This is a genomic window from Sphingomonas sp., assembly GCF_019635455.1.
Taxonomy (GTDB): Bacteria; Pseudomonadota; Alphaproteobacteria; order Sphingomonadales; family Sphingomonadaceae; genus Sphingomonas.
In genome coordinates this window covers 282,326-339,683 of the sequence record NZ_JAHBZJ010000003.1, presented here as the reverse complement: position 1 = coordinate 339,683, position 57,358 = coordinate 282,326, and the positions used below count along the sequence as shown (strand labels likewise).

Below are 57,358 nucleotides of genomic sequence, written 5' to 3'. Positions count from 1 at the left end.
CGACCGGCTCGCCAAATATAACCAGCTCATCCGGATCGAGGAGGAACTGGGCGACGCTGCGGTCTATGCGGGGCGGTCGATTCTGCGCTGAAATTCGTTGCGAGAACGAATCGGGTTGATTTTCTTTTGGCGGGGCGAAAGTCCCGCTTGAACCGCGAGTCGCTTTGCGCGACAACGATGATCATGCCGCGTTCCGCCGCCACGTTCAGAACGATCCTCCGCCGCGCAGGCCTGCCGGCGGTGTCGATCATTTTCATGGGCTTCTTCGCCTATTCGGCGGTGCTGGGTCCCAACGGCCTGCTGACCTATGGCGATTACAAGCGGCAGCTCGCGGTGCGGCAGGCGGAACTCGCGAAGCTCGACAAGCAGCGGGCGCAGCTGCGCAACCGCGTTGCGCTGCTCGATCCGAAGGGGGCCGATCCCGACATGGTGGACGAGTTGAGCCGCAAGAAGCTCAACGTCGTGCATCCCGATGAGGTCATCATTCCGCTCGACTGACGTATTTCAAGGGCAGCGTTGCCCGATCTGTTGAACTCGTTCCGGACCTGTTATGATCGGTTCGAGGACGAGTCGATGCTGACGCATGACCTGCATGAGTCGATCGTTGCGCAGCTCTACTCGGCTGCTGCCGGCGACATCGAATGGCGCGAGATCATGGGCCGCATCGCCGATCTTTTCGGTCATGCGGCGGCTGTGCTCGTCGCAATCGATCCGGCGGCCGGAAGTCTGCGGGCGCATACGCACGGCTATACCGATGACGAAGCCAATGCCTATTACCAGAGCGAAACATTCCGGGCGGATCCCCGCGCGTCGCTGCATATGGGTGTCCGGGCGGGCGAAATCTATCACGATCGCGCCCTGTATGATGTGCCGACGATGCTCCGCGATGAACGTGTGCGCGCATCCATCGACGCTATCGGCGTTGCGCACCAGATGGGCCTGTCGTTGCGATTGCCGAACAACCTGTCGGGCGCGTTCACGCTGCTGAGCACCGAGGCCGAGGGCATGCCGACGGACGAAGGGCTGGCTGCGTTTCACCGACTGGCACCCCATGTCGAGCAGGCATGCGCATTGAGTGCGATCATTGAACAGGCGGCCGGCACCCAGGCGGTATTGCTGGAGGCATTGTCGGCGAAGGCCGATGGCGTGATTATCGTCGATGCCAGCGAACGTCTGGCCTTTGTCAACGACGGCGCACGCGCGATTCTGGCGGCTGGCGACGGGCTTGGATGGTCCGATGGCCAGTTTGCAACGGCGCGAGCCGCGGAAACGCGGCGGCTTCGTGCCATGGTCAATGGTGTCACATCTGCACTGAAGAAGAGCAAGGCTCCTGATGTGGGGGGGCAGATTGTGGTAACACGCCCGTCCGGGCGAAAACCCTATGTCGTGCGCGTTCTGGCCGCGCCGCCGGGGGAGCGGCTGTTGTCACATTTCGGCTGTGCCTGTGTCGTGCATGTTCATGACCTTGCGGCTGTGCGGGTCCCGAACCCCGCCATGTTGAGTGCGACGTTCGGATTGAGCGAGCGGGAGGCGCGGCTGGCGGCGGAGTGCATTCGATACGCCGATCTGTCCGCCGCCGCCGCCGCTATTGGAATGGCGCACAATACGGCACGAAATCATCTACAGTCGATCTTTCGAAAATGCGGTGTTCATAGTCAGGCAGAGGCTGTTCAGCTATTTGGTCGCCTTGGCTGAACGAGAAAGAGGCGGTGCTTAGTCCAAATGGACTAGGTGAGCCATATCGACTTCCGTCCCTATTCGGCGAAAGATTTGCGGGCATTGGTTGCTGAGGAGAATTCCATGTCCGAGGGTGAAGAGGTGCTGGGCCGTCGCGGCGCAATTACAAAGGTTGGACTGGCTGCGTTGGGCGGGGCGACGGCGCTTGCAACCGGAGAATCCGCAGCCCAGATCAAGCAGCCGGATCGGGCAGCTGACAAGTATCGCGCTGACAAGTTCGGCCCATCTGCACAAACCTACAAGAACAGTGGTTGGGTGAAACGGCTGGTTCGTAATCCGAAAATGCTGGCGAAATATCTGCGGACGGTTGCCGATTCAGTCGAAACCGGAAGCGCGGCGCCCCTGGGCGTCTACAAGAAAGGAAATCCAGACTATCCGGATGAAGGTCCTTTTCCTGCAAAGACCAAGATTGGCGACTTGCTGATCAGGGTGGGCAGGGCGCTTGTTGGCCTTGGCGAAATCATCAACGAGTTTTTCAATCCGTAGATCTGGTTTCCACGCAGCTACATACGACAGCTGGTTGTCACGATTTTTCGAGCCATGGGCTTTTGAGGCGCTCCGTCGATGGGTGGAGCGCCTCATTGCGTTTCGGTGCCTAATGGGCCTATAGCGCCGCTTCCATCACTCCCCAGGATGAGGACGATCGTGGCAAAAACACCGGCAAAAAGCCGTAAAGTCGAACCGGCAGCGACAAACCGCGAGCGTCCAAACGAACCGAATAGGTACAACGCCTCAAAGGAGGAACTCCTCCAATTCTATCGGCAGATGCTGCTCATCCGCCGGTTCGAGGAAAAGGCGGGCCAGCTTTACGGACTCGGCTTCATCGGCGGCTTCTGTCACCTGTATATCGGGCAGGAAGCGGTCGCGGTCGGCCTTCAGTCGGGCCTGGACGGCGAGAAGGATTCGGTGATCACCGGTTATCGCGACCACGGCCATATGCTCGCTTATGGCATCGACCCCAAGGAGATCATGGCCGAACTGACCGGCCGCGCCGCCGGCATTTCGAAGGGCAAGGGCGGGTCGATGCACATGTTCTCGACCGAGAAGAAGTTCTACGGCGGCCACGGCATCGTCGGCGCGCAGGTGTCGCTCGGCACCGGCCTGGCCTTTGCGCACAAATATGCCGAGGACGGCGGCGTCGCCATGGCCTATTTCGGCGATGGCGCGGCCAATCAGGGCCAGGTCTATGAAAGCTTCAACATGGCCGAGCTGTGGAAGCTGCCGATCATCTATGTGATCGAGAACAATCAATATGCGATGGGGACCAGCATCAATCGCGCCTCGGCCGAGGATCAGTTGTACAAGCGCGGCGAGAGCTTCCGCATTCCCGGCATCCAGGTCGATGGCATGGACGTGCTGGCGTGCCGTGGCGCGGCCGAGGAAGCGCTGGCCTGGGTCCGCGCCGGGAAGGGGCCGATCATCCTGGAGATGAAGACCTATCGCTATCGCGGCCATTCGATGTCCGATCCGGCCAAATACCGTTCGCGCGACGAGGTCCAGTCGGTGCGCGAAAAGTCCGACCCGATCGAAGGTGTGAAGAAGGAACTGGAAGCGGCGGGCGTCAAGGAAGACGAGCTGAAGGCGATCGAGGGCGAAATCCGCAAGGTCGTGAACGAGGCGGCCGATTTCGCCGAGCAGACGCCGGAACCCGATCCTGCCGAATTGTATACCGACGTGCTGGTGGAGACGTACTGACATGGCGATCGAGCTGAAGATGCCGGCGCTCTCGCCGACGATGGAGGAAGGCACGCTCGCCAAGTGGCTGGTCAAGGAAGGCGACACGATCCGGTCCGGCGATATCCTGGCGGAGATCGAGACCGACAAGGCGACGATGGAATTCGAAGCGGTCGATGAAGGCACGCTGGCGAAGATCCTGATCGCCGAGGGGACCGACGGCGTGAAGGTCGGCACCGTGATCGCCACGATCGCCGGCGAGGGCGAGGATGCGTCGGAAACTGTCGCAGCGCCCACGCCCACGCCCACGCCCGACCCCGCCCCGAAGGCGGATGCCGAGCCGAAAAAGGCCGAGAGCGGCACCAAGCAGCTGGCCAGCGAAAAGGCGGCGACGGTTGCCGACCCGGAGGTTCCCGCCGGGACCGAAATGGTCAAGACCACGGTGCGCGAAGCGCTGCGCGACGCAATGGCCGAGGAAATGCGCGCCGATGACCGCGTGTTCGTGATGGGCGAGGAGGTCGCGGAATATCAGGGCGCGTACAAGGTGACGCAGGGCCTGCTCGACGAATTCGGCGCGAAGCGGGTCATCGACACCCCGATCACCGAATATGGCTTTGCCGGCGTCGGCACAGGCGCGGCGATGGGTGGTCTGCGCCCGGTCATCGAGTTCATGACGTTCAATTTCGCGATGCAGGCGATCGATCACATCATCAATTCGGCGGCGAAGACCAATTACATGTCGGGTGGCCAGATGCGCTGTCCGATCGTGTTCCGCGGTCCCAACGGCGCCGCGAGCCGCGTTGCCGCACAGCACAGTCAGAATTACGGCCCCTGGTATGCCAGCGTACCGGGGCTGATCGTCATCGCGCCCTATGATTCGGCCGATGCGAAGGGGCTGCTCAAGGCCGCGATCCGCAGCGAGGATCCGGTCGTCTTCCTCGAAAACGAGCTGATGTACGGTCGCACGTTCGAGGTGCCTAAGCTGGACGACTGGGTGCTGCCGATCGGCAAGGCGCGGGTCGTGCGACCGGGCCAGGACGTCACGCTGGTCAGCTATTCGATCGGTGTGGGCGTCGCGCTCGAAGCCGCCGAGACGCTGGCGGGCGAGGGGATCGATGCGGAGGTGATCGACCTGCGCACGCTGCGCCCGCTCGACAAGGCGACGGTGCTCGAAAGCCTCAAGAAAACCAACCGTATGGTGGTGGTCGAGGAAGGCTGGCCGACCTGTTCGATCGCGTCGGAAATCGTCGCGATCTGCATGGAGGAGGGGTTTGACGATCTCGACGCGCCGGTGATGCGGGTGGCGAATGAGGATGTGCCGCTGCCCTATGCCGCCAATCTGGAAAAGCTGGCGCTGATCACCGCCGACAAGGTGGTCGCGGCGGTGAAGAAGGTCACCTATCGCGGGTGATCGACGGCCAACGCGGGGTCAGCAGGTCGAGGCGGCGACGCCGTTGACCGGATAGACGCCGTTATTGCCGCCGGTATTGTCGCGATTGTCGCGCACGACCATGGAGGCGATTTCGGTCATCTCCGTGGTCGGCGCCAGCCCGATCTGCACCAGCGGGCGATATTGATAATAGACTTCGACGAAGATGGTGGCGCCGCCCGGCGGGGCGAACGCCTCGCGATCCTTGCGCCCCATCCCCTTGGTGATCATGTCGCCCTCATTGCCATAGCTGGACGCGTGACCGGTCTGGTCGCCCCGGCACCGCTGCCAGTTGATCACATAATGGCCGCTGGGGTTCGGGTCGCTCTTCGGCACGATGCTTGAAACGATGACCCGCCCGCGTGGGTAAAGGTCCAGTTCGCCAGCCTGAAGCCCGGCGCCGGTCAGCAGGTCGTTGATGTCCGCTTCGGTGATCGTCTTGGACTGCAACTGACTGCCCGATCCGATCCGCGCCGCGTTGTCGGCCAGGTGCAGCGCGATCTGACTGACCCGCATTCGGGTGATGACATAGTTGGTCAGCTCCGCCCCGGTCAGGCAGAGGACCAGCAGGATCGGCAGCGAAAAGCCGAATTCGATCAGCGCCACGCCGCTGCGGTCGGCGGCGAGTCGATACGCCAGCCGCAATCGCCGCAAAGAAGGTTTCAAGGCGCCCAAACCAGACATCCATGTGAGGGGTGATAGACCAGGCACACGGGCGTCGGCGACGGCGTGGGGCTGGGCGAAGGGGACGGTGTAGGCGTGGGCGTCGGCGTGGGCGCGGTTACGGCGGGCGGACAGTTGCGCACCGTGGCCGTCGCATAGGTGCTCTGATCGCCATAGGGCTGATTGCGAAGCACCGTCGTGGCGGTCAGCTTCGTCGTTCTGGAAACCCCGATGAAGTTGTACAGCGGAAACATCCGTGGATAGGTGACGGTGACGGTGTAGAGCGTCGCGTCCTTCGCCCCCCCCTGGCCGTTATCGGCGCCATCGCGATCCCACACATTGTTGTTGTTCGCGTCCTCGTACGGCTCACTGCCGTCGCACACGCCGTTGCTGTTGGTGTCGGTCCATGTCTCCGCGCGGGCGGCGGCCGCGTCGGTGAACGTCCGGTAATAGCGCCGGGTGATGTCGATCGTGGCGTTGTTGGCCAGCGCCTTGATCTGCATCCTTACCTTTTCGTCGAGGGCGGCCTGGGCATCCGCGTCAGATCCGCTTTCGAGCGTCGAATCGCGCGCGGTCTTTTGCACGATGCCCTGCAACGCGGCGCGGGTGTAGAGGGTGTGGGCGATGTCGAATCCGCCCAGTAGGACCAGCCCCAGCACGGGCGCCACCATCGCGAATTCCACGACGGTGACGCCCGATTCGTCGCGCCGGAGCGCGCCGGGAGCGACGCGGCGGAGGGAGAATCGCCGCGTCACTTGGTCAGCCTCAGCTGGGAAATCTGGTCGGCGATCGATTTGAAGGTGTTTTGCAGATCGCCGGCGTTGCGCGCCGCGAAATAGCGGCCCGGCGTCGAACAATCCTGCATCATCTTTTCGATCGTGTTGTTCTGCGCGCCGAACCAGATCACCCACAGGGTGATGTTCTTGTTCTTGATCGCGGTGCAGAGCGCCTGGGTACGTGCGTTCACCTGTTGCGTGATCGTCCCGGTGGTCATGCAGCCGCCGGTGGGCGCGGTCGAGGGATCGGTCGTCCGCCGATCCAGCCAGGCGAAGCCATAGGCGTTATAGTCGGTATCGCTGGTGCAGGCCTCACCGTCCGTCATGAAGATCATGTGCCGCTCGATCTCGCCGCCCTGGGGGGTATAGGCATTCTCAGATCCGAATATGCCGGTCGGCGACAGGAAGCGCGCGCCCCACAGCAGCCCGATGTCGTGATAGGTGTTTCCGCTGGGCGTCAGGCCATCGATATAGGCCTCGAAATTCGCCGCGACCGGCCATGCCTGTAGCTTGCGGGCCTCGGTCGGGCAGTAATAGGGGACCGAATTGTAATAGTCGGTGGTGGTATAGGCGTCGTTGCGATCGAGCTGCGACCAACTGTTGACCACATCGCGCGCAAAGATCGCGCCGTTGAGCGCCGGACCCCACAAGGTGGTCGAATCCGACGGATTGGGGGCGAGGTCGATATCCAGATCCTTCGCGCCCGCCGGAATCGGCGTGTAGCTGGACTGGGACACGGTCGGACGCTCCTCGATGCACCCGTCCCAGGTGACCGACCGCATCGTGCCGGACGGCCCGATCGGAAGCTGGACCGAATTGTTCCAGCTGCTCCCGTTCTTCAGGCCGGAGATGTTCTGCGCGATCAGGCCATAGTGCCAGCGCGAGAAGGTCTGGCTGGTCGTCGTCGACTGGGTCTGGGTGTGGGTGACCGTCGTGTAGCTGCCCGACGGACGCTTGCGCGATTGCAGGTAGCATGACCAGCCGGACCAGGCGGTCTGGTACTGAATGTCATATTTCGAATAGGTCCGCGTGTCCCAGGTCCGCGTATTGCCGGACGTAACCACGCTGGTGTCCACGGTCGTCGTCCCGTTGACGCCGCTCTGATTCGACGGCTGACTGGGGCAGGAGAACCACTGGCCGCTCACATTCGTCCACGAATCCCACGATCCGGTATCGCTGCCCGGTGCGCCGACGCTATCGACGGTCGGACCCCAGCTGGAGCTGGTCGATGTGTTCCATTGCGGCTCACGCGACTGATAGGACCAGCTGTCGGCGATGAAGCTGGTGGGAAGCAGCTTTCCGACATTCACGTTGGTCGAATAGGGCATGAAGCCGAAGCGGATCTGCACCGTGCTGCTGGTGCCGCCCGACGGCGCGCCGGTTACGCAGTTTTCGCTGGTGTCGAGGCGCGCGACGATCTCGTAGAAGCATTTGACCGAGGATTTGAGCGCCTCGATCTTGGTCTGGCTGTCCGTGCCGACCGCCTTGCTGCCCATCGAACCGGTGGTGTCGAGCACGAACATCACGTCCGTATTGGGAAGCCGCATTTCCGCGTCGCAGGTGACGGCGAGCGTCTCGCTCGTCTTGCCCAGCACACGCATCAGCGTCATCGGCAGGATCGCGCTGGCGGTGCCGGATACCTTCCCCGCGCTTTCGGTGAACGCCCGGGTGACGTCCGACGCGCCATAGGGGCTTTCCTGGATGTTCGCGTCGAAGAATTTTTCCGCCGCGTCGCGCGCCGCATAGTTGTTATAAGCCCAGGTGCCGCCGCCCATCGTCTTGCGGCCGGCCAGCGCGCCCGCGTCGCACGCATGTTGCAGCCGCGTCTTGACGATGTACATGCGGCTGATGTCGACACCCCCGCCGACCATGCCAGCCAGCGGAATCAGGGACGCAGCGACGATCGCGAGCGTGTTGCCGCGCACGTCGCGCGCCAGTGCGGCCATGAAGCCGCGCGTGCGTTTCGCCAGACTGAAGCGCCAGATCATCGGTGCAAGGTCCCCGGTTCGATCAGGCGCTATGGCGCAGACGCGGCTAATGATGGTTGAAAGCGCATGGTTAACGCGGCGTCTACGATTGCGCCGGAACGGAGCAGGCGGATGATTGCCGAACCGGAACGGAGGATGATCCTGACTTACGCCCCGTCGCCGGCGGGTGCCGAGGGACTGACGGCGCTGTTCGCGCTCGACGATCGGCTGGCGGAGACGGTGCGGACCACCAGCGAGCCGATGCTGGGCCAGATCCGGCTGCAATGGTGGCACGATGCGCTGATCGCACTGGATTCCGCCGCCGCGCCACCCGAGCCGGTGTTGCAGGCGATCGCCGAACGGATCGTTGCCGCCGGAACGCCGGGAAGCGCGCTCGCGCCGCTCGCGCTGGCCTGGCAGGTGTTGCTCCAGAGCGAACTTGGTCCGGCGGAGGTCGACGCGTTCGCCCAGCGCGGACGGACGCTGTTCGGTGTCGCTGCGACGGTGTTGGGCGCGCGGGCGGACGCGTTCGTGGCCGCCGGGGGCGAGGGATGGGCGCTGGCCGATCTTGCCGGAAAGCTGAGCGATCCGCGTGAGGCCGGTCTTGTCCGCGCGGCTGCGGCCGGGCGGCTCGACCGGGCATGCGCGGCACGCTGGCCGCGCGCGCTGCGGCCGCTGGGCGCGATGGCGCATCTGGCGCGGCTGGACCTGTCGGATGTTTCGGCCGGATCCCCCCGCCGGGTGGCGCGCGCGTTGTGGCACAGGCTGACCGGGCGATGACCGCAAGCCTCGGGGGCAAGGCGTCTTGCCGTCGCGCTAATCCGCGCTAGGCTCGCCCCGGACCCAGCGGGAGGAAGGACATGTGGCGCTATCTGGCCGGCGGGGTTGCCGCGTTGTTGATGGCGGGTGCCGGCGTCTTCCTCTTTCAGAGCGGCGCGGCGCCCGATCCGCTGCCATCGGCGCCGCCGCCCGCGCGCGTACAGTCAGGCACCGACGCCGCCGCATCGGAGGAGTTGCCGACGATCCGCGAAGCCCCGAGCGCGCCGGCGCGCTCACGCGAGCAGAAGCGGTTCGACCGGTATGACAAGGACCGGGACGAGAAGATCACGCTGGCCGAACTGACCCAGCCCCGGCGCAAGGCGTTTGCGAAGCTCGACCGCAATGGCGACGGCAAGCTGTCGTTCGAGGAATGGTCGCTGCGCACCATCGAGAAATTCGACAAGGCCGATGCCGACAGGTCGGGCGCGCTCAATCGCGCCGAATTCGCCACCACCGCACCCAAGCGGAAGGCGAAGACGGCGCCCAAATGCGACTGTCGGCCGGCCACGGCCAGGGCGGCGGGCGACGCCGAGGACGATTGAGCAGCCCGATCAGGCGGCGGATCCCCACGCCGCGAACGCATCGCGCGCGCGGGCAGTGTAGAGCAGCTTGCGATCGGCCTTTTTCGTTCGCCCCTCGATCGGGGGGAACAGGCCGAAATTGACGTTCATCGGCTGATAGGTTGCGATTTCAGCGCCGCCGGTGATGTGGCCCAGCAACGCGCCGAGCGCGGTTTCGACGGGGGGAGGCGCAAGTGGCCGGCCGAGCAGTTCGGCGGCGGCGAAGCGGCCCGCCAGCAGGCCGATGGCGGCGCTCTCCACATATCCTTCGCACCCCGTCACCTGCCCGGCGAAGCGGATGTGCGGCCGTGCCTTCAGCCGCAGCGTCGGATCGAGCAGTTCGGGCGAGCGGATGAACGTGTTGCGGTGCAGCCCGCCCAGCCGCGCGAATTCCGCCCGCTCCAGCCCGGGGATCGTCCGAAACAGCTCGACCTGCGCGCCATGTTTCAGCTTCGTCTGAAAGCCGACCATATTCCACAGCGTCCCGGTCGCATTGTCCTGCCTCAGCTGGACGACGGCATAGGGCCAGAGGCCGGTGCGCGGATCGTCCAGCCCCACACCCTTCATCGGCCCATAGCGCAGCGTATCGACCCCGCGTTCGGCCATCACCTCGATCGGCATGCAGCCTTCGAAATAGGGAACGTCCTCCCACTCCTTGAACTGCGTCTTCTCCCCCTCGACCAGGCCCTGGTGAAAGGCGAGATACTGGTCCTTCGTCATCGGGCAGTTGATATAATCCTTGCCGGTCCCGCCCGGCCCGGTCTTGTTCCAGCGCGACTGGAACCACGCCACGTCCATGTCGATGCTCTCGCGATGAACGATCGGGGCGATCGCGTCGAAAAAGGCAAGGCTGTCGCTGCCGGTCGCGGCGCCGATGCTGTCGGCCAGGCCCGGCGCGGTGAGCGGGCCGGTTGCGATGATGGTCAGACCCTCCGATGGGAGCTGATCGACCCGTTCGCGCACGATGGCGATATTCGGATGGCTGGCGAGCGCCTGCGTCACACCCTGGGAAAAATGGTCGCGGTCCACTGCCAGCGCCGATCCCGCCGGCACCTTGTGCAGATCGCCCTGGGCCATCACCAGCGAACCCAGGTCGCGCATCTCCCGATGCAGCAGACCGACCGCGTTGCGCTCCGCATCGTCGGACCGGAAACTGTTCGAACAGACCAGTTCGGCGAGGCCGTCCGTTTGATGCGCCGGGGTCGTATCCCCACCACCGCGCATTTCGGAGAGTTTCACGCGAATGCCGGCATTGGCGAGTTGCCAGGCGGCCTCGGACCCGGCGAGGCCGCCGCCGATGATATGGACTTGATGATCGGACATGGGCATCGGTTAGGCGAAGCGGAGGGGAAGGGGAAGCATGGCTTTGGTATTCGGCGCGGCGCTGGTCGCGGGGGCGAGCTACTGCCTGGACGCATGGCGGATCGTCGATCCGGGCGCATGGGGCGCGGTGTGGAAGACGAGCGGCGTGGCGCTGCTCGCCCTCTGGACGGCCAGCCGGGCGCGCTCGCCCGATGGGTGGTTGCTTGCCGGAGCGCTGGCGCTGGGGGCGCTGGGCGACCTGTTGCTCGAAACCCATGGGCTGATCGTCGGCGGCGCGTTGTTCGCGGCAGGGCATCTGGTCGCGTGCCTTCTGTATCTGCGCAACCGGCGGGATGCGCTCACACCCAGCCAACAGGCGGTGGGATGGCTGCTCGCGCCCGCGACGATCGGGATCGCGGCGCTGTTCGCGGCACCCGCGGGCGGCGCGATCCAGGCGGGTGTCTATTCGGCGTTTCTGGGTGTGATGGCCGCGCTGGCATGGACCAGCCGCTTTCCGCGCTATCGCGTCGGGCTGGGCGCGGTGCTGTTCGTCGTATCGGACCTGCTGATCTTCTCACGCTTCGGACCGTTGAAGGGATCGTTTATCCCAACGCTGCTGATCTGGCCCACCTATTTCGCGGCGCAGGCGCTGATCGCGTGGGGCGTGAGCCGCGCGCTCGGCAAGGATGACGCGGCCCGATCCGCGTTATAGCCGGCAGGGGGTGGCGCAGCCCGGGCGTCAGACGTGGCACCCGGGCTCAAGCCCCGAACGCAGGACGCGAACCGCGGGCGGCGGCGGCGCGTTCGGCATGCTGGCGCACGACGGCGAGGACATTGGACGAAACGTCACCGACCAGCAGTTCGCCCCACAGGCGCGCGTACCAGTTGACCGGGGTCTGTACCCAATAGTTGGTGGTGAGGGTAAGGCGGGTGCGTCCATCGGCCAGCGGCTGGATGACATAGCCGCCATCGGTGATCCGGTAGTGCGGGCTGTCAGGCAACAGGTGGCGGTCCTGCATCGCCCAGGCGTTCATGTCGATCGCGTCGAAACGGAAATCCCACCAGATGCGCCGTGCCGGTTGCCAGTCGGTGATCACCTCCTTGAACCGGATCCCGTCCCGCCAGGTGACGTGACGGATCGCGCCGCGCCCTTGCCCATCGAGCCGGGCGCCGATGGGGCGGGGCAGACCGATCAGATTCTGGGAAACGTTCCACCGGCCATCGCCGGGCGCGATGTGCCGTTCGCCCCGCGCGTGCCGCCAGACCGTGGCCGGATCGGCGTTGATGACGACGGTGCGGGTGACGCGGCCCCCGTCGCGCGGGAGCGGGATCATCGGTTCGACCTGCATCGCCACCAGTGGAAAGAGTAGAAGCGAAGAGGCGCTGAAGATGTTCGCATCCACCTGCTCCTCCCGCTTGCGCGCGCGCCAGGTGAGATAACCGCCGAGCATGCTGAGCGCCAACCAGAACGGGCTGAGCATCAGGATGCAGATCGTCCCTTCGCGCAAGAAAACCAGCGACGCGACCACGACCGCCGCGAACAGGGTCAGCGGGACCGCGCTGACGTAGAAGCGCCGTGGGCGCCGACCGAGCGGATCGCCGATATAGGTGACGAAGGCGGTGACCGTGGCGGGCAGGATCATGAGGAAGGTGAAGCTGATCAGGCCGTTCGGGTTTGCGGCCTCGATCAGGAGATAGACGCCGAGCGCAAAGGCGAGACCGAACAGCATTGCGGCGATGATCCGGATTGTCGCGGTCTTGCGGCGATCATGGCTGTCCATCCCTCTATTCCTTTTGCCTGATATTTCGGTAAATACAGAAATAACTTGATATGGTTGGCCCATGCCGGATGGGGCGGCGTGGGTTCAGTTCTTCTTTCTGGAGCCGGGAATGAAGCGCGCGACCTTGCCGCCGAGCTTCATCAGCGCGACCAGCGTCGGTTTCGGCAGCACCCGCACCGAGTCATACCAGCCGCCCAGCGTGCCGATGAACTCGTGCATGCGGGTCACCCGTTCGCGAACCTGGGGCGGGGCGGACGTGTCGGCGGCAAGGCGCTGGGCGAGTTCGCCGAGCAACTGAACCGTCGGATCGATTTCCCGCCGCTTGCGCTCCGCGACGATGCGCATGAGCATGTCCCACAGATCGGTCTCGGCGACGAAATGATCGCGCCGGTCGCCCTCGACATGCACGCGGCGGACGATCGAATAGCCCTGAAGCTCCTTGAGTCCCGTCGAGACGTTCGACCGGGCAAGGCCCAGCGTCTCGACGATCTCCTCGGCATGAAGCGGCCGATCGGCGAGGTAGAGCAGCGCATGAACCTGCGCGACCGATCGGTTCACGCCCCATTGGGTCCCCATCTCCCCCCAATGAAGGATGAAGGCCTTGGCATCGGGATGATTGGCGAACTGGGTCATGATGATTATTTCTGTAATTTCAGAAATTGCAGATGTCAACAGGACCCCGCGCTCGCGATCTTCGCTGGATCGATGCGTCGTCGGGTCGGGCAGGGCGCCGCGGTCACTCGCCCGGGTCGGACCAGCGGGTGCCGAAGCGGACGACCAGGGCGCAGATCGCGCCGGTCAGCGCAAACTGCGCGATCACGATGGGGACGCTCCCCTTGTCGAAGAACAATGCCAGTGGCCATGACAGGATCGCGCCCGCCAGCGCCCAGGAAGCGGGATGGCGCGCCCATCGACGCGATCGCCCCAATGCGCCCATCGTCCAGCCGCCTGCCAGGACGGGAATTGCCGACGATGGCACGCCGACCACCACGGCGATCGGCACCGCGACCAGCGGCCCCACGGTGAAGCCGCCCTGGGTGATGGGCGGTTCCGGAAACAGGAGTTCGTTCAGCGTGATGACCGCCAGCATGCAAGGCCCGGCGAGCAGGATCGCGAGCGTGGCGCCGCGCCAATAGGTGAACGACTTCATCCGCAGGTTCCCGTTGCGTGCCGGCAGCATCATGCATCCGCCGTCCGCCGGCAACCGACGAATTCGGATGGCGTACCGCACGCGCCATTGCGTCACCCCCGCATGGGCATATGCTGGGTCGATGTCGATCGACGGCTCCCGCATCCTTTCCGCGACGTCGCGCGCGGAAGAGGTCTTCAACGACTTTCAGCGCGAGATTCTGTCGGAAAAGGCGGCGACGCTGTCGCGCGCGGCGAAGAAGCTGGAGGCGGCGCTGGCGGCGCTTGGCCGCGCGGGGGAGGAGGAAGGCAGTCGCGCGGCGCGGGTGCAGGAGGCGGCCGACGCCGCCTATGGGTATCTCGTGCAACGCGAAGCCTGTGGGGTTTTCGGCCTGGGCGCGCCGCTGGACGCGTTCGACGTGCCGCGCGAGGTCCGCGTGCGGATTGGCGTATCGGCCCGATGAACGCGCGCGCCCGGCGCTGGCTGGTTTCGCTGGGCGGGGCGGGGGTGGTGCTGCTCGCCGGCTATGCGACGCTGGGCGCCCGTGCCATTCTGGTCACCGCCCCGGTCGCGATCCTGCTGGTGACCGCGCGGCATGACAATCGGCTCGGCACGTGCCTGCCGCTGGTCGTGCTGGTGATGATCGTCGTGGCGATGATGGCGCTGCTGATGTTCCTGATCGCGCTCGACCACCGGCCCTGAGCACGGGCCTCAGCCGGCGACGGGCAGCCGCACCGTTCCGTCGTCCGCGTGCTCGATCGGGCCATAGGCGATGACGGTTTCAAGCGTCAGCCGGCCATAGAGATGCGGGAATTCAGCACCGCCACGAGAGATTTCCCACCGAATTGCGCGCCCCAGCGCCTCCAGATCGACGGCGGCGACCCACAGATCGGCCTGCCCGGCGAAATGCTTGTCCACCGTTTCGGTCAGCTGGGCCGCGGTGGACAGGTGGATATAGCCGTCCCGCACGTCGATCGGCGCGCCGGCGAAGCTGCCGGATTCGAGCGCCGCCATCTGGTCGGCGGTCAGGACCTTGTAGGCGGTCTTCGGATGCATCGCGTTTCCTTTGTCGGTCATGCGGGTGCAACCGCCGGGACGGGCGTTCGATCCGCGCGCGGCACGGGCGGTCGCGTTACGCGCCGTCCTCCGGCCCCGCTGCCAGATCCTCGCCGGTATCGCCATCGGGGACCGGGCCGGTTTCGACCGCGCCGTCGCCCAGATCGATCTCTGCCTCGTCTTCGCTTTCCTCGATCCGCGCGGCGGAGACGACATGCTCGTCCTGTGCGACCTTGAAGAGGCGAACCCCGGCCGAACCGCGACCGATCACGCGCAGCGAGGTGAGCGGCAGGCGGATCATCTTCGCCTGGTCGGTGACCAGCATCAGCTGTTGCGAGGTGGTGGCGGGGAAGCTGGCGACGACCGGCCCGTTCCGGCCGATATTGTCGATATTGGTGATCCCCTGACCCCCGCGTCCGGTACGCCGATATTCATAGGCGGACGACATCTTGCCATAGCCGTTCGCGCAGACGGTGAGGATGAACTCCTCCTCCGCGCGAAGCTGCTCCATCGTCGCGTCGTCGAGGGTGCGCGGCGCGCCATTTTCCTTCCAGGGAGCCGCGCGCAGATATTCCTCGCGCTGTTCCATCAGTGTCGACCCGTGGAGGATCGACAGCGAGATCACCTGATCGTCGCCCGACAGGCGCATGCCGCGCACGCCGGTCGAGTTGCGGCTCTGAAACTCGCGCACCTCGTCACCGGCGAAGCGGATCGCCTTGCCCTGACGGCTGGCGAGCAGCACGTCGTCACCCTCGCCGAGCAGGGCGACGCCGATCAGCCGGTCGTCGGCATCCTCACCCTCGAACTTCATCGCGATCTTGCCGTTCGACGGGACGTTGGTGAAGGCGTCCATGCTGTTGCGCCGGACATTGCCCTTCGCGGTCGCGAACATGACATGCAGATCGCCCCATTCGGCCTCGTCCTCCGGCAGCGGAAGCACGGTCGAGATGGTTTCGCCATTGGCCAGCGGCAGCAGGTTGATCATCGGCCGGCCGCGGGTGGCCGGGCCGCCCTCGGGAAGGCGCCAGACCTTCATCCGATAGACCTTGCCCAGCGTCGAGAAGAACAGGACCGGGGTATGGGTGGATGTCACGAACAGTTCGGTGATCGCGTCCTCGTCCTTCGTGGCCATGCCCGCACGGCCCTTGCCGCCGCGTGCCTGTGAGCGGAAGGCGTCGAGCGGGGTGCGCTTGATATACCCCTCCATGGTCACGGTGACGACCATGTCCTCGCGTTCGATCAGGTCCTCGTCCTCGATCCCGTCGGCGGCGGCGGCGATTTCGGTCCGGCGCGGCGTGGCATAGGCGGCGCGCACCGTGGTCAGCTCTTCGCGCATGACTTCATAGAGCCTGGCACGGTTGGCGAGGATTTCGAGCAGTTCGGCGATCGAATCGGCAAGCTCGCGCAGCTCGTCGCCGATCTCGTCGCGGCCGAGCGCAGTGAGGCGATGGAGGCGCAGGTCGAGGATCGCGCGGACCTGGATATCGGAGAGTCGGTAGCTGTCGCCCGACACCTCCGTCTCGACCGCCTCGACCAGGCGGATATAGGGAGCGATCTCGGCGATCGGCCATTCGCGCATCAGCAGCGCGTCGCGCGCGGCGGCGGGGCTGGCCGATCCGCGGATGATGCGCACCACCTCGTCGAGGTTGGTGACCGCGATGACCAGGCCGAGCAGGATGTGGGCGCGGTCGCGCGCCTTGGCCAGTTCGAACTTCGAGCGGCGGGTGATGACCTGCTCACGGAAGCGGACGAACGCCTCGATGATATCGCGCAGGTTCAGCAATTCGGGACGACCGCCCCGGATCGCGAGCATGTTGGCGGGGAAACTCGACTGGGCGGGGGTGTTGCGCCAAAGCTGGTTGAGCACGACTTCGGGGGTGGCGTCGCGCTTCAGGTCGATGACGATGCGCACGCCCTCACGCGAGGATTCGTCGCGGATGTCGCTGACCCCCTCGACCCGCTTTTCCTTCGCGGCTTCGGCGATCTTCTCGACCAGTGCGTTCTTGCCCTGTTGAAAGGGAATTTCGGTGAGGACGATCGAGCGACGCTCGCCACGTTGTTCGGTGGTGTGGCGGCTGCGCACGATGATCGAGCCGCGGCCCGACTGATAGGCGCTGCGGCACCCCGACCGTCCGAGGATGAGCGCGCCGGTCGGGAAGTCGGGTCCCGGCACGATCTCCATCAGTTCCTCGATCGTGATCGCGCCATTGTCGATATACGCGAGGCAGGCGTCGATGACTTCGCCAAGATTGTGCGGCGGAATGTTCGTCGCCATGCCGACCGCGATGCCGCCGGCGCCGTTGACCAGCAGGTTCGGGAAGCGTGCCGGCAGGACCGTCGGTTCGCTCTCAGAACCGTCATAATTGTCCTGGAAGTCGACCGTGTCCTTCTCGATATCGTCGAGCAGGGCGCTGGCGACGCGCGCCAGCCGCGCCTCGGTATAGCGCATCGCGGCGGGCGGATCGGGATCCATCGATCCGAAATTGCCCTGGCCGTCGATCAGCGGCACCCGCATCGCCCAGTCCTGGGCCATGCGCGCCATCGCGTCGTAGATCGAACTGTCGCCGTGCGGGTGGTATTTACCCATCACGTCACCGACCAGGCGGGCGGACTTGCGATAGGCGCGGCCGGCGACGTAGCCGCCCTCCTGCGCCGCGTAGAGGATGCGGCGGTGAACCGGCTTCAGGCCATCGCGCACGTCGGGAAGCGCGCGCGCCACGATCACGCTCATCGCGTAATCGAGGTAGCTCGTCTTCATCTCATCGACGATCGAGATTGGGGTAATGTCCGAGGGGTCGGCGAGGAGGGTCTCGTCGGTCAAGTTGCGATGCTCTTCTGGGCTTGTTTCAGGATTGTGACCGCTCTAGCGGCCCGGGGACCACCTGCCAAGCCCGCGCGCGTACACGCGCACGCGCGTACGCGAGGGCGGAGCTTTCGCCGTTCAATGAGCGTTCAGCGTGTCGGTGGCATAAAATCGACTGTTCGCCGCGCCTTGACCATGGCGAGCGGAAGACTAGAGCGATTGCGCCCCATTGTGCCACGCCAATCGCGTAAGGAGAGTCCTGGATGAAGTTGGTTTCGAAGGCTGCGCTTGTCGCGGCGATGGCCGTCACCGCGCCCGCATTGCTGGTCGCAACGCCTGCGGCCGCGCAGAAGAAGAAGGGCGACGAGGGTCCGCAGCTGAAGGTCAGCGCGGAATTTCGCAAGGCCGCGACCGAAGTCGAAACGCTCATCAAGGCGAAGGATTACCAGACCGCCGCGACGAAGCTGGACGCGCTGGACGCGCTGGCCCAGAATGACGACGAGAAATTCTATGCGGCGAACTTTCGCCTGCAAACTGCGGCCAATCTGAAGGACAATGCGGGCATGCTCCGCGCGCTGGACGTGCTGATCGCCAATCCCAACACGCCGCAGGCCGATCGCGGGCGTTTCAACTTCTTCCGCGGCGATCTGACGCTTCAGCAGGCGACCGACGCGCCGTCGAAGCAGCGGAAGTCGGCCGAGGCGATTCCCTATTTCGAGAAGGCGCGTGAGCTTGGCTATGTGCCGCAGGGGTCGTCGATGGACCTGCAGCTGGCGCGTATCCAGTTCGATGCCGGGCAGGTCGCACCGGCGGTCGCGAACCTCGAATCCGCAGTGAAGGCGGAGATTGCGGCGGGTCGCAAGCCGCCCGAGGCGTGGTACAAGCTCGCCACGTCGCGCCTGTATCAGAGCGGTGATCGGGCCGGTGCTTCGAAGTGGCTGAGCATGCAGCTCGCCGCCTATCCCACGCCGGAAACCTGGCGCTCGTCGCTGATGGTCTTCATGGAGCAGGAAAAGGCCAAGGGCGTGACGCTCGACGCCGACCAGCGGCTCGACGTGCTGCGGCTGCTGCGCGCGACCAAGGCGCTGGCGGGCGAGAGCGATTATTTCGACTATGCCGATGCGGCGCAGCGTCGCGGCCTTCCCTGGGAGGCCAAGGCGGTGATCGAGGAAGGCCGCGCGGCGAACAAGATTTCGACCAGCAGCACGACGCTCAATCAGATCTATGCCCAGGCGGTCGGCCGCGAAAAGGCAGAGGTGCCGCTGGCGGGCGAGGAGAAGAAGGCCGCCGCCGCAGCGCGCGGCGACCTGGCGATGCAGACCGCGGACGCGTATCTGGCCAGCCGCAACCTGCCCAAGGCGATCGAACTGTATCGCATGGCGTTGCAGAAGGGCGGGGTGGACACCAACCTGGTGAACACGCGCCTGGGCATCGCGCTCGCGCTGTCGGGGCAGAAGGCGGAGGCCAAGACGGCGTTCGCGGCGGTCACCGGATCGCCGCGCGCGGACATCGCGCGCTTCTGGACCACCTATGTGGACCAGAGCGGCAGCTGATCCGGCGGGGTCAGGAACATGCGGGAAGGGCGGTCCGGTGTTCGGGCCGCCCTTTCTCGTTCACGCGTCGGCGGGGACGCCGGGCAGCGATTTGGACGAGCGCATCGTGAGCGATGTGCGGACATGCGCGACATTGGGCGCGGTGGTGAGGCGCGAGGTCAGGAACTGCTGAAAGCTGCTAAGGTCCTTTGCGACGATCTTCAGCATGAAATCGATATCGCCGCTCAACATGTAGCATTCGCGGATTTCAGGGATTTCGGCGACATATGCCTCGAACGCGGCAAGGTCGCTCTCCGCCTGGCTCTTCAGGCTCACCATCGCGAATACGGTGATCGTATAGCCCAGCCATGCCGGGTCGAGATCGGCGTGATAGCCGCGAATCGCGCCACGTTCCTCCAGCGCGCGCACGCGGCGCAGGCAGGGCGGGGCGGTCAGCCCGACCCGGTCCGCCAGCTCGACATTCGTCATGCGTCCGTCACTTTGCAGATGTGCCATGATCTGCCGGTCGATTTCGTCGAACGCCATCCTGGTCCCGTCTCCACTTCGGCCGAATGATTCGGTCCAACTCGCTTTCTCTAGCATAAGAATATTACTTCGCGGCGCAATTGTCCCACAATGCGACGGCGCCAAATCGGCGGTATCAGCGGGGCGGTTTAGAGGTTAAGGATTCGTTACCGGGCGGCTCCTCGCGCGGGAGGACGACAGGCTCGGTGCGCTTCGACGATACCCTTGAAACGGTGCTGGCCGCAGACGTTTCGACGCCGCATGGCAAGGCGTCGATGTGGCGCCAGCTGGTCGATCTGATCGGCCGACGCCGCGTTCCGGCGGACGCGCGCGCGGTCGCGCTGCTGGCGTCGATTCGCGCCGACGTGCCGGTGTCGGTCCGTGCCGCCAGCGCGCGGGCGCTGGAAGGGATTCAGCCGCCCGCCGCGCTGGTGGTGCTGTGCGCGACCGACACGATCGCCATCGCCGCGCCCCTGTTGCGCAGCGCGCGCCTGGCGTCGGGGGAATGGATCGAACTGATCCCCCGGCTCTCGGGCGCCGGGCGCAGCGTGTTGCGCGCGCGCCGGGACCTTCCGCCGGGGATTCCCGAAGCGCTCGCCAGTTATCAGACGATCGATTTCGCGATTGAGGGGGAGGTGGCGCCCGCGCCCGCCATCACTGCGCCGGAGATCGAGCAGGCCGAGATCGGGCAGACCGAGATCGAGCAACCCGAGATCGAGCAGGCCGACATGCCCGGCCCCGCCTTTGCGTCGGACGCAGCGCCGGCCGGAGTGGACGCCGTCGCTTCCGCGGGCGAGCCGCGTGCCATCACCGCCTCCGAAATTCCCGAGGCCAACCCCGCCGGTCCGGTTTCGGCCAGCGACAGCGAAGCGGCGGCGCACATCGATTGGACGATGGTCGTCGCGGGGGCAGCCGACCTTGCCTTGCCGGATCCGGCACCGGCGATGACCGCGTATGAGGCATCGTCCGCACCGGCGGCATCCGCACAGGTCGCGGCGGAGGCGACTGCTCCGGCGCACGCCGCACCGGATGGCGATCCGATCGACTGGACCGATGTCCTTGCCGCGCGCGCCGGTCCCGAGATCGTCCTCCCACAGCCGACGGTGGAAGGTGCCGCGCCGCCGCGCCGTCGGTTCCGCCTGCGCGCGGTGCTCGACACCGAGCCTGACGCCCCCGGCCACACGGCGGCAGTGGTCGAGCAGCCGGTCGAAGCGGCTGAAGCACCGGCAGAGGAGGTCGATGCCGCGCCGCCCGAAGTGCCGGCGGCGGCCGAGCAGGCGGTCGAGACCACGGATATATCGGCCGGGAATCCGGACGCGGCCCCGGGCGAAACGACGCCTCAGCCCCCGGCGCCGGCCGCGCCGCGGCATGTGACCTTCGTTCCCGTCGGCACTGTCGCGCGCGGTATTCCGGTGGTCGCGGCGGCATTGCGCCAGTCGGCGAACGACGATGGCGAGGGCAGCGCAGACGCCTTGCCCCAAAGCGAGACAGGACCCGTTTCCGAGTCCGCCAGCACGCTTGCCGTGGAGTCTCAAGAGGCGCACCAAGGCGGCATGTCAGGGGAAGATTTGATCCTCGCCGATCGCGATATCGCGGCGGCGGATGGCGGCGTTTACGCTACGGAATCGGGCGCGACCGCAGGGATGCCGGGACCGTTCGAGATCGCCGACGTCGTCGCGCGGATCGACGCCTTTTATGTCCGCCAGCAGGAGCGTGAGGCCCAGATCGCCCCGGTTCCGACCGGCGACAGTTTTCGGTTCGAAACCGATGACAAGGGCGTGATCCGCTGGATCGACGGCGTATCGCGCGCGCCGCTTGTCGGCCTGGCACTGGATCTTGCGGCGACGAACGGCGATTCGCGCGTCGATGGGATCGCGGCGGGCGCATTTCGCCAGCGATCCGCGTTCAGCGACGCGCGCCTGTTTGTCGGCGGCGAGAGTGACGCGGCGGGCGACTGGCGGATGTCGGCGATCGCGGTGTTCGATCCGGCGAGCGGCCGTTTTTCCGGCTATCGCGGCATCGCGCGGCGGCCACGGGTCGATGAACAGCCATTGCCGACGCGCGAAACCCGCGCGGCGGATTCGCTGCGTCAGCTGATGCACGAACTGCGCACGCCGACCAACGCCATCGCCGGCTTTGCCGAAATGATCGAACGGCAGATGCTGGGCGAGGTGACCGAACCCTATCGCGACCGGGCGTCGGCGATCCGCGAGCATGCGCGCGCGTTGCTGGCGGCGATCGACGATCTCGACATCGCGACCCGGATCGAGGCGTCGGCGCTTCACCTCAACCCCGGCGAGATTGCGGTACGCCCGTTGCTCGCCCGCATCGCCGACGAGCTGGGGCCGCTGGCGGCGACGCGCGGTGCCTGGGTCGCGTTGCCGGTGGACGATCTTGGCGTGCGCGGCGATCCGCGCGCGGTCGAGCGCCTGCTTTCCCGCACGCTGGCGACGCTGGTCGCGGCGGCCGGGGAGGGGGAGCGGGTGGAGGTCAGGCTGAGCGCGGCCGACGATGCCGTCGCGATCCGCTTCGATCGGCCGCGCGCGCTTGCCGCCTATCACGGCGACGCGCTGTTCGGGATCGACGATGAGGAAGAGGGCGCCGCGCTGCTCGGCACGGGCTTCGCCCTGCGCCTGATCCGGAACCTTGCGCGCGAGCTGTCGGGCGCGTTGATCATCGAAACCGAAGCGTTGACCATCCGGCTGCCGGCGGCGGTAACCAAGTCTTTGGAGCAGTTGCGCTAACGCTCTGCCCGTCGTGGACGATCAGGATCATCAGCCCTGCGGGGGGTATCGCGTGCCGGCGCCTGCGCCGGACGCCATGGTGCGCTGGCCAGATGGCTTTGGCACCCGCTTCGCGGTGTTTGTCGATACCGAGGAGGAATTCGACTGGTCGCGCCCGTTCACGCGCCGCGATCATGGAACGCGTGCCATGCGGGCGCTTCCCGATCTTCATGCCCTGTTCGTCGCGCATGGGGTGCCGGCGACGTTCATGATCGATCATCCGATCGCGACCTGCGCCGAATCTGTCGATATCCTCAACGCATTGCTCGGCGATGGGGGATCGGCCATCGCGACCCAGCTGCATCCGTGGGTCACGCCCCCGTTCGAAGAGGCGGTGACGCCGCGCAACAGTTTCGCCGGCAACCTGCCGCGTGATCTCGAGCGCGCGAAGATCGAGACGATCACCCGCGCGGTCGCGCACGCATTCGGCGCGCGTCCGCGCATGTTCCGCACCGGCCGCTACGGCCTTGGCCCCAACACGCTGCGCCTGCTGGCGGAGGCGGGCTATCGCGTCGATTCCTCGATGCGCTCGGGCTATGATTATTCGGCGGACGGGGGCGCGGATTTTCGTGACATTCCCAACGCCGCCTTCCGGACCGGGCATGGCGACCTTGTCGAATTGCCGCTGACCACGGTCTATACCGGCGCGTTGCGGCGGGGGGGACGCGCGCTTCATCGCCTGCTCCGCCATATCGACCGGGGACCGGGATTGGCCGCGCGCCTTGGTCTCTTGTCGCGGGTCGCGCTCACGCCGGAGGATATGCCGATCGCCGATGCGATTGCCGCGATCCGGATCGCGGCGCAGGCGGAGCATCGCCTGCTGCTCTTTTCATACCATTCGCCGTCGGCGGCCCCCGGCCACACCCCCTATGTGCGCGACGCGGCGGACCTGCGCGCCTTTCGGGCGTGGTGGGAGGCCGCCTTTGCCGAACTCGCGCGGCTGAACATCGCGCCCGCGTCGCATGACGACATTCTCGCCGCGCTGGACGCCGCCCGCTGATCTGATCGCTTGCCGGATGCGCGGTTCGCCCGTAATCGCCATGGCCTTCGCTGGGGGCCTGTAGCTCAATTGGTTAGAGCTGGCCGCTCATAACGGCTAGGTTGCGGGTTCAAGTCCTGCCGGGCCCACCAGCGGACGATTGCCTTTGTCCCGGTCCGCGTCTAGGCGGGCCGTTCGGTCGGGGAGTGGCGCAGCCCGGTAGCGCGCTTGCTTTGGGAGCAAGATGTCGCAGGTTCGAATCCTGTCTCCCCGACCAACGCATCATTCCCAGGGTTCGGTACACATTGACGGGCCAGTTGCGACCTGACGGCAGGTCTGGATGGTTTGCCGCCTGGTATTCGACAGCTGCGTCAGTACCGGGGCGAGCTGGGGGTCCTGTTCGCACTGGCGGAAGACGACCATGGCGAATTCGAGCATGATCGCCGCCGCCCGCGCCGAATAGGCGGCCGAACCGGTGCTCTGCATGGGCTTGATCCGTGCCGCCAGGTTGCGCTGAACATCGCCATTCGCCTGCGCCTTGCATTCGGCGAGGGGCAGGTTGTGCGCGGTATAGCGATTGTACCAGCTGGCCGTCAGGATCGGATCGGGGATCTGTGTCCGGTAATTGCCGCCACCGCCCGGGGGGGCGGGCCGGGTCCCGACGGCGCCGCCCGGCGATCCGGGCGATGGCGCGGCGCCCCCTCCCGGCGAACCGCCGCCAGGCCGGGTTCCGGACGAACCACCCCCGCCAAATCCGCTCAGCTGTTGTGCAGCGGTCGCGGCCAGCGGGGAGTTGGGGAAGCGCGAGACCAGGCTGCGCAACGTCTGACGGGCAAGGTCCAGCTTGCCGGCGGCGCGCAGTTCGTCCGCCTTTGCGAACAACTCGCCGGGACCCATTTTGGCGATGCTGGCCGCGAATGCCTGCTCTTCCTCAGCCGCCAGCTGCGCGGGGGATTTGTATACCGCCTCGACCGGGGCCTGCCCGGCGGGAGCGGACGGGCCGACGGCGATGCGCGTTCCCCCTTCCCACAATTCGCGGCGCGAGGACCGATCCCCGAACGTCGTCGTTGCGCGGCCGTTGAGTTTGTCGTCGGCGAACACGCCCTCGGTCACATAGGCGCGCCCGCCTTCGCTCCCCGAAACGAATCCGTTGCCCTGCTGCTTTCCGTTGCTGAAATAGCCCCCGCGAACGGTGCCGTCGGGATCGCGGATTTCGCCGATCCCGTTCAGCCCCTTGTCGCCGACAAGGCCCCGGACCATGCGGCCGTCGTCGCCGATCGAAACGGTCGGGGTGCCGGAGCCGGGCATGACCCCCGGCTTTCCCGTCTGACTTTCAACATAGGTGAGGCGGCCATCGGTCACCGTATAGCTGGTCGTTGAGGTGATCGTGCTGCCCGGCGCGCTCTTCGCCTCGCTCGACGTCAGGCGACGGCCGGTATTCCGCGCGATGCCGACATAGCCATCGACGGCCGGCGTGGTGACCAGATCATCGGTCGCCGCGTCGAACACGTCGTTATTGTCGATTTCGCCATCGCGGGAGAACAGCGAGCCGATCTTGTTGAAGAACGACTTCACCTTGCCGCAGATCTTGGCGAGGCCGAACACCATCCGGCATCCGACATGGGCGCTGCACAGTTCGGCCTGAAAAGCGGTATCGTCGTCCCAGGTACGCGGATTGCAATTCGCATCATATTGCGGCGCCTGGGCGCGCACGGGCTCGGGATGCGACGCCGGCACGATCAGCGCGAGCATGAGGATGAGCGCCAGCCGCCGCAGGCCGGACAGGGCGGGCTTCATTGTGCGCCTCCGATCTGGGGCCGGGCGCGCAACGCGCGCAACCGGGCGTCATATGCCGCCTGGTTGCCGGCGAAGCGGGTGTCCATTTCGGTCAGTTCGTTCGCCAGGTTTTGCGCCTCCTGCGCTTTCAGTTCGGCGAATTCGGCGCGCCACGCGGCCAGCACCGGTGCGACCTCGTCCAGACATTTGCTGACCAGCGTCCCTGCGCAGGGGTGAAAGGTGATCGCCGTGTCGATCCCGACGTCCTGCCACGCGATGCGACCCTGACCATCGATATTGCCGAAACGATGGCCGGTCACGATTCCCGGCAGGGTGACCGCGTCGGGATAGTTGGCCGAACAGCCGCTCAAAATCCGCTGCGCCGCGCCCTTTTCGAGAAAGGTTTTTCGGAACACCGTCGGATAGGTTTTGAGCGCGGCCCGTTCCGCCTTTTCCGGGCATGCCGCAAATCCGACTGCCAGCGAATGAAACTCGACGCGACCGGGCGTGTATTCATATTTCTCGAACGCGCTGACGGTGTTTGCGCCAAAGACGGTCGCCGTGAAGCTGCGGTCGGTTCGCTGGATGAACTCGGGCAGCGATTTCTCCCATGACTGGAGATATTTCACGCGATATTCGGGCGTGAAGGCGCGCGACCAGGCCCATCGCTCGTCGGGTTTCAGCACCTCCTTGCCGAGGTGAAAGCTGAAGTCCTGGGAGCCGGCCTTGTCGTACATCACGCCCGACTGATCGACATAGCCAAAGCGGCAGGCACCGGCCCAGCGCTTCTGCGACAATCCGTTGGCGCGGTCGGGATTCAGCGAGCCGTCATAGATCGCCTTGCACCCGTCCAGGGTGGTGACGACATATTCGCCCGGGCGCAATTCGATGGGCCGAAGCCAGGGCCGTGAGGAAGCGGCGGCGTCGCCGCCCGACTGGCCCGCCAGGGTCGCGACCGGAATCGCCAGCCCGGTGAGCGCCGCCCAGAAGATCGCGTACCGCATTCGGCCGGTTCCCCCACTCGATTTTTGACGTCGAATAGGCGACGCGACGGGCGCGAAATCAATGCGAATTTTTATTCCGTCAAATCAGCCAATTGGTCGCCGACGCCCGGTAGATGGCATCGCGACTCGGCGTAAACGGGCATCCGCCAATCGCGGGATTCAGCAAAAGGCGGCCGGTCTCTCCGCCTCAATTCACCGCCGGTCCCTGATCGTCGCCATAGTCGCGGCGCAGGGCGATCAGGCGCGCCTTCAGCCGCGCGATCTGCGGCCGCATCGTGGGATCGTCGATGCGGTTGCGCAGTTCATTCGGATCGCTCTTCAGGTCGTAGAATTCCCACTGATCGATATCGCCATAGAAGCGCATCAGCTTGTAGCGCGCATCGCGAACGCCATAATGGGCGCGGACGGCGTGAAAGCCGGGAAATTCGAAATAATGGTAATAGACGTCCTTGCGCCAGTCGGCGGGAGCCTTGCCGTCGAATAGCGGTTCGAGCGCGCGGCCCTGTACCGACGCGGGCGCCGGCACGCCGGCGGCAGCAAGGAAGGTCGGCGCATAGTCGATATTCTGGATGAAGGCCGACACTTTCGTGCCGGGCCGGATATGTCCCGGCCACCGGATCATGAACGGCGTGCGCAGCGATTCCTCGTACATGAACCGCTTGTCGAACCAGCCATGTTCGCCAAGGTAAAATCCCTGGTCAGAGGTGTAGACGACGATCGTGTTCCGGCTCAGCCCCGACTGATCGAGATAGTCGAGCACCGCCCCCACGCCTTCATCGACCGAGGCGACGGTGGCGAGATATTGCTGAAGATACCGCTGATATTTCCATTCGGCCAGCGCGCGGCCTTTCAGGTTGGCGGCATTCATCCGATCATTGTCGGGCTGCATCAGCCGGTCCCATTCGGCCTGCTGGTCATGCGTCATCCGGTCGAACGCGCCGGGCCAGCGATTGTAGCGCAGTTTCGCCGACCCCACCCCGACCGTCATCTTGAGGTCATGGCCCTCATACATGTCGCGATAGATGTTCATTTCCTGCGCCGCGGCGGCGGGGCGGCCGCCATACCGATCGTAATAGGTGGGCGGCAGCGGGAATTTGACGTTCTGATATTTGGTGAGATGGCGCAGCGCCGGCATGAAATTGCGGTGCGGCGCCTTGTGATGGATCAGGATCGCGAACGGCTTTGACTTGTCGCGCCCGTTTTTCAGCCAGTCGAGGCTGTATTGCGTGGTCAGGTCGGTCGCATATCCCTCGACGATGCTGCGCCCCTTGGGCGTGATGATGTCGGGGTTGTAATATTCGCCCTGATCGTCGAGCACCTTCCAGTCGTCGAAGCCGATGCCTTCGGGCGAATAGTTGATGTGCCACTTGCCGAACATCGCCGTGGCATAGCCGGCCCGGGAAAGCGCGCGGGGCCAGTTCCATACGCTGTTGTCGAACTTCTGTCCGTTGCGGGTAAAACCGTGCCGGTTGCTCTGCTGGCCGGTCAGCATCGTCGCGCGGCTGGGTCCGCACAGCGAATTGCCGACGAAGCTGTTGGTGAACAGCGCCCCGTCGCGCGCGATCCGATCGATGTTCGGCGTCGGTGCCAGGCGCGCGATCGGACCGCCATAGGCCGAAATCGCCTGATAGCCATGATCGTCCGCCATGATGAAGACGATATTGGGGCGTTCGGTCGTTGCCGTCTGGGGGGGAGCCGCCTGCGGCCGTTGGCGGGCGTCCGCCGTCCAGCCGAGCAAGAGCGGGGCGGCGGCGATAGCGGCGATCAGGCGCTTGGACATCGGATTTCTACTCCGTCAGTTCGAACGACGCCTCCGACCCCTGGGCCGATGACGGGCCGATCCACAGCGTGAACGCGCCTGGTTCGGCGCCCCAGCTCATGTCCTGCCGGGTAAAGGCGAGATCCTTGTCCGACAGGCGGAATCGGATCGTACGCGCCTCGCCCTTTTTCAGCATCACCTTTTCGAACCCCTTGAGCTGCTTGACGGGGCGGGTGACCGATCCGACCAGATCGCGGACGTACAGCTGAACGACTTCCTCGCCATCGCGCGTGCCGGTGTTGGTCACGGTGACGCTGGCGGTGAGCGTTTCGCCGGGGCGAATCTTCGCCTTGTCGAGCGTGACCGGCGAATAGCCGAACGTCGTGTAGCTGAGGCCGTAGCCGAACGGATAGAGCGGCGTGTTGGGCGTGTTGAGATAGCGCGAGACATATTTCTCGTTCGGCTTGGCCGGATCGATCGGCCGGCCGGTATTCTTCATGTCGTAATAGATCGGCACCTGGCCGACATTGCGCGGGAAGGTGACGGTCAGGCGGCCCGAGGGATTGTAATCGCCATAGAGCACGTCGGCGATCGCCGCGCCGCCCATCGTTCCGGGATACCATGCGTGCAGGATCGCATCGACATTGGCGTCTTCCCACGCGATGCTGTTGGGCCGTCCGGACATCATCACCAGGATGATCGGCTTGCCCAGCTTCTTCAGTTCCTTGAGGAGCGCTTCCTGATTGCCCGGCAGGTCGAGCGAGGTGCGGCTCGCCGCTTCGCCGGTCATGTCCCACCGCTCGCCCATCGCGGCGATGATGACGTCGGATTTCTGCGCCAGCGCGATCGCCTCCGCAAAGCCGTCGCTCTTGCCCGCATCCTCGAACGCGTAGCTGGCACCCTTTGCATAGGCGACCGCCGTACCCTTGGGCGCGCGCGCCTTCAGCCCCTCCAACAGGGTGACGGGCCGCGTCTTGCGGTCGCCCGCTGCGGACCAGCTGCCGATCATGTCGGTCTTGCTGTCGCCAAGGGGACCGATCACCGCGATCGACTTTGCGGTTGCGGCAAGGGGGAGGGTGTTGTTCGCGTTTTTGAGCAGCACGATCGACCGGCGGGCGACATCGCGGGCGGCGGCCAGGAATTCGGGCTTGTAGATCGTCGCCTTCTCACGCGCCTCATCGGCATAGCGATAGGGGTCCTCGAACAGGCCGAGGCGGTACTTCATCTCCAGGATCGCGCGGACGGCGGCATCGATGCGCTTCACATCGACCTTGCCCTCGGCCACCGATCTGGCAAGGTTTTCCATGAATACCGCGCCCTGCATGTCCATGTCGACACCGGCGTTGATCGCCTGTTCGCCGGCCTGTTTCAGGTCCTTCGAATAGCCATGGGCGACCATTTCGTTGATCGAGGTATAGTCGGTGACGACGAAGCCCTTGAACCCCCATTTCTCGCGCAGCACGTCGGTCAGCAGATAGTGGTTGCCCGAGGCGGGGACACCATCGACTTCGTTGAACGAGGTCATGAAGGTCGCCGCGCCTGCATCCGCCGCCGCCTTGAACGGGGGCAGATAGACGTCGCGCAGCGTGCGTTCGGAAATATCGACCGTGTGATAGTCGCGTCCCGCCTGCGCCGCGCCATAGGCGGCGAAATGCTTGGCGGTGGCCAGGATCGTGTCGGGTTTCGACAGGTCGTTGCCCTGGAACCCGCGCACCCGCGCTCTGGCGATCTGCTCGCCCAGATACACGTCCTCGCCGGCGCCTTCCGACATGCGGCCCCAGCGCGGATCGCGGGCGATATCGACCATCGGCGCAAACGTCCAGTGGATCCCCTCCGCCGCCGCTTCGGTCGCGGCGACATGCGCGGCCTTTTCGATCGCGGCGAGGTCCCAGCTCGCCGATTCGCCGAGCGAGATCGGGAAGATGGTGCGATGACCGTGGATCACGTCATAGCCGAACAGCAGCGGGATCTTCAGCCGGGTCTCTTCGACGGCCATGCGCTGAAGCTCGCGCGTATATTTCGCGGTATAGGCGTTGAAGATCGCACCGACGCGGCCGGCGCGGATATCGTCCTTATATCCCTCGCGCATCGTCGGGCCGGTCGCTTCCCAGTTGCTGGTGAAGAGCGTCAGCTGGCCGATCTTTTCCTGAAGCGTCATCTTCGCCATCAGCTCGTCGATGAAGCGATCCATCTTCGGATCGGCGCGCGTCCAGGACGCCGAATCGGCCTGCGCGGTCTGCTTTGCCTGTGGCGCGGGGCGGGCGAGCAGGGCGGGGGAGGAAACCGTCCCGGCAAGCAGCAACGAGACAAGCGCCAGGCGCGGCAATGAGCGGGGCATATCGGTCCTTCCCTAAATCGATTCTGTTCTGGCTGCGGCGCGCATGTTGCGCAGCGCAAGTGGCCGGGCAGTTGACGCGAGCGCGTCACGAAGCTCGGTGCATAACCTCTATACAGCGATCATGAAACCGGTTACAAATCAAAAAAGAACGATAAAAGGCGCGCATTCGATTCGCGGCGATTCGCCGTCGGATGCGACGAAATTTGGCAAACAGGGAGGATGCCGTGACGTCATCACATGCAGTGACCAACAGGAATGTCCGTCGTTCGCGGACGCGTGCGCTCGCCACCGCGCTGGCGTGGAGCAGCGGCGCCGCCGCACTCGCCATCGGGTTCAGCGCGCCGGCCTATGCGCAGCAGGTGAACGCGTCGCTGCGCGGCAAGATCACCGCCGAAGGCGGCGTGAGCCAGGTGACCGCGATCAACGTCGATACCGGCCTGACGCGCAGCGTCACCGCGGGTACGGACGGCACCTACAACATCGCCTCGCTGCCGCCCGGGACCTATCGCCTGGAAGTCACGACGCCGAACGGCGTGCGCCGCACCGACGAGTTCCGCCTGTCGGTCGCGCAGGACGCGGTTCTCGACTTCGACCTGTCGGCGCCCGCCCCGACGACCGCCGCCGGCGGGGATGAAGGCATCATCGTGACCGGCAGCCGCATTCGCACCATGGAAGGCGGCGAAGTCGGCGTGAACATCACGCAGCGCGACATCGAGCAGCTGCCCCAGGTCAACCGCAACTTCCTCGCCTTCGCCGATCTGGCGCCGGGCGTGCAGTTCGTCACCGGTTCCAACGGCCAGTCGCGCCTGCAAGGCGGTGCGCAGGACAGCCGCACGGTCAACATCTTCATCGATGGCGTCGGCCAGAAGGATTACGTCCTCAAGAATGGCGTGACCGGGCAGGATTCGACGCAGGGCAACCCGTTCCCGCAGCTGGCGGTGGGCGAATATCGCGTCATCAGCTCCAACTACAAGGCGGAGTTCGATCAGGTCAGCTCGGTCGCGATTACCGCGGTGACCAAGTCGGGGACGAACACCTTCCACGGCGAAGGCTTCATCGACTATACCGACCAGCATCTGCGCGAAGCGACGCCGGTTGAACTGATGGGAACCACGGGCAAGGCAAAGACCCGCGACTTCCAGTTCGGTGGCTCGCTCGGCGGTCCGATCGTCAAGGATCTGCTGCACTTCTTCGTCAGCTACGAAGGCAAGCGCCAGCAGGTTCCGGTCGATATCCTGCCGGGTACGACGAACAATACCCAGAATATTCCGACCAGCTATCTCGGCGAATTCGGTTCGACCAACCGCGTGTTCAACGAGGACCTGTATTTCGGCAAGCTGACCTTCTCGCCGACCACATCCGACCTGATCGAACTGTCGGGCAAGGTGCGTATCGAAACCGGCGAGGGCCTGAACTCGGGGTCGAACCTGCGCAGCAACTCGATCGATTCGAACGTGGACGAGTATCGCGGCCTGGCACGGTGGGAACATACCGCCGACAATTGGGTGAATGATTTCAAGGTCACCTATGAGGATGCGCGCTGGTCGCCCACTCCCCGGGTGTTCGCGAACAGCTCGATCTTCCGCGACGCCAACAACGCGCAGATCTTCCGCACCGGCGGCGGTGCCAACTATCAGGACAAGGGCCAGAAGGGTTGGGGCCTCCAGGACGATTTCACCTACACCAAATATGAAGGCCACACGATCAAGGCCGGTGTGAAGGCGAAGTGGGTCACGCTGCGCACGTTGCAGCAGAACCTGTTCAACGCCGCCTATGAGTATAACACCCAGTATAATCCGACCGCGCAGAACCTGACCGGGACGTGGAACGACCAGGTTCCCTATCGGGTGCAGTTCGGGTTCAATTCGGGCCTGGGTGGCAGCCCGGAAGTGGTGTCGAAGAACTTCCAGCTCGGCCTGTACGTTCAGGACGATTGGGAAGTGAACGATCGCCTGACGATCAATGCCGGTATCCGCTGGGACTATGATCGCACGCCGTCGTACATCAACTTCGTGACGACCCAGGCGTCGAAGAACGCCGTTTCCGCCGCGAACTATCCGAACCTCGTCAACGCCGACTATAACATTTCGGACTATTTCACCGACGGTACGCAGCGGAAGACGTTCCTCGGCGCGTTCCAGCCGCGTATCGGCTTCAGCTACGAGCTGGACGATGCGGCGAAGTGGGTGCTGTTCGGTGGCTATGGCCGTTCGTACGACCGCAACCAGTTCGATTTCCTGCAACAGGAAGTGCAGGTCGGGTCCTATTCGACGCGTACCTTCAATTTCCAGGTGCCGGGCGATACCCGCAACAACTGCACGCCCAGCTCGACCTGCGTCGTGTGGAATCCGATCTATCTCACCGAAGCGGGTCGTGCGCAGCTCGTCCAGTCGGTCGGTGCGCTTGGCGGGTCGGAACTGCGCTTCTTCACCAACGATCTGAAGGTTCCGTATTCGGATCAGTTCAGCCTGGGTCTGCGCGGTCGCGTGAGCAGCCTGCTCGAGCTGGAAGTCGGCTACAGCCATGTCGAAAGCCATGACGGCTTTGCGCTGCTGCTCGGCAACCGACTGGCGAACGGCCAGTTCTTCCAGTCGACCGGCAATCAGAGCTCGCCGTTCGGCAGCGCGCCTCCGGGACGCGGTTCGATCATCATCGGCACCAATGGTCTCGAGACGAGCGCGGACACGGCCTATTTCAAGCTGAACAAGCGCTACACGCCGACCTCGCCGTGGAGCCTGACGGCGACCTATACCTATACCCAGGCGACCGAAAACCGCGCCTTTGGCCAGACCTTCGCGCTCGACTTCCCGTCGGTCGACGATTATCCGACCATGCGTTCGTCGGGCGTGCCGAAGCATCGCTTCGTCGCGGCGGGCAGCGTCGATCTGCCGTTCGAGTTCACCCTGTCGGGCAAGCTCACCCTGTCGTCGCCGCCGTACATGACGGCGTTCGCGAACGACGGAAATGGCAAGCGCATCGTCGTCGGGACGGAAGGCAACAACCGCCAGCCGTTCATCCTGGGCGATGTGTGGGCGCAGCGTCAGATCGACCTGGCGCTGACCAAATATGTCACGCTGCCGTTCATCACGTCGAACACCCGCGTGCGGTTCCGCGTCGATGTGCTGAACGTGCTGAACGAGCGTAACTATACGCAGTACAACACCAACGCGAACGACACCAATCCGACCCCGCTGTTCGATTCGAACAACAAGACGATCAACCCGGGCCAGAACGGCACGTTCGGTGATCTGAGCGGTTATTCGGTCGGTGGCTATCCGATGCGGACGTTCAAGTTCTCGGCCGGCTTCTCGTTCTAAGCTGACCGTTCAGTTCGGGGCGCGCGGTCATAGCTTGCTGACCGCGCGCCCCTTTTTTTGTTACAGGAGTATCGCATGTCCCTTCGGTCCGCCCTGCTCGGCTTCGCGGCGCTGCCGCTTGCTGCCTGTTCGACGATGACCGGGGGAGATGTGGGGCCGGCCGCCGGACCCGCCGCACCCGCTGGCACCGATGCCGCCGCGTTTTCCGAGGATCTGACCCGGCGGACCTTCGCCTATTTCTGGGATACGACCGATACCACGCGCTGCCTTGCCCCCGATCGCTGGCCCAGCAACCCCTTCTCCAGCATCGCCGCAACGGGTTTTGCGCTGACCGCCTATGGGATCGGGGCGGAGCGCGGCTATGTCAGCCGTGCCGATGCGGCGGCGCGCACGCGCGATTGCCTGCGCTTTTACTGGAACGCGCCGCAGGGACCGGAAACGACCGGCGTGGCCGGATATAAGGGCTTTTTCTACCACTTCCTCAAGAATGCCGACGGCACCCGCCACGGCAAGACCGAACTGTCGACGGTCGATACGACGTTGCTGCTGGGCGGGGTGCTGTTCGCGCAGAGCTATTTCGACCGCGCCGATCCGGTCGAGGCGGAAATCCGCGATCTGGCCGAAAAGATCTACGGTCGCGTCGACTGGACGTTCGTTCAGCGGCGGAACAGCGCCATCCCCTCCGGCAATGGCGGAGGGCCGGAATCGATCGCGATGGGATGGTATCCCGAACGTGGCAATGGCGGCGATTTCGGGACGCATGACTGGGTCGGCTATAATGAGGGGATGCTGGTCTATATCCTGGCGCTCGGCTCACCCACGCACCCGCTGGACAAGGGCGCGTGGGACAAGGGGTGGGCGGCGCATCTCGAACGGGACTGGGGCCGATATTACGGCCAGGAGTTCCTGCAATTCGAGCCGCTGTTCGGTCATCAATACAGCCATGTCTGGGTCGATTTCCGCGGCATCCGCGACGCCTTCATGGCGAAGAAGGGGATCGACTATTTCGAGAACAGCCGCCGCGCGACGCTGGCGCAGCGTGCCTATGGCGCCGACAATCCGAACAAATGGGTTGGCTATAGCGCCGATATCTGGGGTTGGACCGCGTCGGACGGCCCCGGCTATTCCAAGGACAAATACAGCGTGAACGGCATTCCGCGCACATTCATGGGCTATTCCGCGCGTGGCGTCAGCGCGACGCGCGTGGTGGACGACGGCACCGTCGTGCCGACGGCAGCGGGGGGATCGGTCGCCTTTGCCCCCGAAGTGACGATTCCCGCGCTGATGGCGATGCGCGCGACCTATGGCGAATGGCTCTATGCCCGATATGGGTTCAAGGACGCGTTCAACCCCAGCTACACCTTTCTTGATGAGCGCAACCGGACCGGGGTGGTGAGCCAGAAAACGGGCTGGGTCGCGAACGACTATCTTGGCATCGACCAGGGACCGATCCTGGCGATGATGGAGAACCACCGCAGCGGCCTGGTGTGGAAGACGATGCGCAAAAACCCGCATATCGTGCGCGGGCTGAAACGGATCGGGTTCAAGGGCGGCTGGCTCGACCGGCAGCGCTGAGCGTCACTGCGGGCGCAACGTCCACTCGACCCTGTCCCGCAGGATCCGTGATCCGAACCGGGCGCTGGCCTCGACGCGATTGGCACCCTCAGCCAGGCGGATTTGGGCGACGGCGCACACCCGGTCGATGCACGGGACATTGCCCAGCGACCTGCCGTTCAGGGCGACGTGGACGCTGGGCGCGTTGCTGTAGAGTCGGATCGACGTCAGCGGATCGGTTCGGATGCGCCAGCGCCGGCTGTTGATGTGGAGGACCGGCGTGTCGCTCCACTGTGCCTTGTAATAGAAAAACGCGTCCTTCCTTACCTTGCGGTCAAAGGTCACCAGCCCCTTGTCGTTGATGTCGGTGGCGTCGCCCTCCTGCCGGACGCGCGAAGAGAAATCGAACATGTTCCAGATCCAGCTCGCCCACAGATAGGGTCGCGCACGCAGTTGCGGCCAGCTGCGTTCGTGAAGCCAGCTCTGAAACTCCTCGGGATGCGGGCGACCGCCGGCGTTGATCCGCCATGTCCCGGGATTTTCGACATGCTGGCTGAGCGCCGCGCCGGCGCCATATTCGCTCACCGATATCGGCACGCCGGGATAGCGGGCGTGCATGGCATCGAGATGCGGGCCAAGGTCATCGACCTTCCCGTAATACCAGCCATAATATCGATTATAACCGATCAGGTCCGCCTGACCGGTCAGCGGCGCGAGATAGGGAACCTTGTCGCCCGGCGTCCCCTCACAACAATCGGCGAGCACCGTGGGGCGGGTGCGATCCTCCGCATGGGCGAGAGCGTCGAGTTCGCGCAGCAGTGGCCGGGGATCTGCCCGCGGCCCAAGCCGGCCAAAGGCGAGGTCGATATCGATCTCGTTCGCGATGCCCCATGTGACGACCGAGGGGTGGTTGTAGTTCTGGCGAATGAGTTCGATCAGCTGCTGCCGCGCGTTCGCGACCAGTTCGGGCGATGCCGGCGCATCGCCAAAGGCGATCTTGTTGACCAGCGGCGCCTCGGCCCAGACGACCATGCCATAACGGTCGGCAAGGTCGAACCAGTCTTCGGCGTGCTGATAATGGGCGAAGCGCACGGTGTTCGCGCCCATTTCCGCGATCAAGGCCATGTCGCGCGCGTGATCCGCCGGCGACAAGGCCCAGCCCTTGCCCAGATCGTCCTGATGGCGCGATACGCCGTGCAGCGCGACATGCCGCCCGTTGAGCCAGAAGCCGGTCGCCGCATCGATGCGCACGTCGCGAAAGCCGATCGGCACGGTGACCGAATCGAGTGTCCTTCCGCCTGTGACCAGCCGGGTTTCGAGCCGGTAGAGATAGGGGTCCGCGCGCCCGTTCCAGCGCCGCGCGGCCGGCAGCGCGAGGCTCAGCGCCACCTGTCGCTCGCCCGGGGCCACCGCTTGCGCCGATCGGGCCACGATCCGTCCCGCCGCATCGTGGAGCAGCGCGACCATGTGTTGCCCGGATGCGGCACCGGTGAGCATCACGCGCGATGAAATCCGGCCCGTGCCATCGCCATCGACATGGCTGTCGGCATAAACGCCCGGCCCGCCGAAGTCGTCGAGCGCAATATGGCTGGCCGGCACATGGATCAGCCGGGCGGGGCGATAGATTCCGCCATGGATGAAGAAGTCGCCCAGCAGCGGGATGACGTTCCTGGTCGTGCTGTCGGGGGCCGGCGCGCTGTTGTCCGCGCGCAGCAGGATAAGGTTCGTGCGATCGGGGTCGAGCAGGTCGGTGATATCGAACCGAAAGCGGGAAAAGGCGCCGGCATGATGGCCGGCATGGCGACCGTTCACCCACAGATCGGCGATATTGCCGACGCCCTCGAACTCGATGACATGCCGTTTTCCGCGCGGCAGGGTGCGTCCGTCGATGGACCGTCGATACCACCCCTTGCCCTGACGATTGTCGGTCGCGGTGGTGCGGCCGATGCGATATTCGCCCAGCCGGTTCCAGCTATGCGGCAGGGTAACCGGGTCCCACGACGCGGTGGAGGGGCCGGCGGTTTCGGGGGACAGCGCATCGTCGAACCGGAACTGCCATCCCGAAGCGAGATCGGTGATCGTCCGTCCGGCGGCCGCCGCCGATCGCGGCCCGGCTTGCAGCGGCGCGCAGGCAGCGAGCAAGGCCGCCCACGCCAGCGCCGCCAGCCGCCACATCGTCAGCAGGCCCGGCCGATGCACAGGCTCGCCAGCACCGGATAGTGATCGGACGGCAACCGGCCACCATCCTGTTGCGTCAGCGTCGCGTGGCGCAGCACGGTGATGCCGTCGCTGACGAAGATATGGTCGATGGGGCTGTCCTGCGCCTGTTCGATCTTGAACGCGTTGAAGGTGCCGAGCGGGCCGAAATGCGGGGTGCGGCTGAGCATCTGGGTGTCGCGCAGCATGCCGCTCTCGCCCACCGCCGCATAGGGCGGGCTGCCGATCGGGCTGTTGAAGTCTCCGGTCAGGACGACCGGCTCCCCCGCTCTGCGGTGGGTCGCGATCCAGCTGCGGATCAGCCGCGCGCCCTCCAGCTGCGCGATCGGGCCGATATGATCGAGATGGGTGTTCACCGCCAGCACGGCGCGCCCGGTGCGGCGATCGCGCAGCTGCGCCCAGCTGGCGATGCGCGGATAGGCCGCGTCCCATCCCTTGCCCGGACGATCGGGGGTGGGGGACAGCCAGAAGGTGCCGGAGGCGAGCAGGGTGAACCGGTCCGCCCGATAGCCGACCGGCGAATATTCGCCGCCCTCCCGGCCGTCATCGCGCCCGGCCCCGACGAAGCGATAGCCGGGCAGGTCCGCCTCGATCGCGTCCTTCTGACGTTTCAGCACCTCCTGCATCCCGATGATGTCGGGCGCGTAATAGGCGACGAGGCTGGTCAGCGCCTTGCGCCGGTGCGGCCAGGCGTCGGGTCCGTCCGATGCGAGATCGAGCCGGATGTTGTACGTCATCACCGCGAGCGGCGTCGCGCGGTTCTGCGCCAGCGCAGGCAGTGCGAGCAGGATGGCGAGCAGCGCCGCCGCGCGGTGCCACAGGCGGGTCATGCGAGGTTCCCGCCGTTGCTCGCGATCACCTGGCCGTAGAAACGGGCGCTGCGCTTCGGCGTCCGCGTCTGGCTGGCATAATCGACATGAACGATTCCAAAGCGTTTCGAATAGCCGAGCGACCATTCAAGATTGTCGAAGAGCGACCAGACCATATAGCCGCGCACGTCCACCCCCTTTGCGATCGCATCGGCAATCGCGTTGAGGTGGGAGTGAAGGTAATCGACGCGTAGCGGATCGTCGATGCCGTCCGGCCCCGCGCGCGGCGGATCGTAAAAGGCGGCGCCGTTTTCGGTAATGTAGAGCGGAATCTCGCCATAGGTATCGCGGAACCAGACCAGCAGGTCGGTGAGCGCGGGGGGGTACACCTCCCAGTCGGTCGTGGTGTGGGTCGCGTCCTGTTTCACCATCGACGCGCGCAGCGGCCATTGCGCGGGATCGTTCCGCACGACGTTGCGCGTGTAATAGTTGATGCCGATGAAATCGACCGGCTGGCAGATCTGATCCATGTCCCCGGCCGGCCAGTCGGGCCACGCCTCGCCGAAGATCTCTTTCAGCTCCTCGGGATAGCTGCCCTTGAGCGCGGGATCGAGATATTGGCGGTTCATATAGGCGTGCGCGCGGGCGGTCGCGGCGACATCCTCGGCACTGTCACTGGCGGGATATTTGGGTTCGATGTTGACGACCAGCCCGATTTCGTGCGCGCCGACCTCCCGATAGCGTTGCACCGCCGCGCCGTGCGCGCGCATGAGATTGTGGCTGGCGATCGGCGCTTCGAACATGTTGCGGTGACCGGGCGCCAGCGCGCCGTGCAGATAACCGCCATCGGTGATGACCCATGGTTCGTTGAGCGTCACCCATTTCTTCACCCGGCCGTCGAGCCGCCGATAGAGGACTTCGGCATAATCGGCGAACCAGTCCGCGCTGTCGCGGTTGAGCCAGCCGCCGCGATCGTCCAGCGCGGCGGGCAGGTCCCAGTGATGCAGCGTCAACAGCGGTTCGATACCATGGCCGAGCAGTTCATCGACCAGCCTGTCGTAGAAATCGAGGCCGGCGGCGTTCACGCGACCGGTCCCTTCCGGCAGAACCCGGCCCCAGGCGACGCTGAACCGATAGGCCTGAAGCCCGAGCGACTTCATCAATGCAACGTCGGACGGCATGCGATGATAATGATCGCAGGCGATATCGCCGGTATCGCCCTTTACCGCCATCAGGCGCGGATCGTGGCTGAACCGCTGCCAGATGCTGGCGCCGGCGCCGTCGGCGAGCGGCGATCCTTCGATCTGATAGGCGGCGGTCGCCGCGCCCCACAGGAAGTTTTCGGGAAATCTGGCGGTCATTTCTTGTCCTTGGTGGTTGCCCCGGCGGGGGCGAGACGCTGCGCGAGCAGCCAGGTGTAGAGGGCGGGGTCGTCATAGGCCGGATCCCAGGCATTGTGGCCCAGGTCCGGATAGATGGTGAGGCGCGCCTTGCGCCCGCCACAGGCCCGGATCGCGCGCGCCATGTCGAAACTGCCTTCGGGCAGGACGACATCGTCGCGGTCGCCGTGAAAGGCCCAGACGGGAAGGTCCATGATCCGGCACGCGCCACCCGGATCGCCGCGCCCGGCGACCGGCGCGATTGCCGCGAACCGGGTCGGTTCGGCCAGCGCCCAGCGCCAGGTGGCATGTCCGCCGCGGCTGAGCCCGGTGAGATAGACGCGCGTCGGATCGATCCGCAGCCGGCGCATCACATGATCCATCAGCCGGTCGAGCCTGGCGATGTCCCAGTCCTGATCGGTGCCGAGCAGGGGCGAAACGGTGACGAACGGAAAGGCGCCGTCGCGATCGGCGATCTTGGGCGGCCCATGCACCTTCACCTTGGCGATGTCGTCGCCGCGCTCGCCCGATCCATGCAGGAAGATCAGCAGCGGCCAGCGTTTCGCCGTGTCGGCGTTATAACCGCGCGGGATGAACAGCTGATAGGGATAGTTGCCCGCCTCGATCGCGGGTTGTGGGGTCTGGCCTTCGGTCATCGGTTGCGCCGTTGCGGGGGAGGGGAGGAGGAGCAGCGCCAGCAGCGCCGCCAATGTCCTGAACATGTCCGTCATCCTTTCACACTCCCCGTCAGCAGGCCGCTCAGATAAAAGCGCTGAAGCGCGAGGAAGAGGATCAGCACCGGCAGCGTCGTGACGACGGCACCGGCCATCATCAGCTCATTGTCCTGCACATGCTCCCGGCTCAGCGCCGCCAGCGCGACCGGCAGGGTGTAGAGGTGCTGATCCGCCAGAACGATGAGCGGCCACATGAAGTCGTTCCAGCTTCCCAGAAATACGAACAGCGCCAGCGTGACCAGGATCGGCGTGAGCAACGGGAGCACGATGCGGCGCAGGATCGCCCATTCGCTCGCGCCGTCGATCCGCGCCGCCTCCAGCATCTCGTCGGGGATCGACAGGCAATATTGACGGACCAGGAAGATCCCGAAAATCCCCGCCAGCCACGGCACGAGCGCGCCGGCATAGCTGTTGACCAGGCCCATCGCCTTGAGTTCGAGGAACAGCGGAAGCATGCCGATCTGCCCCGGCACGACCAGCGCGGCGACGAGAATGCGGAACACTTCCTCCCGCCCGCGAAACCGCAATTTGGCGAAGGCATAGCCGGCGGGGACGGTGAACAGGAGCGCCAGCAGCGTCGCCAGTGTCGAGACAAGGGCGCTGTTGAACAGGAAGCGGCCGACCCCATAGCTTTCGAACAGCGTCCGATAATTCTGCCACCCCGGGTGGTCGGGCAGCAGCGGCGGGGGGAATTGCGCGGCCTCGCCCGGCTGCATGAAGCTGACCGACAGCATCCACAATAGCGGCGCAATCGTCAGCAGCGCGACCAGCGCAGCGAGCGTGGTGACGGCGGCGCGGCGGATCATATCGCTCCCCCGCGCCGGGCGAGGCGCAGCTGAACCAGCGTCAGCGCCAGGATGCACAGGAACAACAGGAACGCGACCGCCGCGCCGGAGCCGAGGTTCCACCATTTGAACCCCTCCTCGTACATGAAATACAGGACGGTGACGGTCGATTGCGCGGGGCCGCCCTGCGTCATCACATAGGGTTCGGCGAACAGCTGGAACATCGCCGCGACGGTAAGCACGGAAACCAGCAGCACAGTCGGGGCGATCGCCGGCAGGATGACGTGGCGGAACCGGGTCCACCATCCCGCTCCGTCGATCCGCGCCGCCTCGTCCAGTTCCTTCGGCACGATCTGAAGCGCCGCGAGAAAGATGATCATGTTGTAGCCGAAACTCTTCCACGCGACGAAGATCAGGATCGCGGGCAGCGATGCGGTCGGGCTGCCCAGCCAGTCGATCGGCGCGATGCCGAACCCGCCCAGCAGATAGTTGACCAGCCCGTAGCGGGTGTGGAGCAGATATCGCCACACCACGGCGGTGGCCACCAGCGTGGTGACATAGGGCGCGAACAGCGCGACACGCCAGAACGGCGCCCAGCGCAGCCAGCGCGAATTGACCAGCATCGCCGCCGCGAGTGAGACGGCGACCACCAGCGGCGTGCCGAGCAGCACGAACCACAAGGTGTTGCTCATCGCCTTCCAGAACAGCGGATTTTCGAGCAGGCGCGTATAGTTGTGGAAGCCCACGAAGCGCAGGTTCGACAGATCGGCGAGCGCATAGATGTCGAAATCGGTGAAGCTGAGGAACAGCGACGCCGCCGCCGGAACGACGAAGAAAATCCCGATCGCGGCGAGCGCCGGCCCGGTCATCGTCCAGCCGGCACGCGCCTCGCGGATGCGGGCGGTCGCGCTCATATCGCCTGACCCCGTTCGAGCATCCAGCGCCGCTTTTCGAGGAGCCGGTCGGCGCGCCGGTCGATCTCGCGCCCGGCCTGCGCGACGGTGAACTGGCCGCGCACCATGCGCTCGGCCACGATCTGCATCTCGGTGACGATGCGTTCCCACTCCGGCACCTTGGGAACCGCTGTCGCATGTTCGAGCTGCGTCGCGAACGAGGCGAAGACCGGATCGCGCGCCAGCCCCGCCTGAGTCCAGACCGAGCGGCGCGCGGGCAGGTCACCGGTCAGTTGCTGAAAGCGCAGCTGGGCGCGGGGGGAGAGAAGGCGGGAGATCAGGTCCCAGCTTGGATCGTCGCCATCGCCCGCCGCCGCGTGCGATCCGCGAAACACGACCAGGCTCGAGCCGCCCGGCGCTGCCGAACCGATCCCGCGCGGGCCGGGATTGGGTGCGGTCCCCCATCTGCCCTGCATCTCGGCAGGCAGGCGCGCGCGCAGGTCGCCGACCGTCCAGGGGCCGGAGGTGAAGATCGCGAAGGTCCCGCGCGCAAACTCGTTCCACAGGTTCGAAATCTGGGTCGCGGACGCGACCGGGGCCAGCCGCTCGTCGAACAGCGATTTGTAGAAGGCGAGTGCCGCGAGGAATTCGGGTTCGGAAAAGGCGCCGCGCGCTCCATCGTCGCGCAACAGCCGCGCGCCGGCGGACAGGGCGATGGTCAGCAGCTGTTCGAATTCGTTGACCGGGAGCAGCACCGCGAAATCGCCGGCACCGCCCAGCGCCTTGACGCGATGCAATGCCCGCTTCCACGCGTCCCACTCAAGTGGAGGTGCGGCATGGCCGGCGCGTGCGAACAGGTCCGTGCGATAGAATTGCAGCCGCGTATCGACATACCAGGGGATCGCCCAGACCGCCGCGCCGATGCGATTGGTCTCGACCACCGCCGGGAACTGGTCGGTGAGCAAGCCATGCACGGCAGACGGGACCGGCGCGATCGCGCCGATCGCGGCAAGTTCGGCGATCCAGCTGTTCCCGACCTGGCCGATCCGGGGAAGCGACCCGCCGGCAAAACCGGTCAGCAGCTTTTCGTGCGCCGCCGACCAGGGAAGCGGCTGGACCGTGACGGCTGGCGCGCCGGCGGGGCGGTTCAGGTCCGCGAGCAGCCGGGGCAGGCTCGCCGCCTCATTGCCCATCGCCCAGATGGTGATCCCCTGATCCGCGCGCGCGCCGCAGCCGCCGGCAAGCGCCAGTGGCAGCGCCGCGATCCCGCCGATCATGGATCGCCGTGACAGATTCACGGCGCCGGGGCTCGATGCGCGGCGGCGCTCGTCGCCTCGTCCGACGCGGCCGGGCCGCTGGTGGTGCCGCGCGCAATCAGTGTCGGGGTGAGGATCGTCGCGCTGGCCGCGCCCAGCACCTCGCCCCGCAATTGCCGCAGCAGCATCATCATCGCCGTCGATCCGACCTGATCGATCTTGACCTGCATCGTGGTGAGCGCGGGGCTGATATGGCGGGCGAGGGGGATGTCGTCGAACCCGGCCACCATGATGTTGCCCGGAACCCCGATGCCGGCCTCTATGAACTGGGCGATGCAGCCGACCGCCATCACGTCGTTCGCCGCGAACACGGCATCGACCTGCATCTGGCCCGCGATCAGCAGGCGCGCGGCCTGCGCGCCGCCATCCTCGGTGAAATCGCCCGGCAGGATCAGCGGGCTGCGCTCACCCGCGACCTGCGCCATCGCGTCGGTGAAGCCGCGCTGGCGGTCGCGCGCGTCGCGATTGTGCTTGGGGCCGGCGATATGGACGACCTGTCGCGCGCCCCGATCGATCAGCGCCTTGGTCATCGCATAGGCGCCGCGATAATTGTCGATCGCCACGAAGGGCAGGTCGAGGCCGTCGGCATCATAGTTGAGCAGCACGGTCGGGATGGCCGGGTCCAGATTCGCCGCCAGTGCCTCCGGCTTCACGTCGGGCGGCATCACCAGCAGGCCATCGACGCGACCGCGCATCGACGCGACCGCCGCGGCGGTTTCATGCGCGCTGCCATGCATGTTGCCCAGCAGCAGGTGCATCCCCGATTCATGCGCGACGAGATCGATGCCGCGAATGACCTCGGAAAAGAACTCGCCGAACAGATCGGGCAGGATGACGCCGATCGTATCGGTCTTGCGCCGGGTCAGGCTGCGTGCGCCGCTATGCGGGACGAAGCTGAGCTTCTTGACCGCCGCCATCACCAGTTCACGGGTGGGGCCGGTCACGTTCGTATGTCCGTTGATCACCCGCGAGGCGGTGGCGACCGAGACCCCGGCTTCGCGGGCGACGTCCCTCAGCGTTGCCATGGCGATTCCTCCTGGCGCAATCGGCGGGCGATGGGCGGGGGGGCGTCAGCCACGCGCGGCTCCCCGGATGGCGAGGCCCTGGGCGTCGAACAGGTGCAGCTTTTGGGCGGGAAGGCGCACCGGCACCACCTCCCCCTCGCGCAGCGTGCCGTCGTCGCGATGCTGTAGAATCAGGGTCATGTCCTCCTCGCCGCGCAGATGGACCGTCGCGAAGCCGCCGAGTCGTTCGATGAACGTCACGGTGAATGGCAGCGCGTCGGCCCCCGCGCCAATCTCGATATCGTCGGGGCGGATGCCCAGCGACAGCGCCGCGCCGGGGGCGATGCGCGCGACCGGTTCGGGCAGCGGGATCGTATCGCCGCTGATGAGCCGCGCGGCCGGGGGTGGTCCCGCTTCCACGGTGGCGGACAGGATGTTCATCCGTGGTGTGCCAAGAAACTGCGCGACCGTCAGGTTCGCAGGGGAGTCGTAGAGCGTGCGCGGCGGCCCGGCCTGCTCCACCTGACCCTCGCGCATCACGATGATCCGGTCGGCAAGCGTCATCGCCTCGACCTGATCGTGCGTGACATAGAGGGTGGTGGTTCCCAGCTGGCGGTGCAGCTCGGCGAATTCGTAGCGCATCCGCGCGCGCAGGTCCGCGTCCAGGTTCGACAGCGGTTCGTCGAACAGGAAGATGTTCGGCTGGCGCACGATCGCGCGCCCGATGGCCACGCGTTGCCGCTGCCCGCCGGACAGCGCCGCCGGCTTGCGGTCGAGATAGTCGGAGATGTTGAGGATGTCGGCCGCGCGACGCACCGCCGCGTCGATCTCGGCCGATCCCACGCGGGCGATGCGCAGCGCGAACGCCATATTCTCATAGACGGTCAGGTGCGGGTAGAGCGCGTAGGATTGAAAGACCATCGCGATGCCCCGCCGGGACGGGGCGAGGTCGTCCACCTGCCGGTCGCCGATGCGGATCTGCCCTTCGTCCAGCTGCTCCAGCCCGGCGACGGCGCGCAGCAGCGTCGATTTGCCGCAGCCCGACGGGCCGACGATGACCGCGAATTCGCCGTCCCCCACCTCGACATCGACCGCGCGCAGCACGTGGGTCTCGCCAAAGCTCTTGCTTGCGCCGTGGATCGACAATCCGGCCATCTCGCCCCCCGCCGTTCCGGCTATCGAACCGGAGTCAGGATCATCGCGAACCCGCCCCCCGCCGCCATGGTGATGCGCCAGTCGGACGCCGATGTCACGGTGCGGCTTTCGACCGTCATCGCGAACTGGTCGCCGTCGATGCCACCGCCAGGCCCGTCGCGCCACAGCTGCGCGCGATACCGTTTGCCGGGGGGCAGAAAGGCGAAATCGACGGTAAAGTCGCGCGCCTTGCCGTCGGTCACGCCGCCGACCGCCCAGTCCTGGCCGCCGCGCCGCTGCCGCGCGAACACCGCATATTCGCCGACTGCGCCGCCCAGCATCCGCGAGGTCTCCCAATCGATCGGCACGCGCCGGATGAAATCGAGCGCCTGGGGATGCGCGGCATAATTTTCGGGCAGGTCGGCGGCCATCTGTACCGGGCTGTAGATCACGACATAATTCGCCAGCTGCTTGGCGAGGGTGGAGGGGATCTTGCGCCCGCCCTTGCCGCGCAGGCTGACCACGCCGGGCGTATAGTCCATCGGGCCGGACAGCATCCGGGTAAAGACCAGTGTCGCTTCATGTTCGGGCGGGTTGGGCGGGTCGCCCCAGGCGGCATATTCCATGCCACGCGCGCCTTCCCGGCTCACCATATTGGGCCAGGTGCGCCGCAGGCCGGTATCCTTGATCGGTTCATGCGCGTCGATGGTGATATGATGCCGCGCCGCCGCCTCGGCCACGGCGACGTGGTGGCGCGCCATATACTGGCCGTCATGCCAGTCCCAGATGTCGCTGCCGTCCGCCGCCTGGTGCAGGATGCCGCCTGCATCGGCGACGTAACCGGTCTTTACCGCCGGCACGCCATGGCGTTCGTAAAAGGCGAAGGCGCGCTCCATCTGGTCGGCATAGCGCCCCGCATTGCCCGCGGTTTCATGGTGACCGATGATCGCCACGCCCCTGCGCCGGGCATAGGCGGCGACCTTGTCCATGTCGAAATCGGGATAGGGTTTGTCGAAGATGAAGTTGCGCCCGCTGTCGCCGATCCAGTTGCCGTCCCATCCGACATTCCAGCCTTCGATCAGCACGCCGCCAAAGCCGTTCTGCGCAGCGAAATCGATATAGCGCATCGCGTGCTCGGTCGTCGCGCCGTGTTTCGGGCCGCTGTTCCAGCTCCACTGGTCGAGGTGCATCGCCCACCAGATGCCGACATATTTGATTGGCTTCACCCAACTGACATCGCCCAGCCGGTTGGGTTCGTTGAGGTTCAGGATCAGATCCGACGCGGCATAGAGGCCCGGCGCGTCGTCGGCGATCGTGATCGTTCGCCACGGCGTTTCGAACGGCGCGGCGCGGCGCACCTTCCATGCCTCGGCCCCGGGCGACAGGCGCGTGCGAAAGCGCTGGCCATCGATCCGTTGCAGCCAGAAACCGGCATAGTCGATCAGCGCGGCCTCATGGATCGAAATGTGCAGCCCGTCGTCGCGGCGAAAGGTGATCGGCGAATGGGCGGTGCCGACCTCTCGCGCCGGCGTGTGGTGATAGAGATATTCGTACCGGTTCCATTCGCCGGCCGGGATCCACCATGCCTGTGCGTTGCCCGCGATGTTGAACTCGGTCAGCTCCTCGTCGATCCGCACGTCGCGCAGTTGCGGCTGATCGGGAAAGGCGAAGCGGAACCCGACGCCGGAATCAAAGACGCGGGCGATCAGGTCGATCCGCCGCTTGGACTTCACCAGTTCCAGGATCGGCACCCGCATTTCGCGATACTGTTCGCGCATCCAGCGGTTCTCGCCCCAGGGTTGCTCCCATTTGCGATCGGCGTCCGTATAGCTGGCCTCGCCCAGGCGCATGCCATGTTCGAATTTTCCATCGCCGCGCAGCATGAAGCCGAGCGTCGAGGGCGCGATCACCGGCTTGCCGTCGCGGGTGACGGTATAGGTCGGCACCTCGTTCACGGTGGTGAGGGTGAAGCAGATGCGCTTGTCCGGGGAACACACGCCGTGCGTGACGTCATCGCGCGCGGCCAGCGCCGGTGCGGGGAGCAGGAATGCGAGGAGCAGCGCGATCGGCAGGACAATCCCCGCGCGTTTCCGCCTGCCCACGCTCTGGATCGAGCGGCGCCCCATCATCCTCGTCTCCACGTCATTCTGTTGTAGGGCCAAGTCTAGACCGCGGCCTGCCGCTGTGCAACCGGTTACATTTTGAGCCGTGCCGCGTAATTGGCGCGCCCCGGCCCTAGTCGCAGCGCGGGGGTACGCCGATCCCCGTTTCGGGGTGCGCGAAGCGATAGGCGAGGGTGGTGAAGGTGCGAAACGTGCCGGCGAAGCGGGTGATGTCGTTGCGCGCGCCGGCGTCGAAGTCGCGATATCGCGCCTGTCGCTCCATCGCCAGGCCCATCGCCCGCCGCGCAAGCATATAGGCGGCGGACGCGCATCCCTGTGCGCCGCGCAGTCGTGCCAGCAGTTCCCGGGTTTCGATCGAAACGCTGTCGCCCTCCAGCCCCTTGCCCCGCGCGAGATCGAGCGCGCGTTGCGCCAGGGTGATCGCCTCGTCCCGCCGACCCCCGGCGATCGCGACCTGCGCGCTGAGGTACAGGCGCTCGATTTCCAGATCGGGGGGCGGGTCGAAGGTCGATCGCGCCGCGTTGGCGCTCCGCCAATAGGTGTTGAGGTGCTGCATCGCCTCTTCGAAGGCGATCCGCGTCGGCCGCGTGATCGGAATGTTCAGGAAATCGTCGAACGTCTTGAGGGTCTGGACATAGGCGAACAGGTTCTCGCCCGTGGTGGTACGCAAAGCCGCCACCTCGGCAAGGCGGATGCGCATGTTCAGCAGGCATGACTTCAGCGCCCAGACCGTGTCGCATTCCTCGTCCGCATATTCGGCCAGCGCCCTGGCGGGCTGGCCCAGCCGGTAATAGGCCAGCGCACGGGCATAATAGAGCCTGGCCGACTTGCGCGCCTCCTCGCCCGTGATGCGGTTCGCCATTGCCAGCGCCCGATCATAATAGCCGGTTTCGGCGAGCAGCACGGCATAGGTGGCGATCGTATCGTCGATCTGTTCGGGGATTTGCTGGCCGAGCAATTCGGCGAAACGGATCGCCGCGTCGAGATGGCGTGTCGCGGTGGCGACGTCGCCGCGCAGATAGGCGCTCGCGCCGATCGCGCCCCAGGCCAGCACGATCATCCGGTCGCTCCGCCGGCTGTGGTCGAGCGCGCGTTCGAGCCGTTCGCTCCAGCGTTGCGCGCGGGCGCGATCCCCCGCCGCCACCGCGATCATCGCGCCGCTGATCGATGCGGACAGGCAGGTATCGGCGTCATAGTCACGCGGGCCGCACCAGCGATCGACCGTCTCGATCAGGTCGAGCGCTTCCGCCTGCCGTCGTCGCGCGGCCAGCAGGCGGGCATTATAGGCTGCGGCATCCTGCGCCAGTTCGGGCCGCGATGCCAATTTCTGCAACAGGGGCGCGAAATCGACCTTCTCACGCGGATAGCCGAACTCGAGCCGGTCCGGCTCCATCCGCCCCAGCACCAGCCGCTCGAACAGGCGGAGCATCGGATCGCCGGTCGTATAGCCACGCGCCAGTGCGGTGTCCGCCACGCTGCGGATCTGTTGCGCAAGCCGCGCGTCGCTGGCCTCGCTGGAGCGATAGGAGGCGACCGACCAGTCCGCCCACGCCTGTCCGGTGCCGCCGACAAGCGACGGTTCGTCGCGCGCGATCGACATCGCATCGTAGAAATAGGGATAGGCAAGGTCGCCGCGCTCGATCGCCATGGCGTCCGCTCCCCATGCCATGAACAGCGTGTAGCAACGGCGCCTTTCGGTCGCGTCTGCCGGCTTTTGGCATTGCCGCTCCCGGCTGCCATCGGCATCGCGCGCGGCGAAGGCCTGTCGCCGCTGGTCGAGCAGCGCGGCGCGCGCCGCGACGTCAGGCTCCGCCGCATGGGCGGTGGTGGCGACACAGAGCGGTAGGGCAAGCGCGAGGATCGACGCGAGTCTACGCATCCCGTCGTTATCGCTGGCGAATTCGGCGCGGCAACTGACAAATCGCGTCCTTGACGCGCCGCGGCGGCGCCGCCGGTCGGCGCCCGCCATTGACATCGCCCCGCGATCTGATGAGCCTCTCCATCCCATGCATGCACCCACCTCGCCATGTTTCGCGCCGCGTTCCGCCATTCGCTGGCGGCTGATCAGGGTAGCGTTCGCGCTGCCCATCCTCGCCCTTCTGCCCGGCGCCGGGCCGGCACCGCAGGGGCCGGCGCTGTGCGCCACCCCACGCGTGCGGATCGATGCGGATTTCCCGGCGGCGGGGGCATGGCGCTGTATCGTCGAGGCGCCGGACCGGGTCGCGATCGTGATCGCTCCCGATCGGCCACCCCCGCTCAACCCCAGTCCATGGTATGCGGTGCGCTACCGGATTACCGGCGATGCGCCGGTGACGCTGCGATTGAGCTATCTCAACGCGGGCCACCGCTACGCGCCAAAGGTGAGCGCGGACGGGCTTTCCTGGCACCTGCTCGATCCCCGGTCGGTTCGCGCGGACAAGACCGGGGTCAGCTTTGTCCTGCCCGCGGAAGGCCAGTTTGTCGCGGGGCAGGAAATCGTCGATTCCGCCCGGCATCACCAGTGGCTGGTCGCACTGGCGCAGCGGCCCGGGGCGATGCTGCGCACGATCGGCGAGAGCCATGACGGACGCCCGATCGAGGCGCTGACGTTCGGCAATCCGCGGGCGAAGCGGATCATACTCCTTCTCGGGCGTCAGCACCCGCCCGAAGTGACCGGGGCGTTTGCCATGAACGCATTCCTCACCGCGCTGCTGGGCGACGATGAGGAGGTGCGGGCGATGCGTGCGGCGGTGCGGTTCGTGGCGGTCCCGCTGCTCAACCCCGATGGCGTCGATCGCGGCTATTGGCGGACCAATATGGGCGGGATCGATATCAATCGCGATTGGGGCGATTTCTCGCAGCCGGAAACGCGGGCGGTGCGCGATCTGGTCGATGCGCTGGTTCGCGATGGCGTCCGGCCGCTTGTATCGATCGACTTTCACTCGACCGACCGCAACCTCTTCTACACCCAGGGGGAAGGGGACAATGCCGCGATCTATGCCTGGTCGAAAGCGTGGCTGGACCGCGCCCGGCCACATGTGCCGGACTATGCCTTCACGCAGGAGCCGCGCAACGCCAATCCCGGCAGCGGCACCGCGAAGAATTATTTCTTTCAGACCTATGGCATCCCATCGATGACCTATGAGGTCGGTGATGAGACGGATCGTAAGGCGATCGCCACGGCTGCCCGCGCCTTCGCGATCGCGCTGTCCCCCAGTGTGATCCGCGCGCGCTGAACTGCGCGGCGACTGAAATCGTCGCGCTTCGCCAGATTGACAGCGAGACTGCGCCCGGCGACGTTCCACACGAAAATGGCGGGGTGCGACGATGTTCTCGATACTGGCGACGGCACTGGCACTTGGGTCCGCAGCGCCGCAGGCGCCGCCCGATCCCTATCAGCCCGAGAAATGCCGGTTCGATCTGGGCCAGGGGACGCTTCGCACCGCGACGCTGGGTACGCAGACGGTCGCTGCCGGGGAAAAGATCGACCTGACGATCTATTATTCACGCTATCCAAGTGATTTCAACAATATACCGGTCAAATGCCTCACCGGGTGGAAGGTGTCTTCAAAGACCGCAATGCTGGCCCGGGACCGGAAATCCTTCACGGTCGATGCCGCCGCGAAGTCCGGATCAGAATTCACCATCGCCTACAGCTATCGCGGAAAGCGATTCATCCAGCGGTACAAGGTGATCGAGCCGACCACGTCGCCGATCACCGGTTTCTGGACGCAGGAGGGGGTCGCCGCCTGTACCGACGATGACCGTGTCTATGATCTCGTCTTCAACCGCGACGGCAGTTTCGGCGTGATGTTCGGCCCCAATATGGGCTTTCGCAAGGATTTCACCGGAAAATGGCGCGTGGAGGGCAATCGCGTCATCGTCTTTGACCTCAATGGCGCGAAGCCGGCCGATTTCGTCGGCACGGCGACGTTCTCGATCGACGCCAATGGCGGATTGACGTTCGACAGGCCGTGGTTCGGCACATCGGGAAAACGCGGCACCTGCGTGGCGCCGTTTCGCAAGATGCGATGAGGACCGCAGGCGTCGCCGCCGCGCCGCATTCGCCGAGTTGAAGGCCGCCTGTACTCCGCGCTAACACCGTCGCATGTCGGAACCCCGCGATTCCACGCTTCGGCTGGACCCGAAATATGATGCCGACGGCCTGATCACCGCCGTCGCCACGGATGCCACGACGGGCGAGCTGTTGATGCTCGCCCATATGAATGCCGACGCGCTCGTGCGGACGCTGGAAAGCGGGGAGGCGTGGTTCTGGTCGCGCAGCCGCCAGCGACTGTGGAAAAAAGGCGAAAGCTCAGGCAACGTGCTGCGCGTGGTCGAGGCGCGGATCGATTGCGATCAGGACGCGCTGTGGCTCAAGGTCCAGCCTGCCGGGCCGGCATGCCACACCGGCGCGCGTAGTTGCTTTTTCCGCCGGATCGAGGGCGATCGACTGGTGCCGGCGGAATGATCGCCCGCGCCGCGCCGGGTCGCGCCGTCGGGACCGGCATCGGATTGGCGTTGTTGCTGGGCCTCAGCGCCTGTTCATCCAATTCGCCGGGCGACAACCGGAACGCCGCTGCGCCCCCTGACCTTGAAACCGCGGCGATCGCGCGCGGCCTGGTGCGCGACCCGGCGGACACCAATCCGACCGGCCTCTACGCCCGCGATACCGACCGTGTGTGCATCGTTCCCAAGGGCAATGCCTATCGGATCGGCGCCTTCGTGGATTATGGCGACGGGCTGAGCTGCACCGGCTCCGGAACCGCCGCGCGCGCGGGTGAGACGCTGTCCGTCGAGCTGAAGGGAAAGGGCGGCGCGACATGCGCGTTCGATGCGAAGTTCGACGGGGATCGCATCACCTTTCCCGCGACCCTGCCCGACGGGTGCGCGAAATTGTGCGGACCGCGCGCCTCGTTCGGGGCGCTGGAGGTCGCGCGGCTGAGCGAATCCGCGGCCGAAGCGACGGCATTGCGTAGCGCGACCGGGCAGCGGCTCTGCGAAGATTGACGTTAACGTAAAGCTGGCGTAGATCGAGCCATGGCCACGACCTCGAAAACCGTGGCGAGCTTCGCACCGATCGATGCCCGCCCGGACAAGGAGAGCTTCTCGATCTCGGACCTGTGTGCCGAGTTCGAGGTCACGGCGCGCGCGCTGCGCTTCTATGAGGATGAAGGGTTGATCGCGCCCGAGCGCCGGGGGCTTCAGCGCATCTACTCGCACCGCGATCGCGCCCGGCTCGCCTGGATCCTGCGCGGCAAGCGCGTCGGGTTCAGCCTCGCTGAAATTCGCGAGATGATCGACCTCTATGATGTCGGCGACGACCGCCGGACCCAGCATCAGGTGACGCTGGACAAGTGCCGCGCGCGGATCGACCTGCTCGAACGGCAAAAGGTCGATATCGACGCGGCCATCGCCGAACTCGATGACTTTATCGCGGTCCTGGAGGGCCGTGCCGAACCCGCCAAATAGGAAGAGACAAATGCCCCAATACACGGCCCCCGTGCGCGACACCCGCTTCGTCCTCGACCGGGTGTTGAAGCTCGACCAATATACCGGCCTTCCCGGCTTTTCCGCGGCGACGCCCGATGTCGTCAGCGCGGTGCTGGAAGAGGGCGGCAAGTTCGTCGCCGAGGTGCTGTTTCCGATCAACCATTCGGGTGACCAGCAAGGCTGTACCCGCCATGCGGACGGCAGCGTCACGACCCCGGATGGCTTCAAACAGGCCTATGACCAGTTCGTCGAGGCCGGTTGGGGACTGCTCTCCGCGCCGGAGGAATTTGGCGGGCAGGGGCTTCCCCATGTCATCGGCACCGCGTTTCAGGAATATATGATTTCCGCCAACATGGCCTTCGCCATGTATTTCGGGCTGACCCATGGCGCGATCGAGGCGCTGCGCGCGAAGGGAAGCCCGGAGCAGCAGGCGAAGTATATCCCCAGGATGGCGTCGGGCGAGTGGGGCGGGACGATGAACCTGACCGAGCCGCAGTGCGGCACCGACCTCGGCCTCATCAAGACGCGGGCGGAGCCGAATGCGGACGGCAGCTGGTCGATCACCGGGACGAAGATCTTCATCTCCTCGGGCGAGCATGACCTGACGCGTAACATCATCCACCTCGTCCTCGCCAAGACTCCCGGCGCGCCCGACAGCACGAAGGGGATCAGCCTGTTCGTCGTCCCGAAGTTCATCGTGAATACGGACGGCTCGCTGGGGGATCGCAACGCCGTTTCGTGCGGATCGATCGAGCACAAGATGGGAATCCACGGCAATTCCACCTGTGTCATGAATTATGACGGCGCGACCGGCTGGCTGGTCGGCGAGGAGATGAAGGGCCTTGCCGCCATGTTCATCATGATGAACGCCGCGCGCCTTGGCGTGGGGTTGCAGGGCGTCGGCATCGGCGAGGTCGCGTTCCAGAATGCGGTGCAATATGCGAAGGATCGCCGCCAGGGCCGGGCGCTCACCGGCGCCGCCGAGCCGGACGAAAAGGCCGACCCGCTGTTCGTCCACCCCGATGTCCGCCGCATGCTGATGGAGGCGAAGGCGATGACCGAGGGGCTGCGCGCGCTTTGCCTGTGGGGCGGCCTCCAGGTCGATCTGGCGCATCAGGCGGAGAGCGAGGAGGAGCGTCAGCTGGCGGACGATCTGATCGGCCTGCTCACCCCGGTGATCAAGGGCGTCGGCACCGATGCGGGGTACAAGATCGCGACCGACAGCCAGCAGGTCTATGGCGGGCATGGCTACATCGCCGAATGGGGCATGGAGCAATATGTGCGCGATGCCCGGATCGCGATGATCTATGAAGGCACCAACGGCGTGCAGGCCATGGATCTGGTCGGCCGCAAGCTGGCGCTGAATGGCGGACGCGCGATCCAGTCGCTGTTCCGGATCGTCGGCGAGGAAGCCGCCGCCGCCAAGAGCAAGCCTGAGCTGGCGCATCTGGCGGAATCGCTGGAAAAGGCCAATGGCCAGCTACAGGCCGCGACGATGTGGTTCATGCAGAACGGGATGAAGGATCCGAACCAGGTCGGCGCCGGCGCCTATTCCTATATGGAACTGATGGGCGTGGTGGCGATCGGCCTGATGTGGCTGCGCATGGCCGACGCCGCCGTCGAGGCGCTGGCCGAAGGCGGCGAGGACAAGCCGTTCTACGAAGCGAAGCTGGTCACCGCGCGCTTCTACGCCGACCGCATCATGCCCAATGCCGGTGCGCTGCGTCGCAAGATCGAAAGCGGTGCGGAGACCATCATGGCGCTCCCGCCGGAGATGTTCGAGGTCGCCTGACCGGGTTCGGTTCGCTCAGGGCTGATCGCCGGACGCCCTCGCCGGCGCATCGCCTGCGCCGGCGGGGCTGGGGCCGGGTGACGGCGCCGCCGCCGGAGGTGCCGGTTCCTTGCGGCGCACCCCGGTCAGGCCGTCGGGAACGCTGGCGCGCTTCACCGCGTCGCCAGTGTCCTGAGGCGTGGCCGTCGATACCGCCTGCGGGACGGGGCCACGGCGCATGCACTGGACCGGACTCGGCCGCTTGAATTCGGTGCAGTTCCACAGCGCCTTGCCAAAACCCTGCGCCGCATCGCGCAGATAGCTGAACGACATCGTCTCGAGCTGCGCACGGCTGAGCGTCGTGCCGGCCGGCGGCACCTTGCGCGGATCGGTCCAGCCCAGGAACTTGCAATAGGGGCGCTCGCCGCACGTCCGGATCGCCAGTGCGGCAAAACCGTCATCGCCCAGCTTTCGATCCAGCGCGACATAGAATGTGTCCGGTTCCGCCGCGGCCACCGGCGCCGGAACGGCGGAGTCGGGAATGCTGGCGGGGTCGATCGCGCCATCGACCTTCTCGATGCCTGCCAGCGGATCGGCGGCGCCGCGATGCGCGGGCGAGAGCAGGGCCATTTTCGCGATCACCGGCTCGGCGCCGGCATAGGCGCGGCGAAATGCGGGCGGCGTCCCCCACCAGCCGGTCCACCGGAAGAACAGGTGGGTATGCACCTCCGCCACCTTGTCGAGGCTCGCGCTCCAATAGGGAACGACCCAATCGGTGTGGTAATGGGTCGCGTGTCCCACCTTTGCGAAGACCGCGCCGTTCAATGCCATGCGCGCGATCTCCTGCGCGCGGACCCAGGCAGCGGGGGAGGGGGTCCGTGTCATCGCCCCGTCACAGGTAAAGGTGAACTGACAGCCGGTACGCCGCTCCTGCCCCTGAAAGACCACGCCGCACACCGTCTTGGGAAAGGCGGGATGGCGCAGGCGATTGAGCACCACCTGAGCCACCGCGCGCTGCCCCACGGCGTCGTCGCCAGCCTCATACCAGGTCGCGGCGGCGAGGCAGTCGATCGCCCGCTCGCGATCGGCGGTCGCGCCGGTAAGCACGAATGGCCGCGCGGCGGGGTTGGGCGCGGTGGAAAAGGGGATGGCGGCGTTGAACGCGCGGGCCTCGTCTGCCGGGAGCGCCGCGATCTCGACCGGTTCGACCTCCGGGATTTCGGCCTTTGGCACCACCCGCTTGGGATGGACGATCCGGGCGAGCGCGCTGCGATCGACGGTCGCGCGCGGCATGGTTGCGACCACCAGCGCCGGTACGCCAAGCGCCAGGCTCGCGATGGCGGCCATCGCGAGCCACAGGGGCAGTGGCACCGTCTGTCGCGGACGATCGGTTGAAACGGGCAAGGTCACGATGCGCGGCGGATCCTGAAGCGGCAAAAAGGCCGCCGCGCATAGCGCATCGCCGCGCGTAGCGAAACCGCTGCCCCCCGGACGCAGCTGCCGCCCGGTTCAGCCCGGGACCGGCGGAGACGTTATTGCGGCCAGAAGCCGGTGGCCTCGCACAGGTCCCACTGATCGGCGACGTTCATCCGGCAGCCGGAACTCGTCGCGCCACAGCGCGCATATTCGCGCTCGTACCGCTTGAAACACGCCTCGATCGCGACCGACGGCGCGCGCGATACCGCACGGCCCCCCGCCTTGATCAGCCGCACGCCCGATTCGGTGGCGGCGGCGGGCTTCACCGCGACACTCGCCGCCTGTTCGGCCGCACGCGCCGCGGCGCGTGCCGCCGCATCCTTGCCACCGCCGAATACCAGCGGCCACGTCAGAAAGATCGCCAGCATCACGCTGACGCAGATCATTGCATTTCGCACGATTTCCCCCCGGAATCCGTGTTCCCCGACTCGGACAGCTTACCGCATGTCGGGCGAAATGCGAGTCCGTCAGCTCTCCGGAAGGAAGTCCGGAACGCTCAAATAGCGCTCACCTGTATCATAATTGAACCCCAGCACCCGCGATCCGGTCGGAAGATCGGCGAGTTTCTTCGCGATCGCCGCCAGCGTAGCGCCCGAACTGATGCCGACCAGCAGCCCTTCCTCGCGCGCGGCGCGGCGGGCATATTCCTTTGCGTCGCCGGCATCGACCTTGATCGCGCCATCGATCGCATCGGTATGCAAATTCGCGGGGATGAAGCCGGCGCCGATCCCCTGAATCGGGTGCGGCCCGGGCTGGCCGCCGGAAATGACGGGCGACAGCTCCGGCTCGACGGCATAGACCTTCAGGTCCGGCCAGGCTTTTTTCAGCGTTTCGGCCACGCCGGTGATGTGGCCGCCAGTGCCGACCCCGGTAATCAGCACGTCGGGCGGGCTGTCGCCGAAATCGGCGAGGATCTCCTGCGCGGTCGTGCGGACATGGACATCGATATTGGCGGGGTTTTCGAATTGTTGCGGCATCCACG

Annotated in this window: 50 protein-coding genes and 2 tRNA genes (2 of these 52 cut by a window edge); 24 read left to right on the top strand and 28 right to left on the bottom strand. The window is 65.8% G+C overall.

Annotation, left to right across the window (positions count from 1 at the left end; genetic code table 11):
• The 6 genes from eno to KF783_RS06395 form a co-directional block, all read left to right on the top strand.
• Window positions 1-91: the final stretch of a phosphopyruvate hydratase gene (eno, locus tag KF783_RS06420; protein WP_294077510.1), read on the top strand. 1,184 nt of this gene lie to the left of the window's left edge; 91 of the gene's 1,275 nt are visible here — the last part of the coding sequence; its start codon lies off the left edge, out of view; the stop codon is at window positions 89-91.
• A 92-nt stretch (window positions 92-183) separates the two neighbouring features.
• Window positions 184-498, top strand: coding sequence for a septum formation initiator family protein (locus KF783_RS06415; protein WP_294077507.1), 315 nt, complete (start codon window positions 184-186; stop codon window positions 496-498).
• Between the two features lie 18 nt (window positions 499-516).
• Window positions 517-1,695: a hypothetical protein gene (locus KF783_RS06410; RefSeq protein ID WP_294077504.1), complete on the top strand. Its 1,179-nt coding sequence runs from the start codon at window positions 517-519 to the stop codon at window positions 1,693-1,695.
• Window positions 1,696-1,731: 36 nt separating this feature from the next.
• On the top strand, window positions 1,732-2,223 hold the full coding sequence (locus KF783_RS06405; protein ID WP_294077503.1) for a hypothetical protein: 492 nt from the start codon (window positions 1,732-1,734) through the stop codon (window positions 2,221-2,223).
• A gap of 147 nt (window positions 2,224-2,370) precedes the next feature.
• Window positions 2,371-3,432, top strand: a complete 1,062-nt coding sequence (gene pdhA, locus KF783_RS06400) for a pyruvate dehydrogenase (acetyl-transferring) E1 component subunit alpha (RefSeq protein WP_294077502.1) — start codon at window positions 2,371-2,373, stop codon at window positions 3,430-3,432.
• Between the two features lies 1 nt (window position 3,433).
• Complete coding sequence (locus KF783_RS06395; protein WP_294077500.1) at window positions 3,434-4,822, top strand: pyruvate dehydrogenase complex E1 component subunit beta; 1,389 nt, start codon at window positions 3,434-3,436, stop codon at window positions 4,820-4,822.
• Between the two features lie 18 nt (window positions 4,823-4,840).
• On the opposite strand, the gene KF783_RS06390 is transcribed toward KF783_RS06395, so the two are convergent.
• Genes KF783_RS06390 through KF783_RS06380 form a run of 3 tightly spaced genes read right to left on the bottom strand, consistent with a single transcriptional unit; the run spans window position 4,841 to window position 8,267 of the window.
• The gene (locus KF783_RS06390; protein WP_294077498.1) at window positions 4,841-5,506 is read right to left on the bottom strand and encodes a pilus assembly protein; all 666 of its coding nucleotides are present in this window, start codon (window positions 5,504-5,506) and stop codon (window positions 4,841-4,843) included.
• Window positions 5,503-6,258 (bottom strand): TadE/TadG family type IV pilus assembly protein, encoded by a 756-nt coding sequence (locus KF783_RS06385; RefSeq protein ID WP_294077496.1) that lies wholly within the window; start codon window positions 6,256-6,258, stop codon window positions 5,503-5,505. The genes KF783_RS06390 and KF783_RS06385 overlap by 4 nt, the downstream gene beginning before the upstream one ends.
• Window positions 6,255-8,267, bottom strand: a complete 2,013-nt coding sequence (locus KF783_RS06380) for a TadE/TadG family type IV pilus assembly protein (protein ID WP_294077493.1) — start codon at window positions 8,265-8,267, stop codon at window positions 6,255-6,257. Before KF783_RS06380 ends, KF783_RS06385 begins: the two co-directional genes overlap by 4 nt.
• A 135-nt stretch (window positions 8,268-8,402) precedes the next feature.
• Here KF783_RS06380 and KF783_RS06375 point away from each other — a divergent pair, with 135 nt between their 5' ends.
• The gene (locus tag KF783_RS06375) at window positions 8,403-9,026 is read left to right on the top strand and encodes a hypothetical protein (RefSeq protein WP_294077491.1); all 624 of its coding nucleotides are present in this window, start codon (window positions 8,403-8,405) and stop codon (window positions 9,024-9,026) included.
• An 80-nt stretch (window positions 9,027-9,106) separates the two neighbouring features.
• Window positions 9,107-9,607 carry an EF-hand domain-containing protein gene (locus tag KF783_RS06370; RefSeq protein WP_294077490.1) on the top strand — a complete coding sequence of 167 codons (501 nt, stop codon included), beginning with the start codon at window positions 9,107-9,109 and terminating at the stop codon, window positions 9,605-9,607.
• 9 nt (window positions 9,608-9,616) lie between these two features.
• Here KF783_RS06370 and trmFO read toward each other — a convergent pair whose 3' ends face one another.
• On the bottom strand, window positions 9,617-10,948 hold the full coding sequence (trmFO, locus tag KF783_RS06365; protein WP_294077488.1) for a methylenetetrahydrofolate--tRNA-(uracil(54)-C(5))-methyltransferase (FADH(2)-oxidizing) TrmFO: 1,332 nt from the start codon (window positions 10,946-10,948) through the stop codon (window positions 9,617-9,619).
• Window positions 10,949-10,985: 37 nt separating this feature from the next.
• On the opposite strand from trmFO, the gene KF783_RS06360 reads away from it, so the two are divergent.
• Entirely contained in the window at window positions 10,986-11,639 is a 654-nt protein-coding gene (locus KF783_RS06360) for a lysoplasmalogenase family protein (RefSeq protein WP_294077487.1), read from the top strand.
• A 46-nt stretch (window positions 11,640-11,685) separates the two neighbouring features.
• On the opposite strand, the gene KF783_RS06355 is transcribed toward KF783_RS06360, so the two are convergent.
• From KF783_RS06355 to KF783_RS06345, 3 genes are all read right to left on the bottom strand, one after another.
• Window positions 11,686-12,708, bottom strand: coding sequence for an SRPBCC family protein (locus tag KF783_RS06355; protein ID WP_294077486.1), 1,023 nt, complete (start codon window positions 12,706-12,708; stop codon window positions 11,686-11,688).
• Between the two features lie 84 nt (window positions 12,709-12,792).
• The gene (locus tag KF783_RS06350) at window positions 12,793-13,341 is read right to left on the bottom strand and encodes a MarR family transcriptional regulator (protein ID WP_294077484.1); all 549 of its coding nucleotides are present in this window, start codon (window positions 13,339-13,341) and stop codon (window positions 12,793-12,795) included.
• Between the two features lie 103 nt (window positions 13,342-13,444).
• Window positions 13,445-13,891, bottom strand: a complete 447-nt coding sequence (locus KF783_RS06345) for a hypothetical protein (RefSeq protein WP_294077481.1) — start codon at window positions 13,889-13,891, stop codon at window positions 13,445-13,447.
• Window positions 13,892-13,925: 34 nt separating this feature from the next.
• On the opposite strand from KF783_RS06345, the gene KF783_RS06340 reads away from it, so the two are divergent.
• Together KF783_RS06340 and KF783_RS06335 are read left to right on the top strand one after the other, a co-directional pair.
• Complete coding sequence (locus KF783_RS06340) at window positions 13,926-14,300, top strand: DUF6665 family protein (protein WP_294077479.1); 375 nt, start codon at window positions 13,926-13,928, stop codon at window positions 14,298-14,300.
• Complete coding sequence (locus KF783_RS06335) at window positions 14,297-14,539, top strand: hypothetical protein (RefSeq protein ID WP_294077478.1); 243 nt, start codon at window positions 14,297-14,299, stop codon at window positions 14,537-14,539. Before KF783_RS06340 ends, KF783_RS06335 begins: the two co-directional genes overlap by 4 nt.
• A gap of 9 nt (window positions 14,540-14,548) precedes the next feature.
• On the opposite strand, the gene KF783_RS06330 is transcribed toward KF783_RS06335, so the two are convergent.
• Window positions 14,549-14,914 (bottom strand): DUF952 domain-containing protein, encoded by a 366-nt coding sequence (locus KF783_RS06330; RefSeq protein ID WP_294077475.1) that lies wholly within the window; start codon window positions 14,912-14,914, stop codon window positions 14,549-14,551.
• A 55-nt stretch (window positions 14,915-14,969) separates the two neighbouring features.
• The gene (gene gyrA, locus KF783_RS06325; RefSeq protein ID WP_294077473.1) at window positions 14,970-17,714 is read right to left on the bottom strand and encodes a DNA gyrase subunit A; all 2,745 of its coding nucleotides are present in this window, start codon (window positions 17,712-17,714) and stop codon (window positions 14,970-14,972) included.
• 245 nt (window positions 17,715-17,959) lie between these two features.
• Between gyrA and KF783_RS06320 the strand changes: the two genes are divergently transcribed.
• On the top strand, window positions 17,960-19,249 hold the full coding sequence (locus KF783_RS06320) for a hypothetical protein (protein WP_294077471.1): 1,290 nt from the start codon (window positions 17,960-17,962) through the stop codon (window positions 19,247-19,249).
• A gap of 60 nt (window positions 19,250-19,309) precedes the next feature.
• Here KF783_RS06320 and KF783_RS06315 read toward each other — a convergent pair whose 3' ends face one another.
• Window positions 19,310-19,774, bottom strand: coding sequence for an Lrp/AsnC family transcriptional regulator (locus tag KF783_RS06315; protein WP_294077470.1), 465 nt, complete (start codon window positions 19,772-19,774; stop codon window positions 19,310-19,312).
• A 185-nt stretch (window positions 19,775-19,959) separates the two neighbouring features.
• On the opposite strand from KF783_RS06315, the gene KF783_RS06310 reads away from it, so the two are divergent.
• The 4 genes from KF783_RS06310 to KF783_RS06295 all read left to right on the top strand — a co-directional run bounded on the left by KF783_RS06310 (window position 19,960) and on the right by KF783_RS06295 (window position 23,792).
• Complete coding sequence (locus KF783_RS06310; RefSeq protein ID WP_294077468.1) at window positions 19,960-22,497, top strand: HAMP domain-containing sensor histidine kinase; 2,538 nt, start codon at window positions 19,960-19,962, stop codon at window positions 22,495-22,497.
• A gap of 76 nt (window positions 22,498-22,573) precedes the next feature.
• Window positions 22,574-23,536 (top strand): WalW protein, encoded by a 963-nt coding sequence (locus tag KF783_RS06305; RefSeq protein WP_294077467.1) that lies wholly within the window; start codon window positions 22,574-22,576, stop codon window positions 23,534-23,536.
• 54 nt (window positions 23,537-23,590) lie between these two features.
• Window positions 23,591-23,667 (top strand) — tRNA-Ile (locus KF783_RS06300).
• A 48-nt stretch (window positions 23,668-23,715) separates the two neighbouring features.
• Window positions 23,716-23,792 (top strand) — tRNA-Pro (locus tag KF783_RS06295).
• A 5-nt stretch (window positions 23,793-23,797) separates the two neighbouring features.
• On the opposite strand, the gene KF783_RS06290 is transcribed toward KF783_RS06295, so the two are convergent.
• The 4 genes from KF783_RS06290 to bglX all read right to left on the bottom strand — a co-directional run bounded on the left by KF783_RS06290 (window position 23,798) and on the right by bglX (window position 30,392).
• A complete protein-coding gene (locus KF783_RS06290; RefSeq protein ID WP_294077466.1) occupies window positions 23,798-25,312 on the bottom strand; it encodes a hypothetical protein in 1,515 nt (504 codons plus the stop codon).
• Window positions 25,309-26,295, bottom strand: coding sequence for a hypothetical protein (locus KF783_RS06285; protein ID WP_294077464.1), 987 nt, complete (start codon window positions 26,293-26,295; stop codon window positions 25,309-25,311). The genes KF783_RS06290 and KF783_RS06285 overlap by 4 nt, the downstream gene beginning before the upstream one ends.
• A gap of 187 nt (window positions 26,296-26,482) precedes the next feature.
• Window positions 26,483-28,075 (bottom strand): sulfatase, encoded by a 1,593-nt coding sequence (locus KF783_RS06280; protein ID WP_294077462.1) that lies wholly within the window; start codon window positions 28,073-28,075, stop codon window positions 26,483-26,485.
• 7 nt (window positions 28,076-28,082) lie between these two features.
• Window positions 28,083-30,392, bottom strand: coding sequence for a beta-glucosidase BglX (gene bglX, locus KF783_RS06275; protein ID WP_294077460.1), 2,310 nt, complete (start codon window positions 30,390-30,392; stop codon window positions 28,083-28,085).
• A 224-nt stretch (window positions 30,393-30,616) separates the two neighbouring features.
• On the opposite strand from bglX, the gene KF783_RS06270 reads away from it, so the two are divergent.
• Both KF783_RS06270 and KF783_RS06265 read left to right on the top strand, forming a co-directional pair.
• Complete coding sequence (locus KF783_RS06270; RefSeq protein WP_294077458.1) at window positions 30,617-33,709, top strand: TonB-dependent receptor; 3,093 nt, start codon at window positions 30,617-30,619, stop codon at window positions 33,707-33,709.
• 75 nt (window positions 33,710-33,784) lie between these two features.
• Complete coding sequence (locus KF783_RS06265; RefSeq protein WP_294077456.1) at window positions 33,785-35,284, top strand: glucoamylase family protein; 1,500 nt, start codon at window positions 33,785-33,787, stop codon at window positions 35,282-35,284.
• Window positions 35,285-35,287: 3 nt separating this feature from the next.
• Here KF783_RS06265 and KF783_RS06260 read toward each other — a convergent pair whose 3' ends face one another.
• The 11 genes from KF783_RS06260 to KF783_RS06210 all read right to left on the bottom strand — a co-directional run bounded on the left by KF783_RS06260 (window position 35,288) and on the right by KF783_RS06210 (window position 49,536).
• The gene (locus tag KF783_RS06260; RefSeq protein WP_294077455.1) at window positions 35,288-37,462 is read right to left on the bottom strand and encodes a glycoside hydrolase family 2 TIM barrel-domain containing protein; all 2,175 of its coding nucleotides are present in this window, start codon (window positions 37,460-37,462) and stop codon (window positions 35,288-35,290) included.
• Entirely contained in the window at window positions 37,441-38,310 is an 870-nt protein-coding gene (locus KF783_RS06255; protein ID WP_294077454.1) for an endonuclease/exonuclease/phosphatase family protein, read from the bottom strand. Before KF783_RS06255 ends, KF783_RS06260 begins: the two co-directional genes overlap by 22 nt.
• Window positions 38,307-39,650 carry a GH1 family beta-glucosidase gene (locus tag KF783_RS06250; RefSeq protein WP_294077452.1) on the bottom strand — a complete coding sequence of 448 codons (1,344 nt, stop codon included), beginning with the start codon at window positions 39,648-39,650 and terminating at the stop codon, window positions 38,307-38,309. Before KF783_RS06250 ends, KF783_RS06255 begins: the two co-directional genes overlap by 4 nt.
• Window positions 39,647-40,399 carry a hypothetical protein gene (locus KF783_RS06245; protein WP_294077450.1) on the bottom strand — a complete coding sequence of 251 codons (753 nt, stop codon included), beginning with the start codon at window positions 40,397-40,399 and terminating at the stop codon, window positions 39,647-39,649. The genes KF783_RS06250 and KF783_RS06245 overlap by 4 nt, the downstream gene beginning before the upstream one ends.
• Complete coding sequence (locus KF783_RS06240; protein WP_294077447.1) at window positions 40,396-41,208, bottom strand: carbohydrate ABC transporter permease; 813 nt, start codon at window positions 41,206-41,208, stop codon at window positions 40,396-40,398. Before KF783_RS06240 ends, KF783_RS06245 begins: the two co-directional genes overlap by 4 nt.
• On the bottom strand, window positions 41,205-42,101 hold the full coding sequence (locus tag KF783_RS06235; protein ID WP_294077446.1) for a sugar ABC transporter permease: 897 nt from the start codon (window positions 42,099-42,101) through the stop codon (window positions 41,205-41,207). Before KF783_RS06235 ends, KF783_RS06240 begins: the two co-directional genes overlap by 4 nt.
• A complete protein-coding gene (locus tag KF783_RS06230; RefSeq protein WP_294077444.1) occupies window positions 42,098-43,357 on the bottom strand; it encodes an extracellular solute-binding protein in 1,260 nt (419 codons plus the stop codon). Before KF783_RS06230 ends, KF783_RS06235 begins: the two co-directional genes overlap by 4 nt.
• A gap of 17 nt (window positions 43,358-43,374) precedes the next feature.
• Window positions 43,375-44,421: a LacI family DNA-binding transcriptional regulator gene (locus KF783_RS06225; RefSeq protein ID WP_294077443.1), complete on the bottom strand. Its 1,047-nt coding sequence runs from the start codon at window positions 44,419-44,421 to the stop codon at window positions 43,375-43,377.
• 45 nt (window positions 44,422-44,466) lie between these two features.
• A complete protein-coding gene (ugpC, locus tag KF783_RS06220) occupies window positions 44,467-45,555 on the bottom strand; it encodes a sn-glycerol-3-phosphate ABC transporter ATP-binding protein UgpC (protein WP_294077441.1) in 1,089 nt (362 codons plus the stop codon).
• Window positions 45,556-45,575: 20 nt separating this feature from the next.
• Window positions 45,576-47,663 carry a glycoside hydrolase family 97 protein gene (locus tag KF783_RS06215; RefSeq protein ID WP_294077440.1) on the bottom strand — a complete coding sequence of 696 codons (2,088 nt, stop codon included), beginning with the start codon at window positions 47,661-47,663 and terminating at the stop codon, window positions 45,576-45,578.
• Window positions 47,664-47,769: 106 nt separating this feature from the next.
• Complete coding sequence (locus tag KF783_RS06210; RefSeq protein WP_294077438.1) at window positions 47,770-49,536, bottom strand: hypothetical protein; 1,767 nt, start codon at window positions 49,534-49,536, stop codon at window positions 47,770-47,772.
• 127 nt (window positions 49,537-49,663) lie between these two features.
• On the opposite strand from KF783_RS06210, the gene KF783_RS06205 reads away from it, so the two are divergent.
• From KF783_RS06205 to KF783_RS06180, 6 genes are all read left to right on the top strand, one after another.
• Window positions 49,664-50,872 carry a M14 family metallopeptidase gene (locus KF783_RS06205; protein ID WP_294077436.1) on the top strand — a complete coding sequence of 403 codons (1,209 nt, stop codon included), beginning with the start codon at window positions 49,664-49,666 and terminating at the stop codon, window positions 50,870-50,872.
• A 91-nt stretch (window positions 50,873-50,963) separates the two neighbouring features.
• Window positions 50,964-51,671: a hypothetical protein gene (locus tag KF783_RS06200; RefSeq protein ID WP_294077434.1), complete on the top strand. Its 708-nt coding sequence runs from the start codon at window positions 50,964-50,966 to the stop codon at window positions 51,669-51,671.
• A 73-nt stretch (window positions 51,672-51,744) separates the two neighbouring features.
• The gene (gene hisI / locus KF783_RS06195) at window positions 51,745-52,107 is read left to right on the top strand and encodes a phosphoribosyl-AMP cyclohydrolase (RefSeq protein WP_294077432.1); all 363 of its coding nucleotides are present in this window, start codon (window positions 51,745-51,747) and stop codon (window positions 52,105-52,107) included.
• Window positions 52,104-52,646 (top strand): hypothetical protein, encoded by a 543-nt coding sequence (locus tag KF783_RS06190; RefSeq protein WP_294077429.1) that lies wholly within the window; start codon window positions 52,104-52,106, stop codon window positions 52,644-52,646. Before hisI ends, KF783_RS06190 begins: the two co-directional genes overlap by 4 nt.
• 30 nt (window positions 52,647-52,676) lie before the next feature.
• Window positions 52,677-53,108, top strand: coding sequence for a MerR family DNA-binding transcriptional regulator (locus KF783_RS06185; RefSeq protein WP_294077427.1), 432 nt, complete (start codon window positions 52,677-52,679; stop codon window positions 53,106-53,108).
• Window positions 53,109-53,118: 10 nt separating this feature from the next.
• Window positions 53,119-54,921, top strand: coding sequence for an acyl-CoA dehydrogenase C-terminal domain-containing protein (locus KF783_RS06180; protein ID WP_294077425.1), 1,803 nt, complete (start codon window positions 53,119-53,121; stop codon window positions 54,919-54,921).
• Window positions 54,922-54,936: 15 nt separating this feature from the next.
• Here KF783_RS06180 and KF783_RS06175 read toward each other — a convergent pair whose 3' ends face one another.
• The 3 genes from KF783_RS06175 to cysK form a co-directional block, all read right to left on the bottom strand.
• Window positions 54,937-56,304: a cell wall hydrolase gene (locus KF783_RS06175; RefSeq protein WP_294077423.1), complete on the bottom strand. Its 1,368-nt coding sequence runs from the start codon at window positions 56,302-56,304 to the stop codon at window positions 54,937-54,939.
• Between the two features lie 128 nt (window positions 56,305-56,432).
• Window positions 56,433-56,774, bottom strand: a complete 342-nt coding sequence (locus tag KF783_RS06170) for a hypothetical protein (RefSeq protein ID WP_294077421.1) — start codon at window positions 56,772-56,774, stop codon at window positions 56,433-56,435.
• A 69-nt stretch (window positions 56,775-56,843) separates the two neighbouring features.
• On the bottom strand, window positions 56,844-57,358 hold the 3' portion of the coding sequence (gene cysK, locus KF783_RS06165; protein WP_294077420.1) for a cysteine synthase A. Its footprint extends 406 nt past the window's final position; the window shows 515 of its 921 coding nt (coding positions 407-921); its start codon lies beyond the right edge, outside the window — the gene reads right to left on this strand; the stop codon is at window positions 56,844-56,846.

Bases quoted from the DNA above. Each gene is read 5' to 3' on its own strand.
- KF783_RS06415 (WP_294077507.1), top strand. From the start codon at position 184: ATGCCGCGTTCCGCCGCCACGTTCAGAACGATCCTCCGCCGCGCAGGC.
- pdhA (WP_294077502.1), top strand. From the start codon at position 2,371: ATGAGGACGATCGTGGCAAAAACACCGGCAAAAAGCCGTAAAGTCGAA.
- KF783_RS06395 (WP_294077500.1), top strand. From the start codon at position 3,434: ATGGCGATCGAGCTGAAGATGCCGGCGCTCTCGCCGACGATGGAGGAA.
- KF783_RS06380 (WP_294077493.1), bottom strand. From the start codon at position 8,267: ATGATCTGGCGCTTCAGTCTGGCGAAACGCACGCGCGGCTTCATGGCC.
- KF783_RS06375 (WP_294077491.1), top strand. From the start codon at position 8,403: ATGATCCTGACTTACGCCCCGTCGCCGGCGGGTGCCGAGGGACTGACG.
- KF783_RS06370 (WP_294077490.1), top strand. From the start codon at position 9,107: ATGTGGCGCTATCTGGCCGGCGGGGTTGCCGCGTTGTTGATGGCGGGT.
- trmFO (WP_294077488.1), bottom strand. From the start codon at position 10,948: ATGTCCGATCATCAAGTCCATATCATCGGCGGCGGCCTCGCCGGGTCC.
- KF783_RS06360 (WP_294077487.1), top strand. From the start codon at position 10,986: ATGGCTTTGGTATTCGGCGCGGCGCTGGTCGCGGGGGCGAGCTACTGC.
- KF783_RS06355 (WP_294077486.1), bottom strand. From the start codon at position 12,708: ATGGACAGCCATGATCGCCGCAAGACCGCGACAATCCGGATCATCGCC.
- KF783_RS06350 (WP_294077484.1), bottom strand. From the start codon at position 13,341: ATGACCCAGTTCGCCAATCATCCCGATGCCAAGGCCTTCATCCTTCAT.
- KF783_RS06345 (WP_294077481.1), bottom strand. From the start codon at position 13,891: ATGATGCTGCCGGCACGCAACGGGAACCTGCGGATGAAGTCGTTCACC.
- KF783_RS06340 (WP_294077479.1), top strand. From the start codon at position 13,926: ATGGCGTACCGCACGCGCCATTGCGTCACCCCCGCATGGGCATATGCT.
- KF783_RS06335 (WP_294077478.1), top strand. From the start codon at position 14,297: ATGAACGCGCGCGCCCGGCGCTGGCTGGTTTCGCTGGGCGGGGCGGGG.
- KF783_RS06330 (WP_294077475.1), bottom strand. From the start codon at position 14,914: ATGACCGACAAAGGAAACGCGATGCATCCGAAGACCGCCTACAAGGTC.
- KF783_RS06320 (WP_294077471.1), top strand. From the start codon at position 17,960: ATGAAGTTGGTTTCGAAGGCTGCGCTTGTCGCGGCGATGGCCGTCACC.
- KF783_RS06315 (WP_294077470.1), bottom strand. From the start codon at position 19,774: ATGGCGTTCGACGAAATCGACCGGCAGATCATGGCACATCTGCAAAGT.
- KF783_RS06305 (WP_294077467.1), top strand. From the start codon at position 22,574: ATGGTGCGCTGGCCAGATGGCTTTGGCACCCGCTTCGCGGTGTTTGTC.
- KF783_RS06290 (WP_294077466.1), bottom strand. From the start codon at position 25,312: ATGAAGCCCGCCCTGTCCGGCCTGCGGCGGCTGGCGCTCATCCTCATG.
- KF783_RS06285 (WP_294077464.1), bottom strand. From the start codon at position 26,295: ATGCGGTACGCGATCTTCTGGGCGGCGCTCACCGGGCTGGCGATTCCG.
- KF783_RS06280 (WP_294077462.1), bottom strand. From the start codon at position 28,075: ATGTCCAAGCGCCTGATCGCCGCTATCGCCGCCGCCCCGCTCTTGCTC.
- bglX (WP_294077460.1), bottom strand. From the start codon at position 30,392: ATGCCCCGCTCATTGCCGCGCCTGGCGCTTGTCTCGTTGCTGCTTGCC.
- KF783_RS06265 (WP_294077456.1), top strand. From the start codon at position 33,785: ATGTCCCTTCGGTCCGCCCTGCTCGGCTTCGCGGCGCTGCCGCTTGCT.
- KF783_RS06255 (WP_294077454.1), bottom strand. From the start codon at position 38,310: ATGACCCGCCTGTGGCACCGCGCGGCGGCGCTGCTCGCCATCCTGCTC.
- KF783_RS06250 (WP_294077452.1), bottom strand. From the start codon at position 39,650: ATGACCGCCAGATTTCCCGAAAACTTCCTGTGGGGCGCGGCGACCGCC.
- KF783_RS06245 (WP_294077450.1), bottom strand. From the start codon at position 40,399: ATGACGGACATGTTCAGGACATTGGCGGCGCTGCTGGCGCTGCTCCTC.
- KF783_RS06240 (WP_294077447.1), bottom strand. From the start codon at position 41,208: ATGATCCGCCGCGCCGCCGTCACCACGCTCGCTGCGCTGGTCGCGCTG.
- KF783_RS06235 (WP_294077446.1), bottom strand. From the start codon at position 42,101: ATGAGCGCGACCGCCCGCATCCGCGAGGCGCGTGCCGGCTGGACGATG.
- KF783_RS06230 (WP_294077444.1), bottom strand. From the start codon at position 43,357: ATGATCGGCGGGATCGCGGCGCTGCCACTGGCGCTTGCCGGCGGCTGC.
- KF783_RS06225 (WP_294077443.1), bottom strand. From the start codon at position 44,421: ATGGCAACGCTGAGGGACGTCGCCCGCGAAGCCGGGGTCTCGGTCGCC.
- ugpC (WP_294077441.1), bottom strand. From the start codon at position 45,555: ATGGCCGGATTGTCGATCCACGGCGCAAGCAAGAGCTTTGGCGAGACC.
- KF783_RS06215 (WP_294077440.1), bottom strand. From the start codon at position 47,663: ATGATGGGGCGCCGCTCGATCCAGAGCGTGGGCAGGCGGAAACGCGCG.
- KF783_RS06210 (WP_294077438.1), bottom strand. From the start codon at position 49,536: ATGCGTAGACTCGCGTCGATCCTCGCGCTTGCCCTACCGCTCTGTGTC.
- KF783_RS06205 (WP_294077436.1), top strand. From the start codon at position 49,664: ATGCATGCACCCACCTCGCCATGTTTCGCGCCGCGTTCCGCCATTCGC.
- KF783_RS06200 (WP_294077434.1), top strand. From the start codon at position 50,964: ATGTTCTCGATACTGGCGACGGCACTGGCACTTGGGTCCGCAGCGCCG.
- hisI (WP_294077432.1), top strand. From the start codon at position 51,745: ATGTCGGAACCCCGCGATTCCACGCTTCGGCTGGACCCGAAATATGAT.
- KF783_RS06190 (WP_294077429.1), top strand. From the start codon at position 52,104: ATGATCGCCCGCGCCGCGCCGGGTCGCGCCGTCGGGACCGGCATCGGA.
- KF783_RS06185 (WP_294077427.1), top strand. From the start codon at position 52,677: ATGGCCACGACCTCGAAAACCGTGGCGAGCTTCGCACCGATCGATGCC.
- KF783_RS06180 (WP_294077425.1), top strand. From the start codon at position 53,119: ATGCCCCAATACACGGCCCCCGTGCGCGACACCCGCTTCGTCCTCGAC.